Raw genomic sequence first — 56147 nt, 5'->3', positions numbered from 1 at the left:
CATCCGGCCGATCACCGACCAAGCGCATTGGGGCGTCGTCGACCGCTGGGATTTTCCGGATGACGGGTTCGGCGATTGCGAGGATTACCAGCTGCTCAAGCGCCGTATGCTGGCCGAGCGCGGCCTGCCCCGGCGGGCCCTGCTGATGACCGTGGTGATCGACGAGACCAATGCCGGCCACGCGGTGCTGACGGTGCGCACCGATCAGGGCGATTTCATCCTCGACAACAAGACCGACGTGATCCGCCCGTGGCGGCGCACCGGCTACAGCTTCATCAAGCGCGCGGGCCAGGACGGGACGGCCTGGGTCTCTCTGGAGGGCCGGGACGGGGCAGCGCAGGTGGCGACCGCGGAGCCCTGATGGGTCCTCAGGCGCCGACCAGCATCGCCGCGAGGTCGAGGGCGACCCGACCCGAGAGCAGGCCCCAGCCGCAGGCGATGACGGTGGCCAGCATCACGAACGGCATCGGGCGGCCCTCGATCTTCCGGCCGCGCAGGGTGTTGCGCAGGATGATGAACGGGGCCGAGAAGGCCAGCATCGGCAGGGCCGCCACCGCCGGCAGGCCGCCCCGCTCCAGCAGGCTGAAGCTCGCGCGCCGGGCGGCGAACAGCTCGAAGGCGCTGGCGATCAGCCCGGACAGGGCGAGGCCGATGAACAGGGTCCGGATCGATTCGAGGGCCGCAGGCGTGAGGACCATTATTCGCGCTCCTGAAAAGGCTGCGCGCAGTTTAGCCACACGGTTTACTGATTGTTAAGCAATCACGCGGGTTAGCCTTAACCCGTACACAGGCGCGGGCCGGTGGAACCCGGCCCGCGACGGGTGCGTCAGGCCTCTTCCTCGAGGTCGATGTCGAGGATCGCCATGCGGAAGACGAAGGAATCGTCGCCGTCCTCCTTGTCGTCGGCGATGACGCCGATCGATTCCTCGCCGATGAACACCTCGGCGGAATCGCCGGTCTTCATCGCGGTCAGGCGGATGTTGTTGTTGGCGAACTTGCGGCGCAGGTAGTCCTGCAGCTTCGCGGTCTCGGCTTTGGTCACGCTGTCTGGCCTCCCATGGCGACGATGACGGTACGGCGCTGACGCCCGGATCGGCGGAGGGCTTGCCACGCAAGCGGCGGAGCGGCAAGCGCAGCCTCGTCGGGTGTCAGATCCCGTCGCCCACATGGATGAACTGATCGAGGGCGACCAGCTGGTCCATGGCCCGGGCCGGATCGTCGCAGCCCGCGGTGCCGACGACGCGGGCCGGCACGCCGACCACCGTGGTGTTGGCCGGGACCGGCCGCAGCACCACCGAACCCGCCGCCACCCGGGCGCAGGCGCCGACCTCGATATTGCCCAGGATCTTGGCGCCGGCGCCGATCATCACGCCGCGGCGGATCTTGGGATGGCGATCGCCGCGCTGCTTGCCGGTGCCGCCGAGCGTTACCCCGTGGAGGATCGACACGTCGTCCTCGATCACCGCGGTCGAGCCGACCACCAGGCCGGTGGCGTGGTCGAGGAACACGCCCCGGCCGATCCGGGCGGCCGGGTGGATGTCGCACTGGAACACCTCGGAGACCCGGCTCTGCAGGTAGAGCGCGAGGTCGCGCCGCCCCCGGGTCCAGACGTGGTGGGCGAGGCGATAGGCCTGGAGCGCGTGAAAGCCCTTGAAGTACAGGACCGGCTCCAGCGCCCGCAGGGTGGCGGGGTCCCGATCGATCACCGCACCGATATCGGCCCGGAACGCCTGCCCGATGGCGGGATCCGCCGCGATCGCCTCGTGGAACGCGTGGGCGACCAGTTCGGCCGGCAGCGACGGGTGCCCCAGCCGGGCCGCGACCCGATGGGCGACGGCACCCTCCAGGGTGGCGTGGTTCAGGATCGTCGCGACGATGAAGGAGGCGAGCTGGGGCTCGGTGCGCAGCACGTCCTCGGCCTCGGCGCGCAGCCGCGACCAGACCGGATCGCAGACCGCGAGGTCGCCCGCATCGCGGTTGAAGGCTGGGCTGAGGGCTGGACTGGCGCTCATGGACGGTGGCTCATGATCGAGATGTCGGGCTCGCTGTTCCGACGGCGGACCCGGCCCCGTCGCCCGGTCCGGCCGGGCGCTGCAGCGAAGCCCTGGTACGGCGACGAGCGAGGTGAAGGACCCCGCCGTCGCGGGTGATCCTAGCACATCGTCCTACAGGCGAAGCCATGCGCAAGGCGCTTGGTCTCATGCATCGTGCGTTCCGAAACTTGGCGGACCTGGGCGAGACGATGCCATAGCGTGGTGCGCCGCACCACGTCGATCAAGGGTCACGCGGCCGAGGGAGATGCCGCATCGGCGTCCCTGTCACCGGTTCCGGAAGCCACTCAGCCGGCGACGACCGCCTCGCCGAACCGCGCCTCGATCGCCGTGGTGAGCCGGTCGACCATGGTCTGGAGCGGGATGTCGGAGGTGTCGACCGTGGCCGAGGCCCGGGCGTAGAGCGGCTCCCGGCTCGCCAGCACGGCGCGCAACTCCTGCATCGCCGAGGCATGGTCACCGGTGGTGGCCAGATGGCCCTGCTCGCGCACCCGGCTCATATGCTCCTCGGGGCGGGCGCGGAGCCAGATCGTGTAGAAGGCCTGGAGCAACAGGTCGTAGGTCAGCGGCTCGGCGACGATGCCGCCGCTGGTCGCCAGGATCAGCGGGCCCGGATGCTCGGTCAGCCGGCGGAGCGCCGCCTGTTCCAGCCGGCGGTAGCCCTCCTGGCCGTAGATCGCGAAGATCTCCTGCACCGAGAGCGCGTTCTCGCGCTCGATCTCGGCGTTCAGCTCGACGAAGGTCCAGCCCAGGCGCTCCGCCGCGAGCTTGCCCAGGGTCGACTTGCCGGCGCCGCGCAGGCCGATCAGCGCCACGCGCAGGCGGCCGCTCGATTCCTGCCGGCTGCCGCCGGACAGGGCCTCCTTGGCGGCTGCGATCTGGGCCGGAGTCGCCTGACCGAGGAGATCGCGGACCACCGGCCAGTCGGGCAGGCCGTCATTGCCGGTGATCAGGTCGTCGAGACGCACGCCCATGGCGTTCGCGACCCGCCGCAGCAGGATGATCGAGACGTTGCCCTGCCCGCCCTCGAGCTGCGCGATGTAGCGCTCCGACAGGCCCGAGGTCTGGGACAGCACCTTGCGCGACAGGCCGCGCACGGTGCGCGCGTGCCTGACGCGCCGCCCGAGATCCGTGAGAAAGAGCGATTCCTGTTCCAACACGCCGGTCATGGCGTCGTCCGCTTTCCTGCCAGCCCGAAAGCAGAGTGCTTGCCCTGCATGTCTGCCACTTCAAGATGAATTCTGATTCGCACCCGCGGATCGAGCGGGTGCTGCCCGACTGTTCGTACGAAGCCCGGCGTGTCCTGCCCTGGAATCTGTATTTCACCGCCTGTGCCCGGCGGCTGCGATCGATCGACGGGCCAGTGCCGCGTCGATCCACTCCTGTTGCTGGCGTGGCGCCTATGTGTTGCGGAACGGCCCGGTGGTCAAGCCTTGAGCAGGATCATCGTGTGGGCAGACGTGGGACAAGCGCTGGTTGTTTAGCCTGGCGCGACCTCACTCGACCGGGATGGCCGTGGCCTCACGGACGGGTGTGGCGGCAGCGGGGGCGCGGCGCGGCGTGGCCGCGGCCAGCAACTGGATCGACGGCCGGCGCGGCGGCAGCGGCACTTCGATCGCCTCGGCGCCCGAGGCTGTCGCGGCCGCGGGCGTCATCGCGGCCGTCTCGGCTTGCGGCGAGAGGCGCAGCTCGGCGAGCTGGGCCGGGGCGGCCTCCGCGACGGCGCTGCCGAGGCCGGCCGGGCGGCGCGGCGGAAGCGGCACCTCCACGGTCTCGGCCGAGGCCATCTGCACGACCGGACTCGCGGCTGCGGCGGCCGGCTCGACGGTGAGGCTCGCATATTCGGCCGGGCCGCTGAGGGCGACCGGGCGCCGGGGCGGCAGCGGGACCTCGACCGTCTCGGTCGGCACCGCCGCCACCGCGGCGGCGGTCGGCGCGTAGGCCAGGGCCGCCGAGGCGGCGGTGGAATCGCTGACGCCGCCGCCGAACAGGCTCGCCAGGGCGCTGGCCGAAGCCGCCACGGGGGCCACCACCGAGGCGACCTCGCTGGAGATGCCCTGGCGCTTGGCGGCGTAGTAATAGCCGCGGTTGTAGTACTGGTAGGCTTGGCTGACGTTGCCCTGGGCGGTGCGATAGGCCCCCGCCAGGTAGGCGACGCCGTAGCGCAGGTTGGTTGCGGGATCGAGCAGCCCCGCGGCATCGCCGGTATAGCCGAGGCTGCGGGCCGTCGCGTGCTTGATCTGCATCAACCCGAGGGCGCTGCCGCCCTTCGCGTTCGGATTGTAGTTGCTCTCGCGCTTGACCACCGCGTGGACGAAGCTCGCCGGGACGCCGTTCGCCTTGGCCTGCTGCTCGATCAACGCGTCGATGTTGTCGCGCGGAGCCTGCCCGAAGGCGGCGACGGGCGCGACCGCGAGAGCGGCAGCCAGGAGAAAGCGATGCATTCCGAGACCCGGTCCAGCTTGTTCTGGTCAAGCTAGGTCGCGGGGAAATGAGGCCGGAAAGCGGCCCGGATTCGTCAGCCTGTGGGCGACGGCGGCGTCGGGTGCGTCTGTGCTTCGCCGGCCACAGGCACCGACTGTCCGGTTAACCATCCTGCTTATCCACACGGCGCTGCGCCCAGAGGGCGGTCACGGCAGGATGAAGCGCTCAACCCCGTGGGCGAAGCCGTCGGCACCGTTGCTGTCCGTGACGGCGCTGGCGGCGGATTTCACGGCCGCCTCGGCGTTGCCCATCGCGACGGAAAAGCCGCTGCGGGCGAACATCGGCCGGTCGTTGCCGGCATCCCCGAAGGTCGCGATCCGCTCGGGCGGGATGCCGAGATGGCGGCTCATCCAGGTCACGAACCGGCCCTTGTCGAGCCCGGGGGGCGTCACGTCGAGGTAATAGGCCTGCGAGCGGTGCACGGTGGCGCGGTCGGCGAGCGCCGCCCCGATCCGGTCCTCGCAGGCGGCGAGATGGGCGTGATCGCGGCTGACCCCGACGATCTTCGAGGCCGCGCCCATGAGCGTGCCGAGGTCGGCGACCACGCGCGGCTCGGCGCCGATCGTCCGGCGCTCGAGATCGGTATAGGGGCCGTCCGGGTCGCGCAGACACCATGCCCCGTCTGCGAAGACCCAGACGTCGAGGTTCTCGGCTTCGAGCTGCGCCAGGGCCGCCCGGGCGGCGGCTTCCGGGATCAGCTGCGCCTCGATGGTCGAGAGGTCCGGCCGGACGACGCTCGCGCCGTTGAACGCACCCATCGGCAGGTCGAGGCCGAGTTCGGCGACGAGGTTCTTGAGGCCGAGCGGCGGCCGCGCCGACGCGATGCTGAACCCGATCCCGGCCGCCCGCAGCCGCTTCACCGCGGCGATGGTCGAGGCGGCGAGGCTCTTGTCATCGGCCACCAGCGTGCCGTCGACATCGGAGATGACCAGGGCGATCCCGGCTGCCTTCTGCGAATCCGCCGCCATGGCTCAGGTCCTTCCGGCTCGGGTGCGGGCGTCTTCGGCGAGCTGCGCCACGACGCCGTCGACGATGGCCTCCGGCGGCGCGTCGATCCCCACGGTGATCGGGTGCTCGTCGGGGCCGGGGATCTCCAGGGTCGCGAACTGGCTGTCGAGCAGGCGGGGCGACATGAAGTGGCCGTGGCGCTCGGCGAGGCGCCTGGCGACCAGGGCCCTGTCCCCGGCGAGGTAGACGATGCGCACGCGCCGGCTCCCGCCGGTGAGCACGTCCCGGTACGCCCGGCGCAGGGCCGAGCAGACCACCACGCCGGATTCCCCGGCCTCCAGCCGGTGCCGGATCCAGACCGCGATCCGGGCGAGCCATGGCGCGCGATCCTCGTCGTCCAGGGCGTGCCCGGCATGCATCTTCGCCACGTGCTCGGGGGTGTGGAAGCTGTCGCCATCGACGAAGATCCAGCCGAGCCGTTCCGCGATCAGGGCGCCGATCGTGCTCTTGCCCGAGCCCGAGACCCCCATCACCACGAGGACCTGCGCGGCGCTCGCCGCCGCTTCGGCCTCGTTCTGAATCCGACTCTCCGAGGCCATGCGGACCACCGTGCTCAGGGGCGCGACCGCGCGCCGCGCGCTTCATCAATAGGATCGGGGGACGGGAAGGAAAGGTTTCTGGGGAACAACGAACCCCGCCTCGATATCCTCCGGAACCCTGGGAAGGGCCCCGCGTTCTCGTTGGCGAAGACGGAACATTTCAGGAACGGGAATCCCATGGCCAAGGCAGCCGACAAGCACGACGCGACCCAGGAAAACCCGAAGACCGATCCGAAGGACGTGTCGAACCAGATCAAGGATCCGGATCAGTGGACCACGGGCGGCGAGCCGATGACCGGGGCGCAGGCTTCGTATCTCAAGACCCTGTCGGAAGAGGCCAAGCAGCCGGATGCGTTCGACGCCGACATCGACAAGGCCGAAGCCTCCAAGCGGATCGACGACCTGCGCCACAAGGCCGGCCACGCCTGATTTCTTTCCGGGCTCGCAGTTCCGGGTACGCCGGTTCTGAACGGATACATTCGCGAGGGTCGGGGCCTGTCCAGGTCTCGGCCCTTCGCTGGTTTGGAATTCGGTGCCGAAAACCCCTTGTTTCGGCGGCTCCATTAAGCCGACGGCAATGGAGGCTGCGCTAGACGATGCCGGCGCGGCGCGTCCGCCCAAGCGGCCGGGGGGCAGCGAGAATCGGAGTCACGGATGGCTGAGCCGAGCTGCGACAGGCCTGGGGGATGTCTCGGACGATCCCACATCCATGCCCGTGAGCGCCCTTGGCAGGCCGCCTTCGGCGCTACGCGGTTCGCCCGCGATACGCGGGGCTCAACGGCGATGGAATACGCCCTGATCGGCGCCCTGATCTTCGTCGTCGCGGCGGGCAGCATCCGATACTACGGTTCCCGGATGATCCCGATCTACAATCAGATTAGCAGCACGGTGACCCAGGCCAACTGAACCCGGCCGTCCACCGTCCAATCCTTGCGCACGCCGCACAATGATCCCGTGTCTGCCCCGAAAAAGCTGTGCTTAGCGAGGATGAAACCGCTCTCTCGCCCGTCGCGGGCGCAGTGTGGCCCACCCGCTACGGACACCCTAGCCGCTATGGGCTAGGCACGGGCTCGGCAAAACCGATGGGCAACATCTGGATGCGCAAACTTCCCCTCGCTCTGCTCGCCATGACGGCGATGTCGGGCTGCACCTATCTGCCCGCCGCGGGGCCGACGGCGAGCGCGATCGAGGCGGGCGCGGAAGTCGCGACCGCCGACGGTGGCACGCTCGCCCGCTACGAGATCATCGACGTCACCCCCTCCGTGATCGAGGCCCTGCGCGGCCGCCCGCTGGACAGCCTGCTCGCCTCCTTCGGCGACCACCGCCCCTCCACCGAGCCGGTGATCGGCATCGGCGACATGGTCTCGGTCTCGGTCTGGGAAGCCGGATCCGGCGGCCTGTTCTCCGGACCGCTGGTCGCCGACCGGTTCTCCGCCGGCTCCAAATCCGCCCTCATCCCCGAGCAGCCGGTCGGCCGCGACGGCGCGATCTCGGTGCCCTATGCCGGGCGCATCAAGGTCGCCGGCCGCCGGCCCCAGGACGTCCAGGGCCTGATTGAGAACGAACTCGCCGGAAAGGCCATCCAGCCGCAGGTGCTGGTCTCGGTCACGCGGCCGATCAGCCAAGCGGTCACCGTCACGGGCGAGGGCGCGGCCGGCGCCCGCTTGCCGCTCTCGGGCCACGGCGACCGCATCCTCGACGTGATCGCCGCCGCCGGCGGCAACCGCTCGCCGGTCTCGGAGACCTTCGTGCGCCTGTCGCGCGGCCCGCTCACCGCGACCGTGCCACTGACCACGGTGGTGTCGAACCCGAAAGAGAACATCTACCTGCGGCCCAACGACGTGCTGACCCTGGTGCGCGACCCGCAGACCTTCCTGGCGGTGGGCGCGCTCGGCCAGGCGACCGAGCTGCCGTTCCAGGCCGACGGCATCACCCTCGCCCAGGCGCTCGCCAAGGCGCGCGGCCTGTCGGACTTCGCCGCCGACCCGGCCGGGACGTTCATCTTCCGGTTTGAGCCCGCCAGCGTGGTGCGCCGCCTGAACCCGGCCACGAAGCTGACCGGCACGCCGCTGGTGCCGGTGGTCTACCGGATCAACATGCGCGACCCCAACAGCCTGTTCACCACCCAGGCGTTCCGGATGCGCAACCGCGACCTCGTCTACGTCTCGAACGCGCCCTTCACCGAAGTGTCGAAGGTGCTGTCGGTCTTCACCTCCGTGACCGGCCCGGTCTCCTCGGTGGCGACCGCGTACTACTACGCAAAGTAAGCACGGGACGACTTCGCAGCGGCGGCGGAAAACAATCGCGTTCCGCCGCGTCCTCGCGTATGGGCTTTGCATACGGTTTGGTGCGAAGCGGGTGCGCGCGTACGGAGCCGCAAACCGCCCTCGCCGGTGGTTGCCTCGCGCAAGGATGCCTAGAAGAGCCCGATGAAGATCGGACGCGTCGTCTCTGCCCGCGGGCTGTTCCGGCCCGCGCTGTTCCCCTTGAGCCTGTGTCTCGCGCTCCTGTCGGCCGGGTCGGCTTCGGCCGATGTCGTGGTCGGCGTGGCGGTGCCGCGCTCGGGCCCCTACGTCGCCGTGGGCGAGCAGGTGCTGCGCGGCGTCGAGGCCGCGGCCCGGGACGCCAACGCCATGGGCGGCCTCGACGGCCAGCCCGTGACCCTCGATGTCCAGGACGATGCCTGCGACTCCAACACGGCGACCGCGGTGGCCAACCACTTCGTGCGCTCCGACGTGCGCCTCGTCGTCGGCCATGTCTGCTCGAACGCCTCGATCGCGGCCTCCGACATCTACGCCCAGAACGGCGTCGTGATGATCAGCGCCGCCTCGGTCTCGGCCCGGCTGACCGACCGGGGGCTGCCGAACGTCTTCCGGGTCTGCGGGCGGGACGATGACCAGGCCCGGCTGTCGGCCGCGGTGCTCGCCGAGCGGTTCCGCGACCGCAAGATCGGGCTGATCCAGGACCAGACCCCGGCCTCCCGGACGCTGGCGGCGGCCACCAAGGACAACCTCAACCGGATCGGCATCAACGAGGCCCTGTCCCTGTCGTTCGCGCCGAGCGATGCCGACGACGCCGTCCTAGTGGACCGGCTCAAGGGTGCGGGGATCGAGGTGGTGTATTATGGCGGCGACGCCACCGAGATGGGCCGCCTCGTGAAGGTCGCCGCCGATCGCGGCTACCGCCCGCAATGGTTCGGCACCTCGGCGATCGCCACGCCGGACTTCGCCAAGATCGCCGGCCCGGCGAGCAACGGCGTGCTGATGACCTTCTACCTCGATCCGAGCCGCCAGCCCGCCGCCGCCAACGTCGTGAAGGCGTTCAAGGCCGAGGGCGTCGATCCCACCGGCTCGACCATCTACGGCTACGCCGCCCTGCAGGCTTTGGTCGCGGCCGGCAACTTCGCCCATTCGGCCGAGCCGAAGCCGATCGCCCAGGCGCTCCATACGGAACGGTTCGACCTCGTTCTCGGCACGGTCGGGTTCGATTCCAAGGGCGACGTCACCGCCCAGGGCTATGTTCTGTACGTTTGGAAGGACGGGAGCTTTACGCCGGGCGGGAAGTGAGCACCGGGTCTCAGGCTCCGGCCGTCCTCCTGGTGCACCAGCAGATGACGTGAGCCATGTCCGCCATCTCGGTCGCCATCGCCATCGAGGGATCAGGCCGCAGGCCCCGAGGCGATTATCCCCAGCCTTGATACGACAGCCATTCCATCCCGCCGGCCGATAGGCAATCGCGGTTGGAGCGCGAAGGCTTCGTGCCTGGTCCGCGGCCAAGGACCTACTGAATTTGGCCTCTCCCAATCACGACCTCATCCTGTGGCGCCGGAGCGCAGCGGAGGCCTCGAAGGAGCCCTCCAGCCGGCTGTGCGATCCCTGGAGGGCTCCTTCGAGGCTGCTGCGCAGCACCTCAGGATGAGGGGGAGACTTGGATCTCCGCGGTATCGATCCGAAAAACCTCTACCCCCGCTCGGCAGCATCGACCTCCGCACCGCGTCCCAGCCCGCGCAGCAGCTCGGCGAGGTGTGGCCGGACCCGCAACTGGAGCGCGTGAAGCTGGCGGACCGCCTCGCTGAGCCGGCCCTCACGGCCGAGCCTGTCATCCGCGAAGCCGATCATCCGGGCGTTTGGCCAGGCCGGCTCGCGCAGGGCGTGGAGGCGGGCCACCAGGGCGTCGGCCGGTATCTCCGGCTCGGCCTGGGCGAACAGCATCAGCAGTGCCGCCGTGGAGCGCGACAGGCCGTAATGGCAATGGACCAGGAGGTGGCCGGCACCGTCGAGGTCGCGGCCGAAGCCGAGGATCGCCGCGACATGCTCGGGCTCGGGCGGCACGAGGCCGTCACCGGGGCCGAGGCAATCGTGGAAATGCAGGGTCGTGCGGGCATGGGCGCCGTAGGCCGCGAAGGCCTCCGGCTCGGGCGTGCCGGGATCGAGCAGGGACAGGACGTGGCTGACCCCGCGCGTGCCGTGGCCGGCCAGCTCCTCCAGGCCGCAGACGGTGTGCAGGGTCAGTTCGGGCTCGGATCGCATGGTCGGGCGCGTATCACGGGTTCTGTGCGGTTTCGAGGCGCGCCGGGGTCGCGGCGGATGTGCTTCGAGAACGCAAGCGGACGTGCTACCTGCGCGCCGATCCTCCGCCGGCCGGATGTGGACACGCTGAGACGAGATGCCGTTGGACGAGCCCCAGAGCGCGCAATCTCCCGCCGGTGGACCGCGCCGCCGCACGATCCTCACCGCCGGCCTCGGCGCGGCGATCGCCGCGCCGCTGGCGGCACCCGCCCTGGCGCAGGGCGCCCCCGAGCTGCGCTGGCGCCTGTCCTCGGCCTACGCCAAGAACCTCGACATCCTGTTCGGCGCTCCCGAAGCGCTCAGCCGGATCGTCGCAGAGGCCACCGACGGCCGCTTCCAGATCCAGGTGCTCGGGCCCGGCGAGCCGGTCCCGGCCGAGACGCTGCTCGACGCCGTGTCGGCCGGCACCGTCGAGATGGGCCACGGCCCAGCGACCCTCGGCCAGGCCAAGGACCCGACCTTCGCGCTCGCCACCGCGATCCCGTTCGGCCTCAACGCGCGGGGCGCCGCCGCCTGGTGGCAGGCGGGGGGCGCCGCCGACCTGTTTTCCGAGGTCTTCGCCAAATCCGGGCTGGTCTGCCTGCCGGGCGGCAATACCGGCGCGCAGATGGGCGGCTGGTTCCGGCGCGAGATCAAGAGCGTGGCCGATCTCCAGGGCCTGAAGTTCCGCATCGGCGGCCTGGGCGGACAAGTGCTGGCGAAGTTCGGCGTCCAGCCGCAGGCCACCCCCGGCCCCGAAATCTACCAGGCGCTAGAATCGAAGAAGCTCGACGCCGCCGAGTGGATCGGCCCCTACGACGACGAGCGGCTCGGGCTGCAGAAAGTGGCGCCGGTCTACCACTATCCCGGCTTCTGGGAGGGCGGCGCCATGCTGCACTTCTGGTTCAACGCCGAGAAGTGGAAGGCGCTGCCCAAAACCTATCAGGCGATCCTCCGCGCGGCCGCGGCCGAGGTCGGGGCCGAGGTGCAGGCCAAGTACGATGCGCGCAACCCGCAGGCCCTGCGCCGGCTGGTCGCCGGGGGCGCCCAGCTGCGGCCGTTCCCGCAGGACGTGATGGAGGGCGCCCTCAAGAACGCCAACGACGTCTATGCCGAGATCGCCGCCAAGAACGCGGATTTCCGCCGGGTCTACGAGGCAATGCGAACCTTCCGGAACGAGGAATATCTCTGGTTCCAGGTGGCGGAGTACACTTACGACAACTTCATGATTCGGGCCCGGGCGCGGGGATAGCGGAGTGGAAAAATCCTGGTTTCAAAAGGTCCAAGACCTTTTGCGGGTCCAGGGCAGAGCCCTGGTCCATCGGGGCTCTGCCCCGATACCCCGCCAAAGGGCTGAGCCCTTTGGGAACCCGGCCTTTGGCGCTGCCAGCCGGGCGCGCCGACCAGGGAGGGAGACGGCATGATCGGGACCTTGAGACTCGGCCTGGCGCTGCTCGGGACGGTGCTGCCGCTCCAGGCGCTGGCGCAATCGCCCGCCAACCTCACCGCCCTGCGCGGCCTGGCGCCGGTCGCCCGGCTGCAGGGGAGCCCGGAGGGCAAGGCGGCGCTCGACGCCAACCTGCAGGTGACCGGCGACATCCAGGCCGGCACCCTGAAGCAGCCGACCCTGCTGCCCTTCCCGGAGCAGCAGCAACTCGCGCTGCGGGATTGCTTCATCACCGACGGCAACGCCACCGGCCTCGCCGACGGCCTCGGCACGACGCTCGCCACCGCCTATCAGGCTCGGGCGCGCTACAGCGACTACAAGACCTTCACCAGCGTCGCGCCGACGGTGGCCGACCTGATCGGCTACACCAACAACGTCACCAAGTCGGATTCGAATTCCGGAAAGTACTTCTTCGCCAACGGCACCACCAACGGCAAGCACCCGGTCTCGGCCGAGGCCGCTTCCCTGCTCACGGACGGCACCGTCACCGACGTGTTCGGTAAGGCCTATGGCCGGCCGGCAGGTAGCCCGGGGGCCGACCGGTTCGGCAATTCCCGCCCGTTCCAGACCCTGCCGGCGCTCCGGGCCTACCGGGGCGCGGATTATTTCGGCGACGCCTCTCACTCCCTCGACTGGCTGCGCGGCCCGAAACAGGATCTCGTCGACAGCCCGTCCTATCCGAGCGGGCACACCACCTACGGCTACACCGAGTCGCTGATCCTCGCCCTGCTGGTGCCGGAGCGCTACCAGCAGATGATCGCCCGCGCCGCCGAATACGGCAACGACCGGATCATCGTCGGGGCGCATTACGCCATGGACGTGATCGGCGGGCGCGCCACCTCGCTGCACGCGGTGGCGCATCTGCTCGCCAACGATCCGGCCTATGTCGGCCAGATCCGCAGGAACCCGGCGGTGATCGACGCGACCGCGACCGATGCCGACAAGCGGGTCGGCGTGACCGATTACCAGGCCCTCCTGAAGGAAGCCCGCCCGGCGATGACCGAGGTGCTCAAGTCCGGCTGCGGTGACACGGTGGCCGCCTGCGCGGCGCGGGATACCGGCCGGTTCAAGGACGCAGCCGCCAACGCCGCCTTCTACGAGGCGACCCAGACCTACGGGCTGCCGGTGGTGCATGAGGCGAACGCCAAGGCCCGGGAGGAGGTCGGCAAGCTGGCCCCGGAGGCGGGCTACCTGCTGACCGCGGCCTTCCCGGCGCTGACGCTGGCCGAGGCCAACGCCATCCTCACCGAGACGCAGGGCCCCGGCGGCGGCTTCCTCGACGACGGCTCGGAATTCGGGGTGTATTCCCGGATCAACCTCTACGCGGCCGCCGGCAAGGCGGCGGCGCTGGCGGCGAGCCGGGCGGGGGCGAGCGCGGCGCGCTGAGGGCGTTGGCCAGGAGAAGCGTGAGGTGCATCGGAACCTCGGCGCAAAGCGCTCGTGGCGAAAGCGAAGCGCATCTTCAGGGGGCGACCTCCAGTTCGGGCGCACCGGTTCTGAGACGCCGGCGCGTCCAACGCTGGCTCAAGTGGCGGCCAGCCCGGATGGCGGGGCGTTCGATGAGCAGGTAGGTGACAGGCGTTACGAGCACGATCACCACTGCGGCGAGCGGCAGAAGGATCGGCAACCAATCGGTCGCGATCGAGCCGGTCACCTTGCTCCCATCGACGAACAGCAGACTGAGAAGAATGCCGTGCAAGAGGTAGATGCCGTAGGAGCATTCGCCGAGGATCAGCGCGCCTTTTGTCCGCAACAGCCCGCCCATATCGTTGCCGCATGCGACGCAAGTGAAGAAGAACCCGAACGCGGGCATGACAAACGTATACGGGGTCGGGGCGGCGATCATGCCGACACCCAGCGCCAGGGCAGCAACGCTTGCCGCTCTCGGCGTGCGCAGCGCGCGGGCGATCCATTCGCGACTCTGACACTCATACGCGATCATGCCGAACGCGAACAACGGCAGATACCGCAGCATTGAGCCCGGCAGATACAGCACGCGCGCGACAACCGTCGTCAACAAGAGACCGACGGGCAATACCCAGCTGGGAAGCGTGCCGCGGATGAGATCCATCGCCAAGGCGCTGGCCGGAAGTACGATGAGATAAAACAACCATTCGTGCCAAAGCGACCAGAGCACATACGCATTGAGGCGGCCGCTATCCGGATAGCGGAGGAGCGGCGGCTCATCCCACGTCGTGATCCACTGCGCGGCAGCGATCGGAAAGCCCCTGTCGAGGCCGGCGCCGGTGCGCATCGCGATGATGATCGTGATGATGGCGACCGATACGGCAACGAGCGGCACGATGCGGAACAGGCGTGTCGTGTAGATCGCGGGCCACGAGCAAGCACGGAAGCCGGCGAGGACGCGCGGATAGAACACGAAGCCGGTCGTCATGAAGAACAACGCCACCCCGCCGGCGCCGAGTTGATTGAACAGGTTGACGGCCGGCGCCTCCCAGGTGCCGTTGAAGCGGGTCACCTGCATCCAGAAAATGAAGTGATGGATCAGCACGGAGAGCGCCACGTAACCGCGCAGGCCGTCGAGACAGCCGATGCGTCGCTGGCTGGGCGGCAGCGGGAACGGTGTCCGTGCGATCAGCCCCGCAGTTACTGTTGCCAATACATAAGCCACCAGGGCGGCGGCTAGGGTCACGGCGATCAGTTGAATCGTCATGACCGCTTCAATAGAGGCTATAAATTAAAATTCATATGTCATTAATTGAGCGGCGACCTGCCATATAGGCACAGGCGCAGCCCAGCCATTCTTCTGCTTCATGACGCCCTGACGATGAGGCGCATGCGGAGGAGGGTGCAGGCCGCCCTTATGCGAGCGGCCCCTTACCGGCACCCGCCCCATACGCCTCACGGAACTCGCTTGCGCAGCGCGAAATTCCCCACCGCCAGGAACTTCTGCGCCCGCTTGCCGGTGTCGACCTCCGTGGTGAACACATTGCCCTTGGAATCGACCGCGAGGTTGTGGACCCAGTGGAACTGCCCCGCCATGCGGCCGTTCCGGCCGAAGGCGCCGACCGTCGCGCCGGTGGCGCGCTCGAGGGTGCGGACCTCGTTGTTGGCGCCGTCGGCGTTGAGCAGGTAGGTCTCGTCGGCGTCCGGCCACAGGGCCAGCTCCCAGACCGAGCCGTTGGCCCGGGTGTTTTTCTCGACGACGAATTCCTTCACGAAGCTGCCGTCCTTCTGGAACACCTGGATGCGGTTGTTGGTGCGGTCGCAGACATAGACCAGCCCGTCCTGGGCGATGCGCACGCAATGGACCGGGTTGGCGAATTGCTGGCGCGGGGCGGCGGCCGGGTCGTAGGGGCCGAGCTTGTCGTCGGTGGGCGGCTTGCCGTAGGCGCCCCACATCCGCTTGAACGCGCCGGTGTCCCGGTCGAACACGATGATGCGGTGGTTGTAGTAGCCGTCCGCCACGTAGACCTCGTTGGCCACGGTGTCGAAATCGACGTTGGCGGGCTTGCCCAGGCGGCTGGTATCGCGGCTGTCGGTCTGCGGGCCGGACTTGCCGATCTGCAGCACGAATTTGCCCTCGGGGGTGAATTTCAGGAGCTGGCCGTCCTGATCGCCGTTGCCGGCGATCCAGACGAAGCCCTTTTCGTCGATCTGGATGCCGTGCTCGTTGGTCGGCCAGTCGTAGCCCTCGCCCGGGCCGCCCCAGCTGCGCAGGAGGGTGCCGTCCTGGGCGAATTCCAGCACCGGCGGGGCGGGCTTGCAGCACTTGCTGCGCGGCGGGTCGAGGCTTGCGGCCTTCTCGTCGTCGGTCAGCGTGCGCGGCCGCTGGATCACCCAGACATGGTCCTGCGCGTCGACGGCGACGCCCGACGCCTGGCCCAGGATCCAATCGTTCGGCAAAGGCTTCGGCCAGGACGGGTCGACCTCGAAGCGGGGAGCCTCCGCAGCGGCGGGGCCCGCGAGGGCGAGCAGGCAAGCGAGCGCCGGCAGCGCGGCGGAAAGAATCCTCATGGCGTGTCCTCCGGCGCCTGTCCCGGCGCTCGGCGCCAGCATGGCGTCCCCTGCGGCCCGAGGCCAGTCGGTCGGCCGCGCTCGGGTGACAGACGGAGGCCCAAAAAGAAAAAAGGCCACTCCCGAAGGAGCGGCCCGAAGTCTAGGGAGGAAACGCCCAAGAAGGGCAGCGGGATCGCGACGCCATCGCCATCCCGCGCTGCACAATCTGCGCGCATCGCGGAAAATTACAAGTCCGTTCGGGCAGAAAGGCTGTCCTTTTGTCCGGCTCAGGACGGATCGCAAAGCGGTTGTGTTGAAAATGTCGCAGCCGTTTCGAGGGGCCAGGGGACAGATTTCGAGCCCGATCGACCGGCAAATCCGAGCGTAAGCCCTTGAGAAATCCGGATTTCGCTGCACCGCATTTGTTGCCGGCTGATAATTTCACTGCGGCATTTCATAACGGGCCGCCGAAGGGACGAATTCGATACCCGCTCTAGCTCTCCGGCCAAGTCTCTGTCGGACCACGTGAAAGGAATGCGTGCGGATATGGCGATCCAGGGTGAGCGGATCCGGGTTCTCAACGATGTCGAGCCGCGCAAAGACGGACGGTATGTCCTGTATCTCCTGCAGCAGGCCAACCGGGCCCAGTTCAATCCGGCCCTCGAATTCGCGATCGAGGAGGCGAACCGCCTCGACCTGCCGGTGGTGGCGTGCTTCGGCCTGCTCGACGGCAAGAGCGGCTTTCCCGAGGCCAATGCCCGGCACTACGCCTTCCTGCTCCAGGGTCTCGCGGATGCGAAGGCGGGGCTGGAGAAGCGCGGCGTCGGCTTCGTGATGCGTAAGTGCGCGCCCGCGAAGATCGCCATCGACCTCGCCGAGGAGGCCGCGCTGCTGGTGCTGGACCGGGGCTACCTCGCGATCCAGAAGGGCTGGTACCGGGAGATCACGAAGGCCGTGAAGACGCGGATCGTCCAGGTCGAGGGCGACGTGGTCGTGCCCGTGGAGACCGCCTCGAACAAGCACGAATTCGCCGCCCGGACACTCCGGCCAAAGCTGAACCGGCTCTGGGACCCGTTCATCGCCGATCTGAGGCCGCGCAAGCTCAAGCACGCCGCGAAGGACGTGACGCCCAAGGGCGAGATCGACGTCTCCGATCCGGAGGCGGTGCTCGCCGGCATGAGTCTCGACCGGGTTGTCGGGCCGGTGAAGCGCTTCACCGGCGGCGAGACCGAGGCCCGCAAGCGCCTGAAAGCGTTCCTGAAGGGTGGGTTCGAGGGCTACGGCAACGGCCGCAACAGGCCGGAGGCGGCGGCCGCCTCGCATATGAGCCCGTTCCTGCATTTCGGCCAGATCTCGCCGGTGGAGATCGCCCTGGCGGTCCGGGAGGCCAAGGCCGGCGACGACGACGACCGCGGCGCCTATCTGGAGGAGCTGATCGTCCGGCGCGAGCTCGCCATGAACCACGTGTTCTACACGGAGGGCTACGACGATTACGACAAGGCGGTGCCGGACTGGGCGCGCAAGACGCTGGCCGAGCAGGCCGACGATGAGCGCCCGCATACCTACTCGGAAGAGCAGCTCGCGGCCGGCGAGACCCACGAGCCGTATTGGAACGCCGCGATGCGCGAGATGCGCGAGACCGGCTACATGCACAACCAGCTGCGGATGTACTGGGGCAAGAAGATCCTGGAATGGTCGCCTTCGCCCAAGGAGGGCTTCGCCCGCACGCTCCGGCTCAACAACCGCTACTTCCTGGACGGCCGTGACGCGAATTCCTTCACCAACGTCGCCTGGGTCTACGGCCTCCACGACCGCCCCTGGCAGCGCCGCCCGATCTTCGGCACGGTCCGCTACCAGAGCGAGAACTCGCTGAAGAAGTTCGACGCGAAGGGGTATGTGAAGGCGGTGGAGCGGTTGTGCGCGGAGGAGGAGTGACGGGCCTGTTCGAACCCGACCTGCTCCGACCAACCCCCTCATCCTGAGGTGCGGCGAAGCCGCCTCGAAGGAGCCCTCCAGCCGGCCGCGCGATCCCTGGAGGTCTCCTTCGAGGTCTCCGCTGCGCTTCGCCACCTCAGGATGAGGGGGCGATTTGAAGACCCGCCGATTGCCTGAGTCTACCGGGTGATGCCCCATTCCCCGCAAGCCGCGCTATACCGCATGCTCCGGCTGTGCGGACGAAGTGCCCTTCCATGACCGAGATGCGGGACGCAGCGACGACGATCGAGCCCGACGCGTCAGGCCCAAAACGCTCCCGCTACCGCCGCTCGATCACGCGCCTGCGCTCGGCCTCGCGGGAGGCCTATCCGCTCTGGCGGGGGCGGCTGCTGTTCCTGGCGGGGGGCATCTGCGTCGGGTTGGCGGCGGTGCTGATGGCAAAGGGCGCCGATCTCGCGCAGGACGGGTTCCGGTGGCTCATCGCGCCCTCGCCGCTGATCGCCCTGGTGCTCACGCCCGCGGGCTTCGCGCTCGCGGCCTTGCTCGCCCGGACGGTGTTCCCGAACTCGCAAGGGTCCGGCATCCCGCAGGTGATCGCCGCCCGGCATGCCCGGGATGCGCGCTTCCGGTTCTCGCTGATCTCGCCGCGGGTGGCCTGCGGCAAGGTGCTGGTCCTGTTCCTCGGGCTGCTGTGCGGGGCCTCGGCCGGGCGCGAAGGGCCGACCGTGCAGGTCGGCGCCGCGATCATGGCCGCCTTCGGCCGCCTGACGCCGGACCGCCTGCCGGGCCTGCTGCTCGCGGGCGGCGCGGCCGGGGTCGCGGCGGCCTTCAACACCCCGCTCGCCGGCATCGTGTTCGGGATCGAGGAGCTGGGCCGGGCCTATGAGGCGCGCTCGTCCGGCCTGATCGTCGCCGGGATCGTGGCGGCGGGCCTCACCTCCCTCTGGCTCTTGGGCAACTACACCTATTTCGGCACCAGCCAGGCGGAGCTGCCGCTGGCGGCGGGCTGGATCGTGCCGCTGCTGGCCGCCTTGGGCGGCTTCGCGGGCGGGGTGTTCAGCCGCCTGATCATCCTGTTCGCCCGGGGCCTGCCGGGGGCCGCCGGCCGGCTGATCGGGGCGCGGCCGGTGGCGTTCGCGGCGGCCTGCGGCCTGTGCGTCGCCCTGTGCGGGCTCGCCTCGAACGGCACCGCCTACGGCACCGGCTACGAGGAGGCCCGGGCGATCCTGCACGGCGACACCGTGGCCGGCTGGACCTACGCGCCGCTGAAATTCGCCGCCACGGTGCTCAGCTCGATCAGCGGCATTCCGGGCGGCCTGTTCGCGCCGTCGCTGGCGGTGGGTGCCGGGATCGGTGGGACGGTCCACGCCCTCCTGCCGGACATGCCGGTGGGCGCCCTCGTGCTGATCGGGATGGTCGCCTACCTCACCGGCGTGCTCCAGGCGCCGATCACCAGCTTCGTCATCGTCACCGAGATGACCCAGAACCACACGATGATGATCCCGCTGATGATCGCGGCGCTGATCGCCGACGCGGCCTCCAAGGCGGTCTGCCGCGGCGGGCTCTATCATACGCTGGCCGAGATGATGCTGGCGCGGGCCGACGTCCCGGCGCAGCCGGTGACCAAGACAGCTTGAGAATAAAAGGCTGTTGGCATCGCGCCGGTGCGGAACGGTCTCGCTTGCGGCCGGTTGAGGGATCGATTGTTGTTCGCCCGTGCCGCGGGCGCATCCGGAGTGACGCGATGACCTTGCTGAAATGGGCCCTCATCTGCTTCGTGATCTCGCTGATCGCGGGCGGCCTCGGCTTCACCGGCATCGCCTCGGGCGCAGGCTCGCTGGCGCGCATCCTGTTCGGCCTGTTCTTGCTGGTCGCCATCGTGATCGTGGTCATCGCCTTCGCGGTCGGGCAGGCGGTGTTCTGAGCCGCATGGCGGACGCGATGCAGGGCAAGGTCTGCCTCGTCACCGGGGCGACCAACGGCATCGGCTACGAGACGGCCCTGGGGCTCGCGCGCAAGGGCGCGCGGGTCGCCATCGTCGGCCGCGATCCCGAGAAGACGCGGGCCTCAGCCGAGCGGATCCGCGCCGCCGTTCCGGGCGCCGTGGTGGACCCGCACATCGCGGACCTGTCGGCCCAGGCCGAGATCCGCCGGCTCGCCGCGTCCCTGCGCGACGCCTATCCGCGCCTCGATGGGCTGGTGAACAATGCCGGGGCGATCTTCGACCGGCGGGAGCTCACGGTCGACGGCATCGAGCGGACGTGGGCCCTCGACCATCTCGGCTACGTGCTGCTGACGTTGGAACTCCTCGACACTCTCAAGGCCTCGGCGGCGGCCGGCGGCAAGCCGCGCATCGTCAACGTCGCCTCCGCGGCGCATGTCCGGGGCCATATCGACTTCGCCGATATCGAGGGCGCCCGCCGCTACGGCGCCATGCGGGCCTATTCGCAGGCCAAGCTCGGCAACGTGCTGTTCACCTACGCGCTCGCCCGGCGGGTTCAGGCCGACGGCATCTCGGTCAACGCCCTGCATCCGGGGGTGATCAACACGGGCTTCGCCAAGAACACCGGCGGCCTGTTCGGCACCGCTTGGTCGCTGATGCGCCCGTTCCTGACCCGGCCCGACAAGGGCGCGGAGACCTCGCTCCACGTGGCGACCGCCCCCGAACTCGACGGCGTCACCGGCCGCTACTTTTCGCATGCCCGGCCCAAGACCTCGTCGGCCGAGAGCCGCGATGAATCCGTGCAGGAGCGGGTCTGGGCGCTGAGCCTCGCGCAGGTGGGGCTGGGGAGCTAGGCAGGGTTTCGGCGTCACGCCCCCATAGGGCGTCCCGTTCTTCCTGGCTCAGCGGCGGCTGCGGCTGTCCCAGTGCCTTCGCAAGGGCCCGCGCCCGGATGGCGGCTACGCGCTCAGCGAGACGCCCGACGGACGTGTCTCTGATGCTCCGCATGATCCGATTCCCGTCGATGAGACATGCTGCTCCATACGACAAGCTCCATGTGCGGATGGTGACGTCCCACCGACACTCTAATCCTGAGTAGCTCCAAGTCTATCTATCGGTTGTTTCCTTCGACTTCGGCGAGAGGACGGGTGTCGCCACGGAGGACCCTGATCCTCGTGGCGAAGCGTGGGGCCCTCTCCCGCATGCGCCAGCGGATAAACACATTGTGTCCGGCGGCAAGCACTTGATACATCGCACTTTTCCCCTCCCCCTTGCGGGGAGGGGTCGGGGGTGGGGGTAGTGCAGGATCGAGCCTGACGGTGCCTTCTGAACCACCCCTACCTCCGTCTCCTCCCCGTAAGGAGGAGGAGAGAATGCCCCGCTTCACGTCGCGCGCTGTATGAGCCCGGCAGAGGGGGCTGACGCGCTCCCGCATGGACCGCGGCCCCAAAACCTGCGGAGCCCGCAACCCTCGAGAGACAAGGCAACGCGGGAGCCTCGAAAGATGGGGAGGTTTCCCAGCAACGCGCCGTCATTGCGAGCGCAGCGAAGCAACCCAGTGAGGCGCTACGTCTTGAAATCGCGCGCTGCCCTGGGTTGCTTCGCTGCGCTCGCAATGACGATGCGGCCGCGCGATCAACCCCGCCTCACGCCGCCGCCCGCACCGCGTGGTCGGCCTGGGTCTGGATCTCGATGAACACCCGCGTCACGTCCGGGTTGCGCTGCTTCAGCGCCCGGTCGAGGCGGGTCACGAGGCTCTCGACCTCACCGGCGCTCAGGTCGTCGGCCATGTCGAGGCTGAGATTCACCAGGATGTCGGTGGGCCCGAGATGCTGGGTCAGGACCTCGTTGAGATGGAGCACGCCCGGCTCGGCGCGCACGAGGTCCGAGATCGCCGCCACCACGGCGGGGTCGGCCGCCTCGCCGATCAGCAGGCCGTGGGTCTCGATCATCAGGAACACCGCCATGCCGACCAGCACGAAGCCGATCCCCACCGAAGCCCAGCCGTCGAGGCTCGGCTTGTCGAGCCAATAGGCCAGGACGACGCCCACCAACGCGATCAGCAGGCCGATCAGCGCGGCGGTGTCCTCGGCCAGGATCGTGAACAGGGTCGGATCCTTGCTGCGCCGGATCGCCCGCATCGCCGAGTTCTGGCCCTTCTCGGCCCAGAACTGACGCACCGCCACGAACCAGGAGAAGCCCTCGGCCACGATGGCGAAGCCCAGGATCGCGACGTTCACCCAGATGCCCGGAAGCGTGTAGCCGAAGACATGGGCGTCCGCGTCCGGCGAGGGGTGGCGGACCCGCTCGACGCCCTCGTAGATGGCGAAGATGCCGCCGCCCAAAAAGATCATCAGCGCGACCACGAAGGCGTAGAAGTAGATCTCGCGTCCGTAGCCGAACGGGTGACGAGTATCGGCCGGCTTCTTGGCCCGCTTCATCCCGACCAGCAGCAGCACTTGGTTCGCCGTATCGACCACCGAGTGCACGCCCTCGGCGAGCATCGCGGTCGAGCCGGTCAGCGCACCGCCGACGAACTTCGCCGCCGCGATGGCGAGGTTCGCCCCCGCCGCCGCGTAGATCGCCCCCGTGCTCTCGTGCGCCATCCCGGCCTCCCGTGTTCGCCGCGATCTAGCGCATCGCGCCGGATACAGGAACCGGCACGATGCGCTAGCTTTTTGATTGGCATCGTCTTTTCCGAAAGCCGGCAACCACCTTTCGGGACGATGCTCTAAGCGTTGCCGTGCGGTGTCGGTTCCCGTGTGGACGCGGAGTAGGGCCCTGTGCAAGCTGAGATCAGTCCGGAAGGCTCGGAGGAACCATGGCCGACGCGCAGTACGACCCCGACAACATCTTCGCCAAGATCCTGCGGGGCGAGATCCCGTGCCACCGCGTCTACGAGGATGCGGACACCCTGGCCTTCATGGACGTGATGCCCCAGGGCGAGGGGCATACCCTGGTGATCCCGAAGGCGCCGTCCCGCGGCCTGCTCGATGCCGACCCCGCCGCCCTGTCGGCCCTGATCGTGAGCGTCCAGACGGTCGCGCGCGCCGTGAAGGCGGCGTTCCAGGCCGAGGGGCTGACGGTCTTCCAGTTCAACGAGCCGGCGGGCGGGCAGACCGTGTTCCACCTGCACGTCCACATCATTCCCCGGTTCGAGGGCGTGCCGCTGAAGCGCCACGAGGGCGGGATGGCCGACAACGCGGTGCTGGCCGAGCACGCCGCGCGGATCCGGGCGGCGCTCGAAGCCGGGCTCTGACGTCCCGGTTTCAAAAGGTCCGTGACCTTTTGCGGGTGCAGGGCAGGGCCCTGCTGCTGTCGCGCTTCGCCGGATGCCTCAAGGGCTCCGCCAAAGGGCCTGCCCTTTGGGAACCCGATTCAGGCCGCGCTGGCGATGAGCCGGCGCAGGGCGGCGTTCTCGGCTTCGAGCTCGCCGATCCGCTGCCGCAGGGCGGTCTCGGTGTCGAGGGCGGCCGGGGCTGCGCGGACCGGCTCCTCGAACACCACGCCGATCCCGTCCTCCCGGCGCCAGCACAGGCTGGCCCGGTAGGTCCGGTCCCTCTGCGGGATGTACAGGTCGAACACCTGCGGCAGGGTCGTGGCATCGCTCAGGATCAGCCGGGCGCCGGAGCCCGACAGGTCGCGGACCAGGCAGTCGAAGCTCGACGAGCCGTTGTTGAACACGATGCGCCCCTTGAGGAACACCCTCTGGCGCGTCTCTTTGCGATGATCCGTCATGCGGACCAGTCTGCCGGGCAGCTCTTAAAAAATCCTGGCGGATGCACCGTATTGGCGCCTATTCAGCCGATAAAGCGCCGGTCCATCGTCTGGAACAGGTAGAAGCCGTTGAAGCGCACGGCGGTGTCGGCGGCCCGGTCGTCGAAATCCAGGGGCTGCCGGCTGGCGCCGTCGAGCTTGCCCCCGAAGGTCCAGCGGCCGGCGCCGATGAACGGCGGCACGGAGCTGGCCTCCGGCACCGCGCAGCAGAGGCCTTCCACGCTCTTGAGCTGGAACAGGTTGTAGCTTCGCATCGGAGTCCCTCCGCTTGGCCGCCCCACCTGCCGGCTCATCGCGATGCGAAGAATCGGCTTGACCGTACCCATAATGGCACAATCGGTCGAGTTTGTGTCGGTCACGTTTCAGGGACGTTTCGGGTCAGCTCCGCGATCCAGATCCGCGCCGAGCCGTCCGACGGCGCCCGCCAGTCGCCCCGGGGCGACAGCGAGCCCCCGGCCGAGACTTTCGGGCCGTTGGGCAGAGCCGAGCGCTTGAACTGGCTGAAGCCGAAGAACCGGTTGAGGAACACCCCGAGCCAGCGCCGGATCTCGGGGAGGTCGTAGGCGACGCGCTTGGCCTCGGGGAAGTCCGGCGCCCAGTGGCCGCGCTCGATGTCACCCCAGGCGTGCAGCGCCAGGAACGCGATCTTCGAGGGCCGGAACCCGTAGCGCAACGTGTAGAAGAGGTTGAAGTCCTGCAGCGCATAGGGGCCGATCACGGCTTCCGTGCTCTGCGGGCTGTCGTCCGGGTCCACCGGCACCAGCTCGGGGGAGATTTCGGTGTCGAGGATCGCCTGGAGGATGTGGTTGGCATCCGCGCCGACCTCGCGCTGGCTGATCACCCAGCGGATCAGGTGCTGGATCAGGGTCTTGGGCACGCCGGTATTGACCGCGTAGTGGCTCATCTGGTCGCCGACGCCGTAGGTGCACCAGCCGAGCGCCAGCTCCGAGAGGTCTCCGGTGCCGATCACCAGGCCGCCCGCCTGGTTGGCCAGGCGGAACAGGTAATCTGTGCGCAGGCCCGCCTGCACGTTCTCGAAGGTCACGTCGTAGACCGCCTCGCCCCGCGCGAAGGGGTGGCCCATATCGGCGAGCATCTGCCGGGCCGCCGGGCGGATGTCGATCTCGGCGGCCGTGCAGCCGAGCGCCTGCATCAACGCGTGGGCGTTGGCCTTGGTGGCGTCCGAGGTGGCGAAGCCCAGCAGCGTGTAGGCCAGGATGTCCGAGCGCGGGTAGCCCAGGCGGTCGAACGCCTTGGCGATCACGATCAGCGCGTGGGTCGAATCGAGGCCGCCGGAGACGCCGATCACCGCCTTGCGGGTGCCGGTGGCCTCCAGCCGCTGGGCGAGCCCGGCCACCTGGATGTTGTAGGCCTCGTAGCAATCCTGGGCGAGGCGGGACGGGTCGGCGGGCACGAACGGGAAGCGCTCGATCCGCCGGATCAGCCCGAGATCGCCGGCGGGCGGATCGAGCCGGAAGCCGATCCGCCGATAGGGGAGGGGGGCGCCCGGCACGTTGTCGTCGAAGCTGCCGGCCTGGAGCCGGTCCTGGGCGATCAGGTCGAGGTCGATATCGGCGAGCGTCGCCACCGGGCCGGTGGGGAAGCGCTGGCCCTCGGCCAGCCGCACGCCCAGCTCGTCGATGCTGGTCTGGCCGTCCCAGGACAGATCGGTGGTCGATTCGCCCTGGCCGGCGGCGGCGTAGACATAGGCGCAGGCGCCCCGCATCGAGGCCGCCCGGGACAGCAGCGCCCGTGACTCGGCCCGGCCGACCGTGATCGGGCTGCCCGAGAGGTTGGCGAGCACCGTGGCGCCGGCGAGCGCGGCCCGCATGCCGGGGGATTCCGGCACCCACAGGTCCTCGCAGATCTCGACCCCGACCACGAGGCCGGGCAGGTCCTCGGCGGGAAACAGCAGGTCGATGCCGAACGGCGCGTCGTGGCCTGCGACCCGGATGGTCTCGCCCACGATCCCGGCCCCGGAGGCGAAGTGGCGCTTCTCGTAGAATTCCCGGTAGTTCGGCAGGAAGACTTTTGGGACGACCCCGAGCAGCCGGCCGCCCTGGATGGCCAGCGCGCAATTGTAGATCCGGTGGCGCCAGCGCAGGGGCGCGCCGACCAGCAGCAGGGGGCGTAAGGCGGCCGATTCGGCGACCACCCGGGCGGTGGCGGCCTCGACCGCGTCGAGCAGGGTCTGCTGGAGCAGCAGATCCTCGATCGCGTAGGCCGAGAGCCCGAGCTCGGTGAAGACCGCGAGCGCCGCCCCCGATTCGTGGCAGATCCGGGCGAGGTCGAGCACCGAATCGGCGTTGCGGTCGGGATCCCCGGGGTGGCTGCGCCCGGTGCAGGCCGCCACCCGGGCGAAGCCGTGCCGGTACAGGGACCGGAAGCGCGCCGGAAGATCGGCAGAGGGCTCGGAAATCGGCTGGGTCACGGGCGCCTGTCCGGGTGAGGGGTGGCTGCCGGTATCATATGGTGCGCGGCCACGCTCCGGCGACGCGCGTTGGTCGAGGCGGTGGAGTGTGGACGGCTCCTGACGGTATCGAGTACCAAGGGAATAGGCGGTTGAAGGCCCTTCCAAGGGATGCCGTCCACGGGCGAAATTATCCACATCTTCCGGGGAGGGACAAGACCCCTGTCGGGGGCATGCCGCCGAAGCCTCATCCGAGCGCGCGCCGCACGCTGAGACGCAGGCCTTCGATCCTCCACCTCGGGTTGGAGGATTTGCGAGAGTCGAAGCGTTCGCGGCTGCCCCTGCCGTGATTGCGAGCGCAGCGAAGCAACCCAGTGCAGCGGACGATCCCCAGATGTGGCGTGTCCCTAGGTTGCTTCGCTGCGCTCGCAATGACGGCGTAGGACCGACCATCGAGCATTCCGTCAAGCTACGCGCCCTCTGGCAAACACCTTCCCTAAAGGCGCGGCTAGCACCCCGCCGAACAGGCCAAAAATCCCATCCTGGTTTCCGGTCCGAGGGGCCCTGAAAAGCCTCCGTTAACGACAAACGGCCTAACTCGGGGCAGCCCGCCGGCCACCGGCGGATCCCTGTTTCGAGTATCGTTCGAGAACCCATGCGCGCATCGGGACGGCCTCCGTACTCTCATCGTGACCCTGCCCGCCCCGTCCGCGGCGGCGACCGTTCGGGCCTGTCGCTCGGCGCCTTGGCGCATCGGCTGATGGCCTTGCGGGCGAGCCTGACCCGACGTCTGTCCGGCGCACCGGCCGGGCTGCCCGCCCGTCCGGGCTACGCGATCCCCGGCCGCCGCACGGAGCCGAGTTGGCTCACCGCGCCGGCCGCCATGGTCGGCCGGGACGGCTTTGAGCGCGGCCCGCGGGCCAGCGCCTCGGCGCCCCCCGAGCATGTCTGGCCGGCCCATGTGTTCGACGACCGGGCAAGCCTCGACGCCTCGGACGAGCCGCGCTTCGAGAGCCGGATCGACCGCAGCGCTTCGACGCCGGGCGTGCTGGTGCGCCAGCCGCGCCGGCCGGCCTCGATCGCTCCCGAGGATTCGATGCCCGCTTCCTCGGTGCAGGCGGCCGCCGCCCCGGCGGCGCGCTGGACCCGCACCCCGGATTCGGTCCTGCAGGAGCGCCGCCAGCGCGCCCTGGAGGCCGAGCGCGTCGCCCTGGAGCGGGCCCGCGCCGAGGCGCAGGCGGCGGCCCTCGCCGTCGAGACCGAGCGGGCCGCCCGCGAACAGGAAGCTCGGGAGCGCGCCGAGCGCGAGCAGCAGGTCGCACAGGCGCGGGTCGAGGCCCCCGTGGCCATGCCCGACGCCGTGCAGACCGAGATCGCGGAGGACGGCGAGGTGGTGCCGCTGTGGCGCCAGCCCTTCGTGGCGCCCCCCGGCGTCCGCTACTTCCGCACCCCGGATCGCCGCCCGGTGCGGCCGAGCGTCGAGCTGTCCGCCTCCACGGCGGCGATCGCCCCGGTCGCGGTGTCGGAGCCGGTCGTTGCCTATGCTTCGGCCGAGGTTCCGGCCGAGGCGCCCGCCCGCGACTGGTCCGACCTGCCGGATTGGTCCGAGGTCCAGCCCTGGTTCGATGGCAGCGACTGGAATGCCGGCGACTGGTCGTCCGTGGAGGCCTGGGCCGCGCTGGCGTCCCAGCCCGTAGCCGCCGGCCTCGAGGCGGCGCTCGCCGCCGCTCCGGTGATCGCCGGTGCCATGCCGGCGGGAGCCGTCACCAATATGCTGGCGGGCGAGCCTGTGGTCGCCATGCCCCAGGAGGCTCCGCAGCCGCCGCGCCCGGTCTACGTCCTCGACCGGCTCGTGCGGTTCGACCAGCCGCCGCGTCCCGCCGATGGGCAGGATAACGGCCGGGACGATGACCTTCACGCCGACGAGACCGCCGCGATCCGCGACGCGTTCCTGCCGGCCAAGCCTGCCCTGGCGCTCGTCTTCGGCCCCGGCAGCGATGCGACCGAGCCGTCGGCGCCCGCAGCCGAAGCGCCCCGCCGCGCTCCCGCACTCTGCGCCATGGCGGCCCGGGCGGCGATCCGCGCCGCCGGCCAGCCGAGCGTGCCCGCGCCGGTTCTGCCGGCCGCGCCCGAGTCCGCGCCGGAGTTTCTGTCGGAAGCGGCCGCCCCGATGGGTGTCGACCCGGTCCGGGTCTCGTCGGAGGCCGACCGGGTGGTGATCCCGATGACCCCGCGCACGGTCCTGCTGCGCGGCAAGATGGCGCCGCAGCCCGAGCCCGCCCCGGTGGAGCCCGAGCCGGTCCAGGCCGAGCCCGTCTACGCCGAGGCCACGCCGGAGCCGGTCGAGGCGCCCGTCGCCCAGCCGGTCGAGGCGCCCGCCGCCCCCGCCCTGCCGATGGTCGCGCCCCGGGCGCACCTGATCCCGGCCGGCCGGCACCTGGAGATCGCCAGCGTCGAGAACGCCGATTACGAGCTGCCCTCCCTCGGCCTGCTCGCCCTGCCGGACGAGAACGGCACCGAGGAAGTCGACGCCGACGTGCTGGAGCAGAACGCCCTCAACCTCCAGCAGACGGTGCAGGATTTCGGCGTGCGCGGCGACATCCTGGCCGTGCGCCCCGGCCCGGTCGTGACCCTCTACGAGCTGGAGCCGGCCCCCGGCACCAAGTCCAGCCGCGTGATCGGCCTGTCGGACGACATCGCCCGGTCGATGTCGGCGGTCTCGGCCCGCGTCGCCGTCGTCCCCGGCCGCAACGTCATCGGCATCGAGTTGCCGAACGACACCCGCGAGACGGTCTATCTCCGCGAGCTGCTCTCGGCCCCGGATTTTTATGAGAGCAAGCACAAGCTCGCTCTGTGCCTCGGCAAGAATATCGGTGGCGAGCCGATCATCGCCGACCTCGCCCGGATGCCGCACCTGCTCGTCGCCGGCACCACCGGCTCGGGCAAGTCGGTCGCCATCAACACCATGATCCTCAGCCTGCTCTACCGGCTGAAGCCGGAGGAGTGCCGGCTGATCATGGTCGATCCCAAGATGCTGGAACTGTCGGTCTATGACGGCATCCCGCACCTGCTCTCCCCCGTCGTGACCGATCCGAAGAAGGCGGTGATCGCCCTCAAATGGGCGGTGCGCGAGATGGAGGAGCGCTACAAGAAGATGGCCAAGATCGCGGTCCGCAACATCGACGGCTACAACGGCCGGATGAAGGAGGCCCGCGAGCGCGGCGAGGTCATCACCCGCACGGTCCAGACCGGGTTCAACCGCGAGACCGGCGAGGCGGTGTTCGAGCAGGAGGCGATGGACCTCTCGGCCCTGCCCTACATCGTGATCGTGGTCGACGAGATGGCCGACCTGATGATGGTGGCCGGCAAGGACATCGAGGGCGCGATCCAGCGGCTTGCCCAGATGGCGCGGGCGGCCGGCATCCACCTGATCATGGCAACCCAGCGTCCGTCCGTGGACGTGATCACCGGCACGATCAAGGCGAACTTCCCGACCCGCATCTCCTTCCAGGTGACCAGCAAGATCGACAGCCGCACGATCCTGGGTGAGATGGGCGCGGAGCAGCTTCTGGGCCAGGGCGACATGCTGTTCATGGCGGGCGGCGGCCGGACGACGCGCGTGCACGGACCGTTCTGCTCGGACAGCGAGGTCGAGAGCGTCGTCGCCCATCTCAAGCGCCAGGGCCGGCCGAGCTACCTCGACGCCGTCACCACCGACGACACCCCCGAGGAGCCGGCCAAGGAGGGCAAGTCCGGTCGCGGCGCCAAGGCGGAAAAAGTCGAGCGTTCCGAGGAGCCCGACGAGGAGGCCCCGGTCTTCGACATCGGCGCCTTCGCGGCGGCAACCGGCGGCGAGTCGGACGACCTGTACAAGCAGGCGATCGAGGTGGTGCTGCGCGACCAGAAGGCGTCCACCAGCTACATCCAGCGCCGGCTGCAGATCGGCTACAACCGCGCCGCCTCGATCATGGAGCGGATGGAGATCGAGGGTATCGTCGGCCCGGCCAACCATGCCGGCAAGCGCGACATCCTCGTCGCCGGGGCGCCGCACGCCTCGAGCGGGATGTACGACGACGAGTGAGTCCGCCGGGCCGCGATCCAATGGGTCGCGGCTCGTCGCGTCGCATCTTCGCCACAGGGCGGGGGTCTAAGCCCCGTCCATTCCCGTTTCTGCCGGATCGCCCGCCCGGGCGCCCAGGAGGTTCTGCCGATGATCGGCCGCCGCACCCGCACAGCCGGCTCCCTGATCGCCGCCGGGCTGTGGCTCGCCCCCGCCGCCCCGGCGCAGGCGCAGGTCGGCGCGTTCATCGACAGCCTGTTCGGCCGCAAGGAAGAGCCAGCCCCGGAGCCGGAGGCCGCCCCGGCTGCGCCTGCGCCGGCAGCGAAGAAGCCGGCGGCCAAGCCTGTCGTGAAAGACGCGGCCAAGGATGCCCCCAAGACCGGCAGCCTCAAGCCCAGTGCCAAGAATTCCGAAAAAGCCGATCACAAGGCCACCGAGCCGAAGGTCGCGGCTGTCGGCGCGCCCTCGGCGCTGGCCCCGTCCGAGCCGGCGGACGCCGCCACGGTGCTGGCCCAGGCCAACGCCTATTTCAACGCCATGAACACCCTGACGGGCAGCTTCATGCAGATCGGCGCGGACGGGCGCCGGATCGGCGGCAAGCTGACGCTGGCCAAGCCCGGCCGCCTGCGCTTCGATTACGACCAGCCCTCGCCGCTGGAGGTCGTGGCCGACGGCACCTCCGTGGCGGTGCGCGACCGCAAGCTCGCCACCCAGGACCTCTACTTCATCGCCCAGACGCCGCTGAAATTCCTGCTCCGCGAAAAGATCGACCTCGCCCGCGACCTCTCGGTCACCGACGTTACCAACGATCCGGGCGGCGTGCGCATCAGCCTGGAGGACCGGGCGACGCTCGGCGGCACCTCGAAGATCCAGCTGTTCTTCGATGCCGAGATGAAGACCCTGTCGCAGTGGCGGATCACCGACCCGCAGGGCTACATCACCACGGTGCAGCTCTCGAACCTGCAAAGGCCCAAGACCGTCGACGGCAGCCTGTTCTTCATCAATTACGGGCGTGCCGAGGACAAGGCGATGCAGCAGCAGATCCAGCAATCCCAGCAGCCCAACTGATTTTTTGGTCGATGCGGAATGCTCCGTTGAGCAACAGCTCACCAGGAACCCATTCGCCCAAGGGGTCGAGGTTCGCTCAATCGTTGAAACATCCACCGTGTCATCCCGGGGCCGCGCAGCGGAGCCCGGGATCCAGAACCGTAGGTGGAGCAAGGTTTTGCGCCGTCGGCGGCTCTGGATTCCGGGCTCGCCTACGGCGCCCCGGAATGACAGGGAGGTTTATTTTGCGACCGTAAGGTTCCTGATCGAGCGCAAACCTGAGAAACGCGAAATTTCTCAGCCAGAACTTTCGTAAAGCAATTTTTCTGCTGCCCCTGACGTCCCCAACCCGAGACCCCGCCCGTGCGCCTGTCCGTCACCACCTGGAACATCAACTCGGTGCGGCTGCGCATCGACCTGGTCCTGCGCGTCCTGGCCGAGCACAAGCCGGACGTGCTCTGCCTCCAAGAGACCAAGTGCCCGGACGACGCCTTCCCGCTGAAAGCCCTGCGCGGCTCGGGCTACGAGCACGTCATGTTCGCCGGCCAGAAGGGCTATAACGGCGTCGCGATCCTGTCGCGCTTCCCCCTGCACACCCGCGGCGTGATGGGGTTTTGCGAGAAGCAGGACGCCCGGCACATCTCCGCGGTGCTCGGGCCGGAGGCGGGGGCGGCCTCGGGGATCGTGCTACACGATTTCTACGTCCCGGCCGGCGGCGACGTGCCCGACCGGGAGCTCAACCCGAAATTCGCCCACAAGCTCGATTTCCTGAGTGAGCTGCGCGCCTGGGGCGGCAAGCGCGTCGCCGGCCCGGCGATCCTGGTGGGGGATCTCAACGTCGCGCCGCTGGAGCACGATGTCTGGTCGCACAAGCAGCTCCTCGACGTGGTGAGCCACACCCCCGTCGAGACCGAGGCCCTGGAGCTGCTGCGCGGGGAGGCCGGCTGGATCGACACGGCCCGCCACCTCACCCCGGAGCCGGAGAAGATCTACACCTGGTGGAGCTACCGCTCGCCGGACTGGTCGGCGGCCAACAAGGGCCGGCGCCTCGACCATGCCTGGGTGTCGCCGGATCTCGCCGGCACGGTCCGCTCGGTGGAGGTCCTGCGCGACGCCCGCGCCTGGGAGCGGCCCTCCGACCACGCCCCCGTGACCCTGACCCTGGAGCTGTGATTCGGCCGCACGGAACCGCCATCACGTCTGAGCATTGGCGGTTCACGAACCCGCGATGCGAGCCGGCCCGATGCGCAAGATCCTGATCGCCCTTCTGCTTCCCAAGGTCGTCTCCTTCCTGCGCCGCCGCTACGGCGGCCCGCACGCCGCTCGCGACCGCGCCTTCTGAGGCACGCTTCAGCATCGGCGGCGTGATTGTGACGGCCGGGCCCGGCACGCGGCCCCAACGCCTTCGGCCCGGCCCCCCAGGAACTAGCCCCCGATGACCGACGATCCCCGCGAGGCCGGTCCCCGGCCGCCGTTTCCCGGCGACCAGCAGCAGGAGCGGCCGGGCCTCACCTCCAGGATGACGCCGCGGCCCGACCACGGCGAAGACAGCTACGTCGGCAAGGGCCTGCTCACCGGCCAGGCGGCGCTGATCACCGGCGGCGATTCCGGCATCGGCCGGGCGGTGGCGATCGCCTATGCCCGGGAGGGCGCCGACGTGGCGATCTCCTATCTCGAGGTCGAGCAGGAGGATGCCGAGGACACCAAGGCCTGGGTGGAAAAAGCCGGCCGCCGCTGCCTGCTCCTGCCCGGCGATATCCGCGACGAGGCCCAGTGCCGGACGCTCGTGGACCGCACCATGGCCGCGTTCGGGCGGCTCGATATTCTGGTCAACAACGCCGCCGCCCAGGTGGTGAACGAGGGCCTCGAGGACCTGACGGCCACCGATATCGAGGGCTCGTTCCGGGCCAACGTCTTCGCGATGTACTACCTCGCCCAGGCCGCCGTGCCGCATATGAAGCCGGGCGGCGCGATCGTGAACTCGACCAGCGTCCAGGCCAAGGTCGCGGGCCCGAACATGCTGATCTACGCCGCCACCAAGGGCGCCATCGCCAGCCTCACCATCGGGCTGTCGAACCTGCTCGCCCCCAAGGGCATCCGGGTGAATTGCGTCGCGCCCGGCCCGGTCTGGACCCCGATCCAGCCGATCGTGAAGAGCCCCGAGGAGCTGGAAGAGCTCGGCGCCCAGACCCCGCTGGGCCGCGCCGGCCAGCCGGCCGAGCTGGCCCCGGCCTACGTGCTCCTCGCCTCGCGCGAGGGCAGCTTCATGTCGGGCGCCCTGGTGCCGGTCACCGGCGGCATGCCGATGCTGTGAGGCGCCCGCCTCACTCCACGTAGACCCCCGCGCCCACCAGCGCGGGGGTACCGTCGACACTGGTCCCGCAGACGTAGCTCCACTTCACCTCCGGCGTGCTGCGCCGGGGCCGCGGGAACATGTAATCGACCCAGCCGGAGCCGGATTCCCGCACCACGCCGATGAAGTCCTTGTGGAACTGCTTGCCGGCCGCATCGTGCTCCTGGAGCAGGTCCCGGCCCTCGCGGTTCGGATGAGCGGCGTTGAACAGCACGATCCCCTGCATGTCGACGACGAACAGGTAGACGTCGCCGTAGCGCCAGGGGCTGTTCTTGCGCCGGAACTCCGGAAACGCCGTCCGGCCCTTGCTCTCGATCGTCTCGGCGGCCTCGTTGACCAGGGTCTCGATCTCGACCGCCTGATGGACCGGGACGCGCTCGTCCCGGCCGATGACGGGCCGCGTCGGCAGGAAAACGATCAGGGCCAGGATCGGAAGGCAGAAAAACAGCAATCGCTTGGGCATGGTCGCGCCCCTGACGGTCCATCCCGATCCGGCCGGCCGGATCCCCGGAGTCTCAACCGGTCCGGCGCCGGAAGAACCCGGTCTCGATCGCCCGTTTCGGAACGGGCCACCAGCGGAACCGCGGCGGGCCGGGCAGGTTGGCCGCCGGCTGCGCGGCGTATTCGACCGCCTCCGCGGTGTGATGGGTCTCGATGATGCGCTTCAGCCGCTTCATCGCGGCGATATACATGCAGGCCCGCAAGCGCCGGGCCTCGCTGCACTGGGCCTCTTCGAGCTCTTTCAGAAGCGCTTCCGCCTGTCGGATGTGGTGTTCGGCCTCGGTGATGCAATCGACGATCGCATAGAGATCTGACATCTTCCGGCTCCCGGATCCGATGAAACTATCCACGCCGGCACGCTCCGATCATGGTCAAAGGCCGGCCGCACCCGTCTGATGCAAGCAACCCATGCCGCAGATTTGTTTCTGAGATCAAAGACTTGTGCCAGAGCCGGTTTATTTCCCCTTTTTTTCAGTCTCTTGATCGCAAGGCGGAGCTGCTGATCAATCTTTGGGCATGCCGGATCTTTTGACCGTCGGAGAGAAATGCCCAACCGGGCGGATATACAGTGTCGAAGGCAATAGATCCATATCGGTTGCTGAGGTCAACCGAAAAATATCAATATTCGAAAAGACCGACTGGTCGGTTACGGACGCCCCGATCCAGGCCTATCTGCCGAACCGGCGCCTGCGCGCCTGCACGGCACAGATCACGCCGCTGCAGCTCGCCGCCTTCACCTCCGGCATGCCCGAGCTGCCGGGCTGAAGGTCGGCGGGACCGACGGCTTCAACAGCGTGCCGGTCATCAACCCGGGCAAGGACCTCGTGGTCTTCGTCGCCGCCAGCAAGCCGCGCATCCCCATCGAGCGGATCGGCGTGGCGCTGTCGCGGCATCTGCCGTGAGGGCGGGGGCGCGGTACCGGCCACGGGCGGCACGCCGATGCCGTGAGCGGCGCAGATCGAGCCCCGTCGATCGTCACCGTCATTGCGAGCGCAGCGAAGCAACCCAGTGCGGCGCGCGATCTCCGGATGTGGCGTTTCCCTGGGTTGCTTCGCTGCGCTCGCAATGACGCCAGGGGCTGCATCAATCGCAGCGAGGCTGACTCGGCTGACGGTGCCAACACCAATCAGGATGAAAGCTACTTCGCCCGACTACGTTGTATGGCGAGCGGCCAGCACCGCTTCGTAATCACCCGCGACCTACACCCCCCTCAACGTTGGCGCCTTACCAGCGCCAATCACCGTCTAGTGTCCAGCGAGGCTTCGGCTCGGTTTGGTAGAGCCGCCATCGAACGTCGAAGCCTCCATTCGCTTCACACGTCGTATCGCGTTTCCAGAGAACGCCGCTGCGCTTCTCTTCCCGAATTTGACCCATCGTGCCTTCGTTCGCGAAGGATGGAAGCTCCAAAAAGCTGTCCGGGTTCGCTAAGGCGGCGCGATCAACAATAAGCTCGCGATCAGTCTGTCCACGGACGGCGCACGGGATACTCGCATAAGTATGCCGCTCGGTATCAAGGATCAGCTTGGCATTATCGGGCGGCAGAGTGGCAAGCTCGCCCGCAATTAGGCTGTAAATCACGAAACAGGTCGCAACTCCGAAAACCAACGCTAAAATGGAGCCGAGCTTGCGCAGCACGACACCAGTCCTCCTTGGCTGCTGAATGCTTGTGGCTTTTGCGCCCGAGCAAAGTGAGGATCAGCCCATGGGATCGGTTCGCCGCGGGTTCTAATCTTGAAATCCAAATAAAAACCCGCCACACGAGGCGGCGGGTCTGAAGCGTCCCAAAACCCCTAGAACGGGATATCGTCGTCCAGGTCGTAGCCGCCGCGAGCGCCGCCGCCGCCGGACGAAGCCGGGGCCGGACGACCGCCACCACCACCGCCCTGGGCGCGGCCGCCGCCGAAATCACCGCCGCGGTCGCCGCCCCGGCCACCGCCGGACTCGCCGCCGCGGCTGATCTGGCCGCCGCCCTCGTCCTCGCCGGCGAAGTCGCCGCCGCCGCCGCCGCGGCCGTCGAGGATCGTCATCTCGCCGCGGAAGCGCTGGAGCACCACCTCGGTGGTGTACTTCTCGACGCCGGAATTGTCGGTCCACTTCCGGGTCTGGAGCTGGCCCTCGATATAGACCTTCGAGCCCTTGCGCAGGTACTGCTCGGCCACCCGGGCGAGGTTGTCGTTGTAGATCACGACCGAGTGCCACTCGGTCTTCTCCTTGCGCTCGCCGGAGGCCTTGTCCTTCCAGGACTCGGAGGTCGCCAGCCGCAGGTTGCAGACCGGGTCGCCCGAGCCGAGGCGGCGCATCTCCGGGTCGCGCCCGAGATTGCCCACCAGAATCACCTTGTTGACGCTGCCCGCCATCGCTCTCTCCTTACCGTACGGATCTCACTGGGCCTTGGGCCCGGCGGCCGGGGACTCATGCGCCCGGGCCGTCGGGGCGGCAACCTGCGGTGAGGGTTTGTGCCCGCTATCCGCAATTCGCCAAACATGTGTGTTCTATCTCTGTTCTATCTGATCGGCAAGATCGGCCTACGGGATATGCACAATCAGCTTGCCGAAATTCCGACCTTTCAGCAGGCCGATGAACGCGTCGGGCGCGTTCTCCAGGCCCTCGACCACGTCCTCCCGGTAGCGGACCTTGCCCTCCCGGATCCAGGCCCCGACCTCGCGCCGGAAGGTCTCGGCCTGGTCGGCGAAATCCCAGACGATGAAGCCCTGGATGTGCAGGCGATTGGTCAGGACGGAGCGCATCAGGCCGGGCAGCCGGTCCGGCCCGGGGGGCGCCTCGGTGGCGTTGTAGGCCGAGACCAGGCCGCAGACCGGGATCCGGGCGAACGGGTTCAAGAGCGGCAGTACGGCGGAAAAAACCGCGCCGCCGACATTCTCGAAATACACGTCGATGCCCTTGGGGCAGGCCTCAGCCAGCGCCCCCGGCAGGTCGGCCCCGCGATGGTCGACCGCCGCGTCGAAGCCGAGCTCCTCCGTGAGATAGCGGCACTTGTCCGGCCCGCCCGCGATCCCCACCGCCCGGGCGCCCTTCAGCCTGGCGATCTGCCCGACCAGCGAGCCCACCGGCCCGGCGGCGGCGGCCACCACCACGGTCTCCCCGGGTTTCGGCCGGCCGATATTGAGCAGCCCGGTATAGGCGGTCATGCCCGGCATCCCGAGCACGCCGACCGCCGTCGAGGGCGGGGCCGCGTCCGGATCGACCCGGCGGGTGCCCTTTCCGTCGGTGGCAAAGTATTCCTGCCAGCCCGCGAAGGCCGTTCGAAGGTCGCCCACTGGGATATCGGGATTCTTCGACGCGACGACCTCGCCGACCACCTCGGCGGTGATCGGTTCGCCGATCTGGACCGGGGTCGCGTAGGATTTCGCGTCGCTCATCCGGCCGCGCATATACGGGTCGAGGGACAACCAGCGGGTGCGCAGCAGGATCTGGCCGGGCCCGATCTCCGGCACCGGTACCTCCTCCAGGCGGAAGTTTTCGGGCTTCGGCTCCCCGTGTGGGCGCGCGGCCAGGACGATGCGGCGGTTCACGGCGTTCATGGACGACTCCCCAAGTGCTCAGCCTGCGCCCCCCGATCTGGGGCGTCGCACCCCGGCGGCCAATGGGGCGCCCCGCGCGTTGACCGGCATCGGCTTCAGACGGAGGCGACATGCGCACCACCCTGATCGGCTTAGGCTTGGCCGCCCTGACCACAGGAGCCGCGATGGCCGGCCCGCTCGACGCCTATCGCTGGCGCTCCCGGGTGCTGGTGCTGTCGGCCCCCGATGCGGCGGACGCAGACCTGCGGGCGCAGCGCGCCGCGCTCGGGCCCATGCGGGGCGGCGCGGCCGAGCGCGACCTCGTGGTGCTGGAGGCGGTCGGGACCGGCGCCGAGGCCCAGGCCCTGCGCGCCCAACTGTCTCTGCCGGCAGACGAATTCCGGGCGGTTCTGGTCGGCAAGGATGGCGGCGCCAAGCTCACCGCCGCGGCGCCGATCCCGCCCCAAACGCTGTTCGCCACGATCGACGCGATGCCGATGCGCCGGGGCGAGATCCAGGGGCGCCGCTAGGGACTGGAGGGCTCGGTTTCCGGGGATGGCGGAGACCGCGGACACCAACGGTTAAGCCTACCGGCCTATCACCGGGCGGTGTCGGCGGCCGTGTTTCGGCCGTCCGTTGAGGCCCGCCAGGACGCTCGAACGAGACGCTCGCATCGATGACCCGAGAACAAGTCGCCACCGCCATCCGCCGCGTCGTCAGCCTCCAGGTCGAGGATATCGAGCGCGCGGTCCGCGACGGCCACAAGACCATCGCGCTGAACGAGCTGGCGGATCTGAACCGCCAGCTCAAGGCCTTCGCGGCCGCCCTCAAGAAGGCCCCGGCCCGGATCTGATCCGGGTCGTCCTACCAGCGGGGTCCGCCCCAGCGGCGGGGCCGGTCATCCTCCGGTGGCGGGGGCGGACCGCGCTCGAAGGCGGGCTCGTCACAGATCCGCACCCGGCGTAAAACCGGCGCCCCATCCGGATCGAACCGGTGCCGGACGAATTCCCGACACGCCTCGGGGGGTGCCGCGGTGAAGCGCGGGCGGTGGAATTCCGGCTCGGGCGGGGGAGGCGGCGGACGCCGCTCGTAGCCATCGCTGGGACCGCCATAGCCGTGCGGCGGCGGCGGACCGTCGAAATCGGCGGCCAGCGCCGGGCCGGCGGCGAACAGCAGGGCGCAGAACCCGGCGCGCCCGATGACATCACGGAGGGACACTGGTCGGCCTCGGCAGGAAGCGGCGGCGGGGATCGCGGCCATCGAGGCTGGAGCGTGCGCCGCGTCGGCTGAACCTCTGCCGCGTCCCCCGTTGGCCGCCGTTCAGCCGGCTCAGTTCTGCAGCGCGTTGATCTCGCACTGCGCGTATTCCCCGCTCGCCTTTACGTAGGCGTTGAGCTTCTGCACGTAGGCCTCGGCGATCGGCCGGAACGCCTGCGCTTGCAGGTTGTAGGCCTTGACCGCGTCGTTGAAGCTGTAGGCCTCCCAGCCGGGGCAGCCGCCCTTGGCGTCGAGGCAGGCCGGCTTCTCGGGCAGAGCGGGCTTGACCGGCCGGGCCGAGGCCGGCGGCGGCTCGGCCGGCTTGCAGGCCGTGGCCACCGGGGCGGCGGCCGGCGGCGTCGCACCCTTGTCCGGCGCCGTCTTGTCCGGTGCCGTCTTGGGCGCCGCCAGCGCCAGACTCGGTGCGAGCATGCCCGCGATGAGGAGAAGCCTGCCGCGCATCGCCCATGTCACTCCGCTGCGGCCCGAGGCCGCCGGCCGCGGGTTCTGCGGCATCAGGCGGACGGCGACAAGGGTTGCGAGGCTGCTGCTCGGGAGGGCGTCCCACGCGGCGCGGCCACGCGGTCCCGGCCGGATCCCGGCTTGGCGGTCTTGCTGGAGGGGCGGGCGCCCCGCAGCAGCGCGATAGCGGGCATCAGCAACCCGGTCGCCAGGACCCACCAGGCCGGGCGGATCGGGCCGGAAAAGTCGAGATTGGCCGCCAGCACGAGGCTGGCCGGGACGCCGCTGGCGAGCCCGTACCAGGCCGCCTCGAGCCCGGCCGTGGCGAGGCCGCCGAGGATCGCCAGCAGCAGCAGCGACCACGGCCGCTCCGGCAGCTTGAACCGCCGCATCGCCCGCCAGCCCATCAGCAGCAGGAACAGCCCGGCGGAGAAGACCGGATCGCTGACGTCGATCTTCGATTGCAGAAAATAGTGGACCAGCGCCAGCACGGCGATCGTGTAGACGAGCCGGTGCAGCCGGTGCCAGTTCGGCCCCAGGTTGCGGATCGCCGCATCCGTGGAGGTCAGCCCCAGGGCGATCAGCCCGATCAGCGCCACGAACCCGATCGTCAGGTAGAGCCGCAGGGCGATCTCGGTGACGACCTTGGTCAGGACCAGGTTCTGGTCGACCGCGTAGAGGGTGAGATGCGCCACCGCGTAGGCCATCACGGTGATGCCGAGCATGCGCCGGACCACCAGCACCTTCCCCCAGTCGGCGATGCGGCGCAGCGGCGAGATCGCCAGCGAGAACAGCAGGAAGCGCACCGCCCATTCGCCGGTGGCGTGGATCAGCGCCGTGATCGGCTTGGCTCCCAGCGCGTCGAGTCGGTAGGCCCCCGCCAGGTACAGTGCCGGCGCGATGCAGGCCAGGAACACCGCGAGCTTCAGCCACGAGAGGCGCCCGGCCCGGTCGAGCCAAGGGAGCGGGATGCCGAGGGGAACGGCCAGACGGTCGATCATTGTTTTCGGACTCGGCCTTCTGACATCGGAAGCGGCGTGGCCCTCGGGCCAGGGTAGTAGGAGTGCGAAACCGGCGCTTGTGTGGATCGCTCCCCGCGCGGGTCGGTTCGCCGCGGATGTCCCCGGTGTTACGCCGGCACGGTTGACCTCGCCGCGCAAGCGCCGAGATTGCGGGCGGACGGACACCGGATGGATCCCATGCAGTACCGCAATCTCGGCCGCTCCGGCCTCAAGGTCTCGCCGATCTGCCTCGGCACGATGATGTTCGGCGGGCCCACCGACGAGGCCACCGCCGGCCGCATCGTCGGGAGCGCCCGGGAGGCGGGCGTCAATTTCATCGACACGGCCAACGTCTACACCGAGGGCCGCTCGGAAGAGATCACCGGCCGGGCGATCAAGGGCGACCGCGCCGCCTGGATCCTCGCCACCAAGGTCGCCAACCCGACCGGCCAGGGCGTCAACGACCGCGGCCTCTCGCGCGTCCACGTGCTGAAGGCCGCCGAGGACAGCCTGCGCCGCCTCGGCACCGAGTTCATCGACATCTACTACCTCCACAAGGAGGACCACGACACGCCGCTGGCCGAGACCGTGCGGGCGATGGCCGACCTCGTGCGGGCGGGCAAGATCCGGCATTTCGGCGTCTCGAACCACCGGTCCTGGCGGGTCGCCGAGATCTGCCGGCTCTGCGACGAGGCCGGCATCGACCGGCCGGTGGTGAGCCAGCCCTATTACAACGCCTTCAACCGCATGCCCGAGACCGAGCACCTGCCGGTCTGCGCCCATTACGGGCTCGGCGTCGTCCCGTACTCGCCGCTGGCCCGCGGCGTGCTGACCGGCAAGTACGACCCGGATGCCCCGCCCCCGGCCGAATCCCGCGCCGGCCGCCAGGACACCCGGATGATGCAGACCGAGTGGCGCCCGGAATCCCTGCGCATCGCTCGCACCCTGAAGGCGCATGCCGAGGCGCACGGCATCACGGCCGGGCAGTTCGCCACCGCCTGGGTGCTCAACAACCGCCTCGTCACCGGCGTCATCGCCGGGCCGCGCACCGAGGCGCAGTGGCAGGAATATCTCGGCGCCCTCGACTACGCCTTTACCCCGGAGGACGAGGCTCTAGTGGACGGCTTCGTGGCGCCCGGGCACCCGACCACGCCGGGCTACAACGATCCGGCCTATCCGCTGGAGGGGCGCGTGCCGCGGGGCGTTTGATCGAGGCAGGCCACGGCACCCGAAGGGCGCTCGCCCGGATGGAGTATGATTCGTGCCTCTCCCATCCAACCCCCTCATCCTGAGGCGCGCGCGCAGCGAGCCTCGAAGGAGCCCTCCAGGGATCGCGCGGCCGGCTGGAGGCCTCCTTCGAGGGCTCCGCTTCGCTGCGCCACCTCAGGATGAGGGCGAGGATGGGAACGCCGTTCTTGCAGGTTCCTAAGAGGTCGTTCCCGGCACACGGGTCGAGCGTGAGTTCAGCTTGCCCAGGCTGGCGGCCAGATTGGCCGACGCCTCTGAGACAGCCTGGGCGACCGCAACGAAGCCGCGCTCGTTCAAGGCCTTTGCCAGGTCCTCCAGCGCGGCTTCGAGCTGGCGGGTAAGCACGTGCTCTCCGAGGCTCGACAGGGTGCGATTGGCGATATCGGCGAGCCTGTCCGCTGTCGGCTGCTCGACGTGACGAAGCAGGATCGCCAGGGTCTGGATCGCCTCCGTGAGGGTCTGAGACTGGATCGATTCGGAGGCCACCACGATCACGGCTTCGAGGGCGTCGGTCGCGATGGTCGGCGTGGCATCCGCGTAGACGATGCAGGAGGTTGGCTCTTCCAGCGGCTGGTTCTCATCCTCGCTCCAGTGCGCGATGATGTCCCGCAGGGCCTGGATGACCGAGAGGCCGGGGCTGGGGTTGGATTTCGACGTCGAGACCGAGGTCCAGGCGATGGTCGAGAGCTGGTGCAGGCCGTAGGCGGCGTCGTGCTGGAGGTCGCGTCCGTCATCGTAGGTGAGCGCGGCCAGCGTCTCGCCGACGAGGCTCTCGCGTGCTCCCGCGTCGAGCGTCGTGCCCGGCCTGCCTCGCACCCGGAACAGGGGATCGTTGACGGCACGATACGTCCCGACCGTGATGTCGAATGCGATCTCGACGTCGTCTTGGGCATGCCGCCTCACGGCCTCTTCGATGCGCGGGAGGTCGAGGCGGACGACGTACCCACTCTCCCGCGAGCGGATCGACGCGGCCACGGGCCAGTCCTGCCGCGACATCCTCCGTGTCGCCGCAAGCAACCGGAGATCTTCATCGCGGGCTTCCAGAATCCTGTCGTGGATGAACTGGATGATCTGCGCAGGCCGCATTTGATCGATCGTGTTGTAGATCATCACGATGATCAGGCAGAGGGCCGAGGTCGTCAGCAGCAGGGCGATCGTGGTCCCGAAGACGGGCCGGTGAAAGCCCGTATTCGTGACGAGCGTCATCAGGACGAACACCGAAAGGCCGACGAAATACCCGAAATAGAACTGGTTCGTGCGCCGGGCCATGAACTGGTCGGTGACCTGCGCCGTCAGCGCGGCCGCCCCCTGCTGCACGGCGAGCAACAGGAGCGAGAAGGTGATGGAGGTGACGGTGATGATGCTGGACGCCACCGTCGTCAGGAGACTGCCCAGAGCGGCGCTGTCGCCCAGCAAATCCCCGAGCCACCGGAAGCCGGCCGGTGCACCGCCCCCGGACCAGGACCGATCCGCCAGATAGACCAGGGCGTTCAGGCCCACGAAGCCGACGACGGTCGCGAGCGGCAGGGCGAGGAACTGCCGGAACGACCGCCGGACTGCGCTGACGAAGCGGCCTGGGACAGAGGTGATCGTCTTCATGCTCGGATGCCGCCCGGATCGACCCGGCGAGGACCGGGCTACCGCATGGTCTCGGGCAAATGCTGGATCGGGTTCGTGCGCGCGGGCGCCCCTTGGCCCTGCACCGTGCCGTCCGATTGCATCACGTCGGTCGAAGACTGGATCGCGCTGGGCGGGGAGACCCGGCCGCTCTCGTGGGCTGCGTCGTCACGCTCCGAGGCCGGCGGTAGCGTTCCCGGGGTCGGCTGGTCGATCCGGCTTGCGGCCGACTGAGACAGGGCCGGGCTGGTCAAGCCGAGGCTGCCTGCCAGGGCGCCCAGGACAAGGGCGCGCCCGATCCAATCGGGAAAACGTCCGGATGAGGGGGTACGGGTCGTCATCGCTCGATCCTGTCCGTTCGGAGTGGCGCACCGGCGTTTTCACGTTCGGTCGGCAATGCACCTCCGCCTTGAGCGTTCCCCTGCGGTGCCCAACGGTCTTGGGCGGTCTGACCCCTCTGCCCGTCAGGGATGTCGAACGCGATCGAGTTCCACAACCGATCGACCTTGCGCTCGCGACCGACCGCGGCTATCTATCGCTCAACAGTTCTGATGGCAGTCGAGAGGCTGCGGTTCGGGAGTGGGCCCCACCGGGTCCGCTCTTTTTTTTCGCCGCATCGGGTTCGATGGGCGAGGCCGCACGCCGGGACGTGCCATCCGGGACGCCGCGAAGGTTTTACGCCCCCATCCATGTCGTCCGAGATCGAAGCGGATCTGTCCGAGAAGCGCCTGGTCCGAGAGACCGGTGTCGCCGCCCGCGTGGTGCAGGTGATCGAGGGGCCGGTGCAGGGCCTCGGCTTCCGGCTGGTCCGGGTGAAGGTCACCAACACCAATGGGTGCACCGTCCAGATCATGGCGGAGCGGCCGGACGGCACCTTCTCGATCGACGATTGCGAGGCGGTGAGTCGGGCGATCTCGCCGGTGCTCGACGTGGATGATCCGGTGGGCACGGCCTACAACCTGGAGATCTCGTCCCCGGGGATCGACCGGCCGCTGGTGCGGGTCTCGGACTTCGCCCGCTGGGCCGGCTACGAGGCCAAGGTCGAGCTGAGCCCGCCGCTCGATGGCCGCAAGCGGTTTCGCGGGATCCTGGGTGCGCCCGACGTCGAGAAGCTCACCGTCCCGATCGACCTGCCCGACGTGAAGGAAGGGCTGCCGAGTCGGGTCGACCTGCCGCTGCGGGATCTGGCCGAGGCGCATCTCGTCCTCACCGACGAGCTGATCCGCGAGTCCCTGCGCCGCGGCGGCCCGCCGGCCGACGATGCGGACGCGCTCGACGAAGACGACGAGGCCGAGGACGACGCGCCGGCCCGCCCCGCGCCGAAGCCGCAGGGTCCGAAGGTCAAGGCTTCCAAGGCCGACCCGAAGGCCCCGAAAGAGAAGAAACCGCCGCGTACCGGCCCCAAGAAGCCGGTCGTGTCCAAGGCGTCCCGGCTCAAGAGCCGCGACGACCTGCATTGAAGTGAATTGAGATTCGGGCTCGGCCGCCCTCGGGCGCCCGGCACGAAGACTTGACGGAAGAGAAGGACCGACACCGATGGCCGTCGTCAGCGCCAACAGGCTCGAACTCCTCCAGATCGCCGACGCGGTCGCCCGCGAGAAGGTGATCGACCGCTCCATCGTGATCGACGCGATGGAGGAGGCGATCGCCAAGGCGGCGCGCTCCCGCTACGGCGCGGAGACCGACGTTCACGCCGAGATCGACAACAAGACCGGGGCCCTGCGCCTGTCGCGCCACCTGCTGGTGGTCGATCAGGTCGAGAACGACGCCCGCGAGATCACCCTGGACCAGGCCCGCCGCTACAACCCGGGCGCGCTCGTCGGCGACGTGATCTCCGACACCCTGCCGCCGTTCGATTTCGGCCGCGTCGCCGCACAATCGGCCAAGCAGGTCATCGTCCAGAAGGTGCGCGACGCCGAGCGCGCCCGCCAGTTCGACGAGTACAAGGACCGCATCGGCGAGATCCTCAACGGCATCGTCAAGCGGGTCGAGTACGGCAACGTCATCGTCGACCTGGGCCGCGGCGAGGGCATCGTCCGCCGGGACGAGATGATCCCGCGCGAGACCTTCCGGCCGGGCGACCGCATCCGTTCCTACCTGTTCGACGTGCGCTCGGAAGTGCGCGGGCCGCAGATCTTCCTGTCGCGCTCGCACCCGCAGTTCATGGCCAAGCTGTTCGGCCAGGAAGTGCCCGAGATCTACGACGGCATCGTCGAGGTGAAGGCCGTGGCCCGCGATCCGGGCTCCCGTGCCAAGATCGCCGTGATTTCTCGCGACGGCAGCATCGACCCAGTCGGCGCCTGCGTCGGCATGCGCGGATCCCGGGTGCAGGCTGTCGTGGGTGAGCTGCAGGGCGAAAAAATCGACATCATCCCGTGGTCCGAGGATGAGGCGACCTTCATCGTCAACGCCCTCCAGCCCGCCGAGGTCGTCAAGGTGGTGCTCGACGAGGAGGCCGACCGCATCGAGGTGGTGGTGCCGGACGACCAGCTGTCGCTGGCCATCGGCCGCCGCGGCCAGAACGTGCGGCTCGCCTCGCAGCTCACCGGCTGGGACATCGACATCCTGACCGAGGCCGAGGAATCCGAGCGGCGCCAGAAGGAGTTCGCCGAGCGGACCCAGGTGTTCATGGAGGCGCTCGACGTCGACGAGACCGTCGGCCAGCTGCTGGCGGCCGAAGGGTTTCGCAACGTCGAGGAGATCGCCTACGTCGACATCCAGGAGCTGTCCGGCATCCAGGGGCTCGACGACGAGACCGGCGCCGAGATCCAGGCCCGCGCCCAGGATCACCTCGCCCGGATCGAGCAGGAGCACGACGCCCGCCGCACCGAGCTCGGCGTCGCCGACGAATTGCGCGAGATCGAGGGCATCACCACGCCCATGATGGTCGCGCTGGGCGAGAACGACGTGAAGACCATCGAGGACTTGGCCGGCTGCGCCACGGACGACCTCGTCGGCTACACCGAGGGCCGCGGCCCCGACGCCGTGCGTCATGCCGGCTATCTGGACGGCTTCGAGCTGTCCCGTACCGAGGCCGAGGGCCTGATCATGGCCGCCCGCCTCAAGGCCGGCTGGATCGAGGCTTTGCCCGAGCCGGAGGCCGAGGAGGGCGAGGAAGCCGCCGAGGGTGAGGAGACGCCTGAGACCGCCGCCACCCCGGCCGAGGCCTGAGCGGAGGCTGCGGCGGACGCGCTTATGGCCGAGGTCGACACGACCCTGCCCGACGAGGGGCAGGATCCGGGACTCGATCCCGGGGGGCTCGATAGCGGCCCCGGCCGGCGCGTGCCGCAGCGCACCTGCATCGTCACGCGCGTCGTCCAGCCGCCCGAGGCGATGATCCGGTTCGTGCGCGGCCCGGACGGCGCCGTCGTGCCGGACCTGCGCGCCAAGCTCCCCGGGCGTGGCGCCTGGATCAGCGCGCGACGCGACGCTGTGACGACGGCGGTCCGAAAAAACCTGTTCCCGCGGGCGTTCAAGGGACCGGCCCAGGCCGGCGCCGACCTGCCCGACCGGATCGTCACCGGCCTGCGCGAGGATCTGCGGCAGGCGATCGCCATGGCCAACAAGGCGGGATGCGTGGTCGCAGGGTTCTCGAAGGTCGAGGCGGCGATCGGCGGCCAGCCCGGCGCGGTGGCCCTGATCCATGCCGCCGAAGCCAGTCCGGACGGCCGACGCAAGATCGCTTCGGCCTTGTACCGACGGCATGGTGAAGCCATGTCAAGGATACCGATCATCGACGACCTGTCCGAAGATGAATTGGACATGGCCTTAGGTCGGGATCATGTGATACACGCTGCGCTCGTCGCAGGAGCCGGAGCTGCCGGCTGCCTGTCGCGTTGGCGTCGGCTACGCTCCTTCGAGGGCGCCGCCGCGGCGACCGAGGAGCCCGGTCCAGCCCGAATCGGCGGGATCGACGAAGCCTCACGTTGACGACGCACCAGGACGAATTTGGCTGGCGCCACCGGGCGTCGGTTCACGGGACGATGGAAACCCTCAGGGTTCAGGCTGAATGAGCGACACGAACAACCCGGGCGACAAGACTCTGAACAGGACTTCTCCGAAGCCGCTCTCCCTCAAGCGGCCGATCGAGGCGGGTACCGTACGGCAGAGCTTCTCCCATGGCCGCTCCAAGCAGGTCGTGGTCGAGACGGTCAAGCGCCGTGGCGTCATCGGCGCCGCGCCGGCCGCCCCTGCCCGTGAGCCTGCGCCCGCCCCGCGCCCGGCCCCTGCCGCCACCACCACGCCGCCGCCGCGCCCGGCCCAGCGCTCGGCTTCGGGTGTGGTGCTGCGCACGCTGAGCGAGCAGGAGAGCGCCGCCCGCGCCGCCGCCCTCGCCGATGCGAAGCGCCGCGAGGCCGAGGCGCGGCAGAAGGCCGAAGCCGAAGCCGAGGCACGCCGCAAGGAAGCCGAGGAGGAGGCCCGCCGCGAGCGTGAGGCCGCCGAGGCTCGCCGTCGTGAGGAGGAGGCCCGCAAGGCCGCCGCCGCCGAGGCCGCCCGCGCCGCCGAGGAGGCCGCCAAGGCCGCTGCTGCGGAAGCCGCTGCCGCCGCCCAGGCTCCGGCCGTCGCGCCGGCCCCCCCCGCTGCTGCTGCCGCTCCTACTGCTGCTGCGCCCGCCGCTCCGGCTGCCGCCCCCGCCCGTCCGGCCTCGGCGACGCGTCCGATGACGGCCCGTCCGACCGCCATTCCGGGCCGCCAGCCCGAAGGTGTCCGTCCGGCTGCGGCCGCGCCGGCGCGTCCGGCCGCTGCGACGGCTTCGACCGCTGCGCCCGCGGCCCGCCCGCCGCTGACCGCCCGTCCCGCCACCGGCGAGCCGCGCAAGACCATCACGGCGGATTCGCGCAAGCCCCGCGACCTCAACTTCATGGCGCGTCCCGCCCCGGCCCCCGAGCCGGAGAAGAGCGCGACGCCGACCACTGCGGCGCGTCCCGCCGGCGCGACCGCCGCGGCGCGTCCCGCCGGTCGCGGCGCCCAGACCAACGAGGACGAGTCCGAGACCAAGCGGGTCATCCGCCGTCCCGGCATGCCGCTCAAGATCATCGCGCCGCCCAAGACGCCGAAGTCCCCGGGCGGCGACCGCAACCGCGGCCGCCTAACCATCGCGACGGCGACGTCCGGTGAGGACGAGCGCACCCGCTCGGTCGCCTCGTTCCGCCGCCGCCAGCAGCGCATGAGCGGCCGCGGCCAGGTCGAGCAGAAGGAAAAGCTGTCCCGCGAGGTGACGATCCCCGAGACGATCACCATCCAGGAACTCGCCAACCGCATGTCGGAGCGGGCCGTGGACGTGATCCGCTTGCTGATGAAGCAGGGCGAGATCCACAAGATCACCGACGTGATCGACTCGGACACCGCCCAGCTCATCGCCGAGGAACTCGGCCACACCGTGCGCCGCGTCGCCGAGTCCGACGTGGAAGAGGGCCTGTCGTCCGACGAGCCGGATCTGGAGGAGGATCTCGATCCCCGTCCGCCGGTGGTCACGATCATGGGCCACGTCGATCACGGCAAGACCTCGCTGCTCGATGCGATCCGCAAGGCGAACGTGGTCGAGGGTGAGGCCGGCGGCATCACCCAGCATATCGGTGCCTATCAGGTCGCGTCGCCGTCGGGCGAGATGATCACCTTCATCGACACCCCGGGCCACGCGGCGTTCACGTCGATGCGCGCCCGCGGCGCCAAGGTCACCGACATCGTGGTGGTCGTGGTGGCGGCCGATGACGGCGTGATGCCGCAGACCATCGAGGCGATCCAGCACGCCAAGGCGGCCGGTGTTCCGATGATCATCGCGGTCAACAAGATCGACAAGCCGGATGCGAACCCGCAGCGGGTCCGCACGGAGCTTCTGCAGCACGACATTCAGGTCGAGTCGATGGGCGGCGAGACCCTGGAGTTCGAGGTTTCGGCCAAGACCGGCGACGGTCTGCCGGAGCTGCTGGAGGGCATCCAGATCCAGGCCGAGATCATGAACCTGCGCGCCAACGAGAAGCGCGACGGTGAGGGTACGGTCATCGAGGCCCAGCTCGACCGCGGCCGCGGCCCGGTGGCGACCGTGCTGGTCCAGCGCGGCACCCTGTTCACCGGCGACATCGTCGTGGCCGGCGCCGAGTGGGGCCGCGTGCGCGCCCTGGTCGACGATCTCGGCGAGAACGTCCAATACGCCGGCCCGTCGGTGCCCGTGGAGGTCCTCGGCTTCAACGGCACCCCCGATGCCGGCGACCGCGTGACCGTGGTGCCGAGCGAGGCCCGGGCCCGCGAAGTCACCGAGTATCGCGCCCGTCAGAAGCGCGAGCGGCAGAATGCCCGCACCGGTGGTGCCAACCGCTCGCTGGTCGACATGATGCGCGACCTCAAGGAAGGCGCCGGCCGCAAGGAGCTGCCGGTCGTCATCAAGGGCGACGTGCAGGGTTCGGTCGAGGCGATCTCGGGCGCCCTGGAGAAGCTCGGCAACGGCGAGGTCGCGGCCCGCATCCTCCTGTCGGGCGTCGGCGGCATCACCGAGTCGGACATCACCCTGGCGCAGGCGTCGAAGGCGGTCGTGATCGGCTTCAACGTGCGCGCCCTCAAGGAGGCCCGCGAGGCCGCCGAGCGGGCCGGGATCGATATCCGCTACTACAACATTATCTACGACCTCGTGGACGACATCAAAGCCACGCTGTCGGGGATGCTGCCGCCCACCCTGCGGGAAGAGCGCCTCGGCGAGGCGACGATCCAGGAGGTCTTCGAGGTCTCCAAGGTCGGCAAGGTCGCGGGTTGCCGCGTGCAGGACGGTATCGTGGAGCGCGGCGCGCATGTCCGCCTCATCCGCGACAGCGTCGTAATCCACGAGGGCAAGCTCAAGACCCTGAAGCGGTTCAAGGACGACGCGAAGGAAGTCACCTCCGGCCAGGAGTGCGGCATGGCCTTCGAGAACTTCGAGAACATGCGCGCAGGCGATGTGATCGAGTGCTACCGGGTCGAAGAGATCCGCCGCACGCTCTGAGAGCCCGGACTCGTCCGGACAGGGCGGTCGCGGCGTCAGCCGCGGCCGTCTTTTCTTTTGGGTGCATCGCTTCCTGCCCGCACCTCTCTCCGCTTGGACGTGAACCGGCCGCCCTGCGCTGCCGGCCCGAGACAGAATGGCCCAGAAACCAACCTCCACCGGCCCCTCGCAGCGCCAGCAGCGTGTGGCCGAACTCGTGCGCCACGCCCTCGCGGAGGTGCTCCAGCGCGGCGACATCCAGGATCCGGTGCTCAACACGCATGTCGTGACGGTGCCGGAGGTGCGGATGTCGCCGGACCTGAAGCTCGCCACCGCCTACGTGATGCCCCTGGGGGGCATGGACGAGGCGCCGGTGATCGCCGCCCTGGACCGCCACCGCAAGGTGCTGCGCCAGGAGGTGGCCCGCCGGGTGAACCTGAAATTCGCGCCCGAGCTGCGCTTCCTCCGCGACGAGACCTTCGACGAGGCGGCGCGCATCGACAAGCTGCTCCGGGACGAGCGGGTGAAGCGCGACCTCGTCGCCGAGCGGGACGGCGCGGCTGCCGAGGGCGACGAACCGGAGACCGGGCCGGGGCATTGATCCCCGTCACCGGACAGACAGACACGGGGCAACGACCCCGGGGGATACGAGGACATGACGGTTTCCATGGAAGATCTTCCGCCGGCCGAGCGCACGGCTTCCGGTCCCGGCGCCGAGCGCCGGGGCCCGGAGGAGCGCCGCCCGCAACGCGGACCGCGGCCCGACCGGCCCAAGCGCCGGGACGTGTCGGGTTGGGTCATCCTCGACAAGCCTGTCGGCATGACCTCGACCCATGCGGTCGCGGTGGTGAAGCGCGCCTTCAACGCCAAGAAGGCCGGCCATGCCGGCACCCTCGACCCGCTGGCCTCGGGGATCCTGCCGATCGCGCTGGGTGAGGCGACCAAGACCGTCCCGTTCGTCATGGACGGCCGCAAGGCCTACCGGTTCACCGTGCAATGGGGTGTCGAGACCGACACCGACGACGCCGAAGGCCGCGCCGTCGCCACCAGCGACGCCCGCCCGGAGCGCGCGGCCGTCGAGGCGGCTTTGCCGGCCTTCGTTGGCGCGATCGAGCAGGTGCCGCCGCGCTATTCCGCCATCAAGATCCAGGGCGAGCGCGCCTACGATCTGGCCCGCGAGGGCGAGATCGTCGAGCTGGTCGCCCGGCCGGTGCAGATCGACCGGCTCACGGTGGTCGAGCATGACGGCGAGCGGACCGTGATCGAGGCCGAGTGCGGGAAGGGCACCTATGTCCGTGCCCTGGCGCGCGACCTCGGCCGCGTGCTCGGCTGCTACGGCCACGTCTCGGCCCTGCGCCGCACCCGGGTCGGCCCGTTCTCGGAAGCCGAATCCTGCGCCGCCGCCGGCCTGACCGAGGGCGGCCCGGAGGCCGCGCTCGCGCATCTGCGGCCGGTGGAGACCGCCCTCGACGCGATCCCCGAGGTGACGGTCTCCCGCGACCTGGGCCTGCGCCTGATGCGCGGCCAGTCGGTGATCCTGCGCGGCCGGGACGCCCCCGTGGAGGGCAAGGCCTTCGCGACCTGCGGCGGCATCCTGGTCGCGGTGGGCGACGTGGAGCGCGGCGAGCTGGTGCCGCACCGGGTCTTTCACCTCGGCGGCACCGCGCCGGTTCGGAGCGCTTGAGCCGACTGGTTCCTCCCTTTGACGCGGGGGGGCACCGATCCTTTTTAGGTAAGTACAGACGCCGAGACGCGTGCCTCTCCGTCCGCCCTCTGCGGGCGATCGAATGCACACATCCTCGAATGTGGCGCGGGTCCCCTCTCCCGTGCGGGAGAGGGACAGGGTGAGGGGCCAGGTGCCTCCGCATAATGCGCATCCCTCACCCCAGCCCTCTCCCGCGCGGGCTACGATGTTCACACATCTGCGGACGAAGCGCGGGTCCCCTCGCCCCGCTTGCGGGGAGAGGCCCACACGGACCTCGTCGTCCGTGTGGGAAGCGCAGGCGAAGCCGGAGCGGCGGTGAGGGGGGCGGTTCCGGACGAGGCGCGCGTCCGGAACCGCCCCCCTCACCTTCGGCTGCCGCCTCGCTTCGGCGACGACAAGGTCGCCGAAGCCCTCTCCCCGCAAGTGGGGCGAGGGGATACCCGCACCGATGCTGGAGCCGAAGCACGGGCCGTCGCGCAAAAAGGGCTGAACTCGATCTGTGAATCCGCTAGCCCGTGCGGGAGAGGGACAGGGTGAGGGATGCGCGCTTTCCGGACAGACCTGGTCCCTCACCCCAACCCTCTCCCGCACGGGAGAGGGGGCGCGTGGCGGCTTTCACGTCCGCGCCGCAACCTGAGGCGCGTGGGCGCAGGCGGAACGAACCTCAGCGATCGGCCTTTGGCCCCGGCAACGGACCCGGGGCTACGATGGACGAGCAGACCTGCGATGTGGCGGTGATCGGGGCCGGGACTGCCGGTCTCGCCGCCTATCGGGCCGCCACCGAGGCCGGCGCCCGTGCCGTCCTGATCGAGCGCGGCCCGGGGGGCACGACCTGCGCCCGGGTCGGCTGCATGCCCTCGAAACTGTTGATCGCGGCGGCCAAGGCCGCCCATGCGGCGCGCAACACCGATCTGTTCGGCATCCGGGTCGCCGGGGTCGCGGTGGATGGGCGCGCGGTGCTCGAACGCGTCCGCGCCGAGCGGGACCGGTTCGTCGGCAGCGTTTTCGATGGGGTCGACGCGCTGCCCGAGGCGGCGCGCATCGCCGGCAGCGCCCGTTTCCACGATCGCACCAGCCTCATTGTCGGGGACCACACCCGCATCGCCTTCCGCGCCGCTGTGATCGCCACCGGATCGAGCCCGACCGTTCCAAAGCCTCTGCGCGGGCTCGGCGATCGCCTTCTGACCACCGACACCCTGTTCGAGATTCCCGAGCTCCCGGCCTCGCTGGCGGTTCTCGGCGCCGGCGCTGTCGGGGTCGAGATCGCCCAGGCGATGACCCGCCTCGGCGTCCGCGTCACGGTGATCGATGCCGGGGACACGGTTGCCGGGCTGTCCGAGCCGGATCTCGCCCGGCAGGCCGCCGAGATCTTTGGGGCGGAGCTGGAGCTGCATCTCGGAGCGACGCTCGAATCCGCGACGTGCGACGGCGGCGACGTCTGCCTGTCCTGGACCGACCGGGACGGGCGCGGGCGGGAGACGCGGGCCGAAAAAGTGCTTGCCGCCACCGGCCGCTCCCCGAACCTGAACGACCTCGGGCTGGACGCCGCGGGCCTTCACCTCGGCGAGGACGGCGTCCCGGACTTCGACCGGCGCAGCCTCGTCTGCGCGGGTGCCCCGATCCTGATCGCCGGCGACGCCGATGCCTGGCGGCCCGTGCTGCACGAGGCCAGCCGCCAGGGTGGGATCGCCGGGGCGAACGCGGCGGCGCTGGTGGCCGGGCGCGATGTCGCGAACCCGGAACCGTGGACGCGCCTCGCCATGGTGTTCACCGATCCGCAGGTCGCGGTGATCGGCGCACCCTACGACCCCGACGCCGCCGGCCGCGTGACCGGCACCGTCGACTTCTCCGGTCAGGGCCGCGCCCGGGTCGACGGCGAGAATCATGGCGGCCTCCGGATCTGGGCCGACCGGGAGGGCACGCTCCTGGGCGCCGAGATGCTCGGGCCTGCCGTCGAGCATCTGGCACATCTGCTGACCCACGCGATCGGCGACGGGAAGACGGCACAGGTTGTCGAGGACCAACCCATATACCACCCCACAGTTGAGGAGGGGTTTTCAACCGCTCTGTCTGAAATCACACATAAGATTTGTCTGTCTTAATTGGCGTCCAACGTCATCGTGATTCCGGGTTGATCTTGCCGCAAGCGGAAGCATTGCACTTCGCAACGCCCCCAGTCATATCAGACTGGATGAGCGGGGTTCTTTTCTGATGCCGCCGAATCAGGTCCCCGAAAGTGGCCTCGATCTCGATGTGCTCGCGTCCGACGCGCTGGATCGCCTCGACAAGGGCGTGATCGGCCTCGACGCGGACGGCACGGTCGTGGTGTTCAGCGAGGGCGCGAGCGCGCTCTCGGGCCTGTCGCGCGAGTCGGTGCTGGGCCGCAATTATTTCCGCGAGGTGATGCCGGGCACCAACGTGCCGAGCTTCCGCGGCCGCTTCCTCGCGGGCAGCCGACGCGGCGCGCTGGATGAGAGCTTCGACTACGTGTTCGGCCGGCTGCCCCAGCCCCTGCGGGCGCGGGTCCACATGCGTCACGGCACGGCGGCCGAGACCGGCCCGGTCACCTGGCTGACCATCGACCCGATCGAGAGCCTCGGCGCCGGTCTGCCCCGCGAGGCCGTGATGGCGGCGATCGGCCGGCGGGCGCGGGCCGAGCCGGTGGATGCCAGCCATTGCGAGCGCGAGCCGATCCACATCCCGGGCTCGATCCAGCCCAACGCCGTCATGATCGCGGCCGATACCGAGACCCTGCAGGTCCTGGCCTATTCGGCCAATGTCGACGAGATCGTCGATCCCCTGGATCCGCCCTTGGCCGGCCGCCCCCTCGGGGACGTGCTGCCCCGGGACTTCGTCGAGGCCATCCGGGCGCGCTTGGCCGCCGGCACCCTGGCGGACGGCCATTCCGCCCGCCGCCGGCTGACCCTGGCCGGCCGCGGCGCGCCCTATTACGCGGTCGCCCACGCCCATGCCGGGCGGGTGATCGTCGAGCTGGAACTCGAGCCCGAATCCGTCGACGACTTCCCGACCGCCAGCCAGGTCGATACCGAGCTCGCGGTCGGCCGCCTGCGCGAGGCCGAGACCCTGGTCGACGCCGCCCGCATCGCCGCCCTGGAGATCCGGGCGCTCACCGGCTTCGAGGCGGTGCTGGTCTACCGGTTCGATACGGACTGGAACGGCGAGGCGGTGGCCGAGGACAAGGTGCCGAATTGGTCGCGCAGCCTGCTCGGCCTGCGCTTTCCCGCCTCCGACATCCCGGCCCAGGCCCGCGCCCTCTACACCCGGGCCAAGAACCGCTTCGTGATCGACCGCGACAGCGTGCCGGTCGGGCTGGTGGCGGCCCCGGGCGCCGGCAACGGCCCGATCGACCTGACCTTCGCCCAGCACCGCACGCTGTCGCCGATCCACCTCGAGTACCAGCGCAATCTCGGCGTGAACGGCTCGATGTCGATCTCGATCATGGTCGAGGGCCGGCTCTGGGGCCTGATGATCGGCCATCACCGCCGCCCGCACTATGTGACGCCCGAGACTCGCTCGGCGGCCACCGTCCTCACCGATGCCTTCGCCATGCGGGTGCAGGAGATCGAGTCGCGCCGGCTCTGGGCCGAGCGGCAGGCCCATCTCGCCGTCGAGGGCCGTCTGGTGCGCGGCCTGACCCGGTCCGACGACTTCGTGGCCGCCCTGACCGCCGGCCATGTCACCCTGCTCGACCTGTTCAGCGCCACCGGCGCCGGCATCGTCTCGGGGGACCGGGTCACGCTGATCGGCCGGTCGCCGCCCGCCGACATGATCGCCCGGATCGCTGCCTGGCTCCGGGACCGGCTGCCCGCCGGCGAGACCCAGTACAGCAGCATCACCTTCACCGCCGAGTACCTGGAGGCGGCCCCCTACCGGGAGATCGCCAGCGGCCTCCTCGCCGCCTTCGTGGACGAGTCCCGCGAGACCCTGCTGCTCTGGTTCCGGCCGGAGGTGCCCAGCACGGTGACCTGGGGCGGCGACCCGCGCAAACCCGTGCTCGCCGGCAGCGGCCCGGTGGCCCTGCTGCCGCGCCGGTCCTTCGAGCGCTGGGTCGAGGAGCGCACGGGCTACGCCAGCGCCTGGGCGGAATGGCAGGTCCAACTCGCCGGCTCGCTCGCGGAGGCGGTCGAGGGCGTGGTCCTGCGCCAGCGCCGCAAGATCGACGAGCTGACGAGCCTGCTCGCCGAGAAGGAGCGCCTGCTGGAGCAAAAGGATCTGCTGACCCGGGAGATCGACCACCGGGTCAAGAACTCGCTGCAGATCGTCTCGGCCTTCCTGCAGATGCAGCGCCGGCAGATCACCGAC

51 protein-coding genes and 1 pseudogene (1 of these 52 running past the window's edge) are annotated in these 56147 nt (G+C 69.6%); 28 read left to right on the top strand and 24 right to left on the bottom strand.

Annotated features, from left to right (window positions below; all coding sequences use genetic code 11):
• Positions 1-361, top strand: partial view of a transglutaminase-like cysteine peptidase gene (locus MKK67_RS14800; RefSeq protein ID WP_243965803.1) — the 3' portion only. Its footprint begins 347 nt before the window's first position; the window shows 361 of its 708 coding nt (coding positions 348-708); its start codon lies beyond the left edge, outside the window; the stop codon is at positions 359-361.
• A gap of 7 nt (positions 362-368) precedes the next feature.
• Here MKK67_RS14800 and MKK67_RS14795 read toward each other — a convergent pair whose 3' ends face one another.
• The 7 genes and pseudogenes from MKK67_RS14795 to MKK67_RS14765 form a co-directional block, all read right to left on the bottom strand.
• Positions 369-698, bottom strand: coding sequence for a DUF6949 family protein (locus tag MKK67_RS14795; protein ID WP_243965802.1), 330 nt, complete (start codon positions 696-698; stop codon positions 369-371).
• A 128-nt stretch (positions 699-826) separates the two neighbouring features.
• A complete protein-coding gene (locus tag MKK67_RS14790; protein WP_007565940.1) occupies positions 827-1042 on the bottom strand; it encodes a DUF3126 family protein in 216 nt (71 codons plus the stop codon).
• Positions 1043-1148: 106 nt separating this feature from the next.
• Positions 1149-2012 carry a serine O-acetyltransferase gene (gene cysE / locus MKK67_RS14785; protein WP_243965801.1) on the bottom strand — a complete coding sequence of 288 codons (864 nt, stop codon included), beginning with the start codon at positions 2010-2012 and terminating at the stop codon, positions 1149-1151.
• Positions 2013-2338: 326 nt separating this feature from the next.
• A pseudogene (locus MKK67_RS14780) lies at positions 2339-3235 on the bottom strand (helix-turn-helix transcriptional regulator); the annotation flags it as partial.
• 312 nt (positions 3236-3547) lie between these two features.
• Positions 3548-4495, bottom strand: a complete 948-nt coding sequence (locus MKK67_RS14775) for a lytic transglycosylase domain-containing protein (RefSeq protein ID WP_243965799.1) — start codon at positions 4493-4495, stop codon at positions 3548-3550.
• Between the two features lie 186 nt (positions 4496-4681).
• Positions 4682-5503, bottom strand: a complete 822-nt coding sequence (locus MKK67_RS14770) for a Cof-type HAD-IIB family hydrolase (RefSeq protein WP_243965798.1) — start codon at positions 5501-5503, stop codon at positions 4682-4684.
• Between the two features lie 3 nt (positions 5504-5506).
• On the bottom strand, positions 5507-6082 hold the full coding sequence (locus MKK67_RS14765) for a gluconokinase (protein WP_243965795.1): 576 nt from the start codon (positions 6080-6082) through the stop codon (positions 5507-5509).
• 177 nt (positions 6083-6259) lie between these two features.
• On the opposite strand from MKK67_RS14765, the gene MKK67_RS14760 reads away from it, so the two are divergent.
• The 4 genes from MKK67_RS14760 to MKK67_RS14745 all read left to right on the top strand — a co-directional run bounded on the left by MKK67_RS14760 (position 6260) and on the right by MKK67_RS14745 (position 9648).
• Positions 6260-6511, top strand: a complete 252-nt coding sequence (locus MKK67_RS14760; protein WP_243965794.1) for a DUF3072 domain-containing protein — start codon at positions 6260-6262, stop codon at positions 6509-6511.
• 225 nt (positions 6512-6736) lie between these two features.
• Positions 6737-6988, top strand: coding sequence for a Flp family type IVb pilin (locus tag MKK67_RS14755; RefSeq protein ID WP_243965793.1), 252 nt, complete (start codon positions 6737-6739; stop codon positions 6986-6988).
• Positions 6989-7179: 191 nt separating this feature from the next.
• Positions 7180-8349 carry a polysaccharide biosynthesis/export family protein gene (locus MKK67_RS14750; RefSeq protein WP_243965792.1) on the top strand — a complete coding sequence of 390 codons (1170 nt, stop codon included), beginning with the start codon at positions 7180-7182 and terminating at the stop codon, positions 8347-8349.
• A gap of 162 nt (positions 8350-8511) precedes the next feature.
• Positions 8512-9648, top strand: coding sequence for a branched-chain amino acid ABC transporter substrate-binding protein (locus MKK67_RS14745; RefSeq protein WP_243965791.1), 1137 nt, complete (start codon positions 8512-8514; stop codon positions 9646-9648).
• Between the two features lie 393 nt (positions 9649-10041).
• Here the strand turns inward: MKK67_RS14745 and MKK67_RS14740 are convergent, their stop codons facing one another.
• On the bottom strand, positions 10042-10611 hold the full coding sequence (locus MKK67_RS14740; protein WP_243965790.1) for a tyrosine phosphatase family protein: 570 nt from the start codon (positions 10609-10611) through the stop codon (positions 10042-10044).
• 142 nt (positions 10612-10753) lie between these two features.
• On the opposite strand from MKK67_RS14740, the gene MKK67_RS14735 reads away from it, so the two are divergent.
• Complete coding sequence (locus tag MKK67_RS14735; RefSeq protein ID WP_243965789.1) at positions 10754-11881, top strand: TRAP transporter substrate-binding protein; 1128 nt, start codon at positions 10754-10756, stop codon at positions 11879-11881.
• 168 nt (positions 11882-12049) lie between these two features.
• Positions 12050-13462 (top strand): phosphatase PAP2 family protein, encoded by a 1413-nt coding sequence (locus MKK67_RS14730; RefSeq protein WP_243965788.1) that lies wholly within the window; start codon positions 12050-12052, stop codon positions 13460-13462.
• Positions 13463-13538: 76 nt separating this feature from the next.
• Here the strand turns inward: MKK67_RS14730 and MKK67_RS14725 are convergent, their stop codons facing one another.
• Complete coding sequence (locus MKK67_RS14725; protein ID WP_243965787.1) at positions 13539-14750, bottom strand: acyltransferase family protein; 1212 nt, start codon at positions 14748-14750, stop codon at positions 13539-13541.
• Between the two features lie 188 nt (positions 14751-14938).
• Complete coding sequence (locus tag MKK67_RS14720) at positions 14939-16054, bottom strand: hypothetical protein (protein WP_243965786.1); 1116 nt, start codon at positions 16052-16054, stop codon at positions 14939-14941.
• Between the two features lie 528 nt (positions 16055-16582).
• On the opposite strand from MKK67_RS14720, the gene MKK67_RS14715 reads away from it, so the two are divergent.
• The 4 genes from MKK67_RS14715 (at position 16583) to MKK67_RS14700 (ending at position 20767) form a co-directional block, all read left to right on the top strand.
• Positions 16583-17971 (top strand): deoxyribodipyrimidine photo-lyase, encoded by a 1389-nt coding sequence (locus MKK67_RS14715; RefSeq protein ID WP_243965819.1) that lies wholly within the window; start codon positions 16583-16585, stop codon positions 17969-17971.
• Positions 17972-18234: 263 nt separating this feature from the next.
• The gene (locus MKK67_RS14710; protein ID WP_243965818.1) at positions 18235-19608 is read left to right on the top strand and encodes a chloride channel protein; all 1374 of its coding nucleotides are present in this window, start codon (positions 18235-18237) and stop codon (positions 19606-19608) included.
• A 107-nt stretch (positions 19609-19715) separates the two neighbouring features.
• A complete protein-coding gene (locus MKK67_RS14705) occupies positions 19716-19895 on the top strand; it encodes a DUF1328 domain-containing protein (RefSeq protein WP_007566531.1) in 180 nt (59 codons plus the stop codon).
• 17 nt (positions 19896-19912) lie between these two features.
• On the top strand, positions 19913-20767 hold the full coding sequence (locus tag MKK67_RS14700; RefSeq protein WP_243965817.1) for an SDR family oxidoreductase: 855 nt from the start codon (positions 19913-19915) through the stop codon (positions 20765-20767).
• Positions 20768-21559: 792 nt separating this feature from the next.
• On the opposite strand, the gene MKK67_RS14695 is transcribed toward MKK67_RS14700, so the two are convergent.
• Positions 21560-22519: a cation diffusion facilitator family transporter gene (locus tag MKK67_RS14695; RefSeq protein WP_243965785.1), complete on the bottom strand. Its 960-nt coding sequence runs from the start codon at positions 22517-22519 to the stop codon at positions 21560-21562.
• A gap of 215 nt (positions 22520-22734) precedes the next feature.
• On the opposite strand from MKK67_RS14695, the gene MKK67_RS14690 reads away from it, so the two are divergent.
• Positions 22735-23172: an HIT family protein gene (locus tag MKK67_RS14690; protein WP_243965784.1), complete on the top strand. Its 438-nt coding sequence runs from the start codon at positions 22735-22737 to the stop codon at positions 23170-23172.
• A 119-nt stretch (positions 23173-23291) separates the two neighbouring features.
• Here MKK67_RS14690 and MKK67_RS14685 read toward each other — a convergent pair whose 3' ends face one another.
• The 3 genes from MKK67_RS14685 to MKK67_RS14675 form a co-directional block, all read right to left on the bottom strand.
• A complete protein-coding gene (locus MKK67_RS14685; RefSeq protein WP_243965783.1) occupies positions 23292-23651 on the bottom strand; it encodes a PilZ domain-containing protein in 360 nt (119 codons plus the stop codon).
• Positions 23652-23713: 62 nt separating this feature from the next.
• The gene (locus tag MKK67_RS14680) at positions 23714-23944 is read right to left on the bottom strand and encodes a hypothetical protein (RefSeq protein ID WP_243965782.1); all 231 of its coding nucleotides are present in this window, start codon (positions 23942-23944) and stop codon (positions 23714-23716) included.
• A 101-nt stretch (positions 23945-24045) separates the two neighbouring features.
• Positions 24046-26121, bottom strand: a complete 2076-nt coding sequence (locus MKK67_RS14675; RefSeq protein WP_409568403.1) for an NAD(+) synthase — start codon at positions 26119-26121, stop codon at positions 24046-24048.
• A 739-nt stretch (positions 26122-26860) separates the two neighbouring features.
• On the opposite strand from MKK67_RS14675, the gene MKK67_RS14670 reads away from it, so the two are divergent.
• The 4 genes from MKK67_RS14670 (at position 26861) to MKK67_RS14655 (ending at position 33521) form a co-directional block, all read left to right on the top strand.
• Positions 26861-30181: a DNA translocase FtsK gene (locus MKK67_RS14670; RefSeq protein ID WP_243965781.1), complete on the top strand. Its 3321-nt coding sequence runs from the start codon at positions 26861-26863 to the stop codon at positions 30179-30181.
• 129 nt (positions 30182-30310) lie between these two features.
• Positions 30311-31228: a LolA family protein gene (locus MKK67_RS14665; protein ID WP_243965780.1), complete on the top strand. Its 918-nt coding sequence runs from the start codon at positions 30311-30313 to the stop codon at positions 31226-31228.
• A 342-nt stretch (positions 31229-31570) separates the two neighbouring features.
• The gene (xth, locus tag MKK67_RS14660) at positions 31571-32380 is read left to right on the top strand and encodes an exodeoxyribonuclease III (protein ID WP_243965779.1); all 810 of its coding nucleotides are present in this window, start codon (positions 31571-31573) and stop codon (positions 32378-32380) included.
• Between the two features lie 262 nt (positions 32381-32642).
• Positions 32643-33521: an SDR family oxidoreductase gene (locus MKK67_RS14655; RefSeq protein WP_243965778.1), complete on the top strand. Its 879-nt coding sequence runs from the start codon at positions 32643-32645 to the stop codon at positions 33519-33521.
• A gap of 10 nt (positions 33522-33531) precedes the next feature.
• On the opposite strand, the gene MKK67_RS14650 is transcribed toward MKK67_RS14655, so the two are convergent.
• Both MKK67_RS14650 and MKK67_RS14645 read right to left on the bottom strand, forming a co-directional pair.
• Positions 33532-34023 carry a cache domain-containing protein gene (locus MKK67_RS14650; protein WP_243965777.1) on the bottom strand — a complete coding sequence of 164 codons (492 nt, stop codon included), beginning with the start codon at positions 34021-34023 and terminating at the stop codon, positions 33532-33534.
• A gap of 52 nt (positions 34024-34075) precedes the next feature.
• Positions 34076-34378, bottom strand: coding sequence for a hypothetical protein (locus MKK67_RS14645; RefSeq protein WP_243965776.1), 303 nt, complete (start codon positions 34376-34378; stop codon positions 34076-34078).
• Between the two features lie 199 nt (positions 34379-34577).
• Between MKK67_RS14645 and MKK67_RS14640 the strand changes: the two genes are divergently transcribed.
• On the top strand, positions 34578-34826 hold the full coding sequence (locus MKK67_RS14640; RefSeq protein ID WP_243965775.1) for a hypothetical protein: 249 nt from the start codon (positions 34578-34580) through the stop codon (positions 34824-34826).
• A 459-nt stretch (positions 34827-35285) separates the two neighbouring features.
• On the opposite strand, the gene MKK67_RS14630 is transcribed toward MKK67_RS14640, so the two are convergent.
• The 3 genes from MKK67_RS14630 to MKK67_RS14620 form a co-directional block, all read right to left on the bottom strand.
• Positions 35286-35696: a hypothetical protein gene (locus MKK67_RS14630; RefSeq protein WP_160329344.1), complete on the bottom strand. Its 411-nt coding sequence runs from the start codon at positions 35694-35696 to the stop codon at positions 35286-35288.
• A 155-nt stretch (positions 35697-35851) separates the two neighbouring features.
• Positions 35852-36418 carry a single-stranded DNA-binding protein gene (gene ssb, locus MKK67_RS14625; protein WP_243965774.1) on the bottom strand — a complete coding sequence of 189 codons (567 nt, stop codon included), beginning with the start codon at positions 36416-36418 and terminating at the stop codon, positions 35852-35854.
• Between the two features lie 168 nt (positions 36419-36586).
• Entirely contained in the window at positions 36587-37603 is a 1017-nt protein-coding gene (locus MKK67_RS14620) for an NADP-dependent oxidoreductase (RefSeq protein WP_243965772.1), read from the bottom strand.
• 110 nt (positions 37604-37713) lie between these two features.
• Here MKK67_RS14620 and MKK67_RS14615 point away from each other — a divergent pair, with 110 nt between their 5' ends.
• Together MKK67_RS14615 and MKK67_RS14610 are read left to right on the top strand one after the other, a co-directional pair.
• The gene (locus MKK67_RS14615; protein ID WP_243965771.1) at positions 37714-38112 is read left to right on the top strand and encodes a DUF4174 domain-containing protein; all 399 of its coding nucleotides are present in this window, start codon (positions 37714-37716) and stop codon (positions 38110-38112) included.
• A 146-nt stretch (positions 38113-38258) separates the two neighbouring features.
• Entirely contained in the window at positions 38259-38435 is a 177-nt protein-coding gene (locus MKK67_RS14610) for a hypothetical protein (protein WP_007569379.1), read from the top strand.
• A gap of 11 nt (positions 38436-38446) precedes the next feature.
• Here MKK67_RS14610 and MKK67_RS14605 read toward each other — a convergent pair whose 3' ends face one another.
• The 3 genes from MKK67_RS14605 to MKK67_RS14595 all read right to left on the bottom strand — a co-directional run bounded on the left by MKK67_RS14605 (position 38447) and on the right by MKK67_RS14595 (position 40302).
• On the bottom strand, positions 38447-38800 hold the full coding sequence (locus tag MKK67_RS14605; protein ID WP_243965770.1) for a hypothetical protein: 354 nt from the start codon (positions 38798-38800) through the stop codon (positions 38447-38449).
• A 111-nt stretch (positions 38801-38911) separates the two neighbouring features.
• Positions 38912-39301 (bottom strand): hypothetical protein, encoded by a 390-nt coding sequence (locus MKK67_RS14600; protein WP_243965769.1) that lies wholly within the window; start codon positions 39299-39301, stop codon positions 38912-38914.
• Between the two features lie 53 nt (positions 39302-39354).
• Complete coding sequence (locus tag MKK67_RS14595) at positions 39355-40302, bottom strand: sulfite oxidase heme-binding subunit YedZ (protein ID WP_243965768.1); 948 nt, start codon at positions 40300-40302, stop codon at positions 39355-39357.
• 198 nt (positions 40303-40500) lie between these two features.
• Between MKK67_RS14595 and MKK67_RS14590 the strand changes: the two genes are divergently transcribed.
• Positions 40501-41511 carry an aldo/keto reductase gene (locus tag MKK67_RS14590; protein ID WP_243965767.1) on the top strand — a complete coding sequence of 337 codons (1011 nt, stop codon included), beginning with the start codon at positions 40501-40503 and terminating at the stop codon, positions 41509-41511.
• A gap of 216 nt (positions 41512-41727) precedes the next feature.
• Here MKK67_RS14590 and MKK67_RS14585 read toward each other — a convergent pair whose 3' ends face one another.
• Both MKK67_RS14585 and MKK67_RS14580 read right to left on the bottom strand, forming a co-directional pair.
• Positions 41728-43149, bottom strand: a complete 1422-nt coding sequence (locus MKK67_RS14585) for a DUF2254 family protein (protein WP_243965766.1) — start codon at positions 43147-43149, stop codon at positions 41728-41730.
• A gap of 38 nt (positions 43150-43187) precedes the next feature.
• Positions 43188-43508 carry a hypothetical protein gene (locus MKK67_RS14580; protein WP_243965765.1) on the bottom strand — a complete coding sequence of 107 codons (321 nt, stop codon included), beginning with the start codon at positions 43506-43508 and terminating at the stop codon, positions 43188-43190.
• A gap of 348 nt (positions 43509-43856) precedes the next feature.
• Here MKK67_RS14580 and rimP point away from each other — a divergent pair, with 348 nt between their 5' ends.
• The 8 genes from rimP to MKK67_RS14540 form a co-directional block, all read left to right on the top strand.
• Positions 43857-44627 carry a ribosome maturation factor RimP gene (gene rimP / locus MKK67_RS14575; RefSeq protein ID WP_243965764.1) on the top strand — a complete coding sequence of 257 codons (771 nt, stop codon included), beginning with the start codon at positions 43857-43859 and terminating at the stop codon, positions 44625-44627.
• A gap of 76 nt (positions 44628-44703) precedes the next feature.
• On the top strand, positions 44704-46338 hold the full coding sequence (nusA, locus tag MKK67_RS14570; RefSeq protein WP_243965763.1) for a transcription termination factor NusA: 1635 nt from the start codon (positions 44704-44706) through the stop codon (positions 46336-46338).
• A 24-nt stretch (positions 46339-46362) separates the two neighbouring features.
• The gene (locus MKK67_RS14565) at positions 46363-47097 is read left to right on the top strand and encodes an RNA-binding protein (protein WP_243965760.1); all 735 of its coding nucleotides are present in this window, start codon (positions 46363-46365) and stop codon (positions 47095-47097) included.
• A gap of 79 nt (positions 47098-47176) precedes the next feature.
• Entirely contained in the window at positions 47177-50140 is a 2964-nt protein-coding gene (gene infB, locus MKK67_RS14560; RefSeq protein ID WP_243965758.1) for a translation initiation factor IF-2, read from the top strand.
• 136 nt (positions 50141-50276) lie between these two features.
• Positions 50277-50720: a 30S ribosome-binding factor RbfA gene (rbfA, locus tag MKK67_RS14555; protein WP_243965757.1), complete on the top strand. Its 444-nt coding sequence runs from the start codon at positions 50277-50279 to the stop codon at positions 50718-50720.
• 66 nt (positions 50721-50786) lie between these two features.
• Positions 50787-51803 carry a tRNA pseudouridine(55) synthase TruB gene (gene truB / locus MKK67_RS14550; protein WP_243965756.1) on the top strand — a complete coding sequence of 339 codons (1017 nt, stop codon included), beginning with the start codon at positions 50787-50789 and terminating at the stop codon, positions 51801-51803.
• Between the two features lie 728 nt (positions 51804-52531).
• Entirely contained in the window at positions 52532-53926 is a 1395-nt protein-coding gene (locus MKK67_RS14545; protein ID WP_243965755.1) for a dihydrolipoyl dehydrogenase, read from the top strand.
• A 109-nt stretch (positions 53927-54035) separates the two neighbouring features.
• Positions 54036-56147, top strand: a 2112-nt coding sequence (locus MKK67_RS14540) for a GAF domain-containing protein (RefSeq protein ID WP_243965754.1), incomplete at its 3' end; no start/stop codon positions are given.

Origin of the sequence: Methylobacterium sp. J-072, from assembly GCF_022829425.1 — a bacterium.
Lineage (GTDB): Bacteria > Pseudomonadota > Alphaproteobacteria > Rhizobiales > Beijerinckiaceae > Methylobacterium.
This window is presented reverse-complemented; position numbering and strand designations above follow the sequence as displayed.

Bases quoted from the DNA above. Each gene is read 5' to 3' on its own strand.
- MKK67_RS14795 (WP_243965802.1), bottom strand. From the start codon at position 698: ATGGTCCTCACGCCTGCGGCCCTCGAATCGATCCGGACCCTGTTCATC.
- cysE (WP_243965801.1), bottom strand. From the start codon at position 2,012: ATGAGCGCCAGTCCAGCCCTCAGCCCAGCCTTCAACCGCGATGCGGGC.
- MKK67_RS14775 (WP_243965799.1), bottom strand. From the start codon at position 4,495: ATGCATCGCTTTCTCCTGGCTGCCGCTCTCGCGGTCGCGCCCGTCGCC.
- MKK67_RS14770 (WP_243965798.1), bottom strand. From the start codon at position 5,503: ATGGCGGCGGATTCGCAGAAGGCAGCCGGGATCGCCCTGGTCATCTCC.
- MKK67_RS14765 (WP_243965795.1), bottom strand. From the start codon at position 6,082: ATGGCCTCGGAGAGTCGGATTCAGAACGAGGCCGAAGCGGCGGCGAGC.
- MKK67_RS14760 (WP_243965794.1), top strand. From the start codon at position 6,260: ATGGCCAAGGCAGCCGACAAGCACGACGCGACCCAGGAAAACCCGAAG.
- MKK67_RS14755 (WP_243965793.1), top strand. From the start codon at position 6,737: ATGGCTGAGCCGAGCTGCGACAGGCCTGGGGGATGTCTCGGACGATCC.
- MKK67_RS14750 (WP_243965792.1), top strand. From the start codon at position 7,180: ATGCGCAAACTTCCCCTCGCTCTGCTCGCCATGACGGCGATGTCGGGC.
- MKK67_RS14745 (WP_243965791.1), top strand. From the start codon at position 8,512: ATGAAGATCGGACGCGTCGTCTCTGCCCGCGGGCTGTTCCGGCCCGCG.
- MKK67_RS14740 (WP_243965790.1), bottom strand. From the start codon at position 10,611: ATGCGATCCGAGCCCGAACTGACCCTGCACACCGTCTGCGGCCTGGAG.
- MKK67_RS14730 (WP_243965788.1), top strand. From the start codon at position 12,050: ATGATCGGGACCTTGAGACTCGGCCTGGCGCTGCTCGGGACGGTGCTG.
- MKK67_RS14725 (WP_243965787.1), bottom strand. From the start codon at position 14,750: ATGACGATTCAACTGATCGCCGTGACCCTAGCCGCCGCCCTGGTGGCT.
- MKK67_RS14720 (WP_243965786.1), bottom strand. From the start codon at position 16,054: ATGAGGATTCTTTCCGCCGCGCTGCCGGCGCTCGCTTGCCTGCTCGCC.
- MKK67_RS14715 (WP_243965819.1), top strand. From the start codon at position 16,583: ATGGCGATCCAGGGTGAGCGGATCCGGGTTCTCAACGATGTCGAGCCG.
- MKK67_RS14710 (WP_243965818.1), top strand. From the start codon at position 18,235: ATGCGGGACGCAGCGACGACGATCGAGCCCGACGCGTCAGGCCCAAAA.
- MKK67_RS14705 (WP_007566531.1), top strand. From the start codon at position 19,716: ATGACCTTGCTGAAATGGGCCCTCATCTGCTTCGTGATCTCGCTGATC.
- MKK67_RS14700 (WP_243965817.1), top strand. From the start codon at position 19,913: ATGCAGGGCAAGGTCTGCCTCGTCACCGGGGCGACCAACGGCATCGGC.
- MKK67_RS14695 (WP_243965785.1), bottom strand. From the start codon at position 22,519: ATGGCGCACGAGAGCACGGGGGCGATCTACGCGGCGGCGGGGGCGAAC.
- MKK67_RS14690 (WP_243965784.1), top strand. From the start codon at position 22,735: ATGGCCGACGCGCAGTACGACCCCGACAACATCTTCGCCAAGATCCTG.
- MKK67_RS14685 (WP_243965783.1), bottom strand. From the start codon at position 23,651: ATGACGGATCATCGCAAAGAGACGCGCCAGAGGGTGTTCCTCAAGGGG.
- MKK67_RS14680 (WP_243965782.1), bottom strand. From the start codon at position 23,944: ATGCGAAGCTACAACCTGTTCCAGCTCAAGAGCGTGGAAGGCCTCTGC.
- MKK67_RS14670 (WP_243965781.1), top strand. From the start codon at position 26,861: ATGGCCTTGCGGGCGAGCCTGACCCGACGTCTGTCCGGCGCACCGGCC.
- MKK67_RS14665 (WP_243965780.1), top strand. From the start codon at position 30,311: ATGATCGGCCGCCGCACCCGCACAGCCGGCTCCCTGATCGCCGCCGGG.
- MKK67_RS14655 (WP_243965778.1), top strand. From the start codon at position 32,643: ATGACCGACGATCCCCGCGAGGCCGGTCCCCGGCCGCCGTTTCCCGGC.
- MKK67_RS14650 (WP_243965777.1), bottom strand. From the start codon at position 34,023: ATGCCCAAGCGATTGCTGTTTTTCTGCCTTCCGATCCTGGCCCTGATC.
- MKK67_RS14645 (WP_243965776.1), bottom strand. From the start codon at position 34,378: ATGTCAGATCTCTATGCGATCGTCGATTGCATCACCGAGGCCGAACAC.
- MKK67_RS14640 (WP_243965775.1), top strand. From the start codon at position 34,578: ATGCCGGATCTTTTGACCGTCGGAGAGAAATGCCCAACCGGGCGGATA.
- ssb (WP_243965774.1), bottom strand. From the start codon at position 36,418: ATGGCGGGCAGCGTCAACAAGGTGATTCTGGTGGGCAATCTCGGGCGC.
- MKK67_RS14620 (WP_243965772.1), bottom strand. From the start codon at position 37,603: ATGAACGCCGTGAACCGCCGCATCGTCCTGGCCGCGCGCCCACACGGG.
- MKK67_RS14615 (WP_243965771.1), top strand. From the start codon at position 37,714: ATGCGCACCACCCTGATCGGCTTAGGCTTGGCCGCCCTGACCACAGGA.
- MKK67_RS14610 (WP_007569379.1), top strand. From the start codon at position 38,259: ATGACCCGAGAACAAGTCGCCACCGCCATCCGCCGCGTCGTCAGCCTC.
- MKK67_RS14600 (WP_243965769.1), bottom strand. From the start codon at position 39,301: ATGCGCGGCAGGCTTCTCCTCATCGCGGGCATGCTCGCACCGAGTCTG.
- MKK67_RS14595 (WP_243965768.1), bottom strand. From the start codon at position 40,302: ATGATCGACCGTCTGGCCGTTCCCCTCGGCATCCCGCTCCCTTGGCTC.
- MKK67_RS14590 (WP_243965767.1), top strand. From the start codon at position 40,501: ATGCAGTACCGCAATCTCGGCCGCTCCGGCCTCAAGGTCTCGCCGATC.
- MKK67_RS14585 (WP_243965766.1), bottom strand. From the start codon at position 43,149: ATGAAGACGATCACCTCTGTCCCAGGCCGCTTCGTCAGCGCAGTCCGG.
- MKK67_RS14580 (WP_243965765.1), bottom strand. From the start codon at position 43,508: ATGACGACCCGTACCCCCTCATCCGGACGTTTTCCCGATTGGATCGGG.
- rimP (WP_243965764.1), top strand. From the start codon at position 43,857: ATGTCGTCCGAGATCGAAGCGGATCTGTCCGAGAAGCGCCTGGTCCGA.
- nusA (WP_243965763.1), top strand. From the start codon at position 44,704: ATGGCCGTCGTCAGCGCCAACAGGCTCGAACTCCTCCAGATCGCCGAC.
- MKK67_RS14565 (WP_243965760.1), top strand. From the start codon at position 46,363: ATGGCCGAGGTCGACACGACCCTGCCCGACGAGGGGCAGGATCCGGGA.
- infB (WP_243965758.1), top strand. From the start codon at position 47,177: ATGAGCGACACGAACAACCCGGGCGACAAGACTCTGAACAGGACTTCT.
- rbfA (WP_243965757.1), top strand. From the start codon at position 50,277: ATGGCCCAGAAACCAACCTCCACCGGCCCCTCGCAGCGCCAGCAGCGT.
- truB (WP_243965756.1), top strand. From the start codon at position 50,787: ATGGAAGATCTTCCGCCGGCCGAGCGCACGGCTTCCGGTCCCGGCGCC.
- MKK67_RS14545 (WP_243965755.1), top strand. From the start codon at position 52,532: ATGGACGAGCAGACCTGCGATGTGGCGGTGATCGGGGCCGGGACTGCC.